General features: G+C 62.2%; 51 protein-coding genes and 4 pseudogenes (2 of these 55 running past the window's edge). 17 read left to right on the forward strand and 38 right to left on the reverse strand.

All coding sequences use genetic code 11. The annotated features are described in order from the left end of the window. The 4 genes from AB4Y34_RS24275 to AB4Y34_RS24290 all read right to left on the reverse strand — a co-directional run. On the reverse strand, positions 1-976 hold the 5' portion of the coding sequence (locus tag AB4Y34_RS24275) for an LLM class flavin-dependent oxidoreductase (protein ID WP_368717447.1). 380 nt of this gene lie to the left of the window's left edge; only the first 976 of its 1,356 coding nucleotides appear in the window; it begins with the start codon at positions 974-976; its stop codon lies off the left edge, out of view. Between the two features lie 42 nt (positions 977-1,018). Continuing rightward, positions 1,019-2,368, reverse strand: a complete 1,350-nt coding sequence (locus tag AB4Y34_RS24280) for an LLM class flavin-dependent oxidoreductase (RefSeq protein WP_368717448.1) — start codon at positions 2,366-2,368, stop codon at positions 1,019-1,021. A gap of 21 nt (positions 2,369-2,389) precedes the next feature. Continuing rightward, on the reverse strand, positions 2,390-2,734 hold the full coding sequence (locus AB4Y34_RS24285; protein WP_018436380.1) for a DUF3088 domain-containing protein: 345 nt from the start codon (positions 2,732-2,734) through the stop codon (positions 2,390-2,392). 104 nt (positions 2,735-2,838) lie between these two features. Continuing rightward, positions 2,839-4,062, reverse strand: coding sequence for an acyl-CoA dehydrogenase family protein (locus AB4Y34_RS24290; protein ID WP_368717449.1), 1,224 nt, complete (start codon positions 4,060-4,062; stop codon positions 2,839-2,841). Between the two features lie 360 nt (positions 4,063-4,422). On the opposite strand from AB4Y34_RS24290, the gene AB4Y34_RS24295 reads away from it, so the two are divergent. The 3 genes and pseudogenes from AB4Y34_RS24295 to AB4Y34_RS24305 all read left to right on the forward strand — a co-directional run bounded on the left by AB4Y34_RS24295 (position 4,423) and on the right by AB4Y34_RS24305 (position 8,130). Continuing rightward, entirely contained in the window at positions 4,423-4,653 is a 231-nt protein-coding gene (locus tag AB4Y34_RS24295) for a phosphotransferase (RefSeq protein ID WP_368717493.1), read from the forward strand. Positions 4,654-4,938: 285 nt separating this feature from the next. Continuing rightward, positions 4,939-5,898, forward strand: a pseudogene (locus AB4Y34_RS24300) (aldehyde dehydrogenase family protein); the annotation flags it as partial. 264 nt (positions 5,899-6,162) lie between these two features. After that, on the forward strand, positions 6,163-8,130 hold the full coding sequence (locus tag AB4Y34_RS24305; protein ID WP_368717450.1) for an alpha-amylase family glycosyl hydrolase: 1,968 nt from the start codon (positions 6,163-6,165) through the stop codon (positions 8,128-8,130). Between the two features lie 216 nt (positions 8,131-8,346). Here AB4Y34_RS24305 and AB4Y34_RS24310 read toward each other — a convergent pair. Next, positions 8,347-8,587 (reverse strand): annotated as a pseudogene (locus tag AB4Y34_RS24310) (sterol desaturase family protein); the annotation flags it as partial. A gap of 461 nt (positions 8,588-9,048) precedes the next feature. On the opposite strand from AB4Y34_RS24310, the gene AB4Y34_RS24315 reads away from it, so the two are divergent. Then, positions 9,049-10,197 (forward strand): prolyl oligopeptidase family serine peptidase, encoded by a 1,149-nt coding sequence (locus AB4Y34_RS24315; RefSeq protein WP_368717451.1) that lies wholly within the window; start codon positions 9,049-9,051, stop codon positions 10,195-10,197. Between the two features lie 830 nt (positions 10,198-11,027). On the opposite strand, the gene AB4Y34_RS24320 is transcribed toward AB4Y34_RS24315, so the two are convergent. Next, on the reverse strand, positions 11,028-11,603 hold the full coding sequence (locus AB4Y34_RS24320; RefSeq protein WP_368717452.1) for a VOC family protein: 576 nt from the start codon (positions 11,601-11,603) through the stop codon (positions 11,028-11,030). 308 nt (positions 11,604-11,911) lie between these two features. Between AB4Y34_RS24320 and AB4Y34_RS24325 the strand changes: the two genes are divergently transcribed. Further along, positions 11,912-14,074: an ATP-binding protein gene (locus AB4Y34_RS24325; RefSeq protein WP_368717453.1), complete on the forward strand. Its 2,163-nt coding sequence runs from the start codon at positions 11,912-11,914 to the stop codon at positions 14,072-14,074. Positions 14,075-14,895: 821 nt separating this feature from the next. Here the strand turns inward: AB4Y34_RS24325 and AB4Y34_RS24330 are convergent. Beyond that, positions 14,896-15,279 carry a nuclear transport factor 2 family protein gene (locus tag AB4Y34_RS24330; RefSeq protein WP_368717454.1) on the reverse strand — a complete coding sequence of 128 codons (384 nt, stop codon included), beginning with the start codon at positions 15,277-15,279 and terminating at the stop codon, positions 14,896-14,898. A gap of 405 nt (positions 15,280-15,684) precedes the next feature. Then, a pseudogene (locus AB4Y34_RS24335) lies at positions 15,685-16,107 on the reverse strand (IS3 family transposase); the annotation flags it as partial. 461 nt (positions 16,108-16,568) lie between these two features. Here AB4Y34_RS24335 and AB4Y34_RS24340 point away from each other — a divergent pair. The 6 genes from AB4Y34_RS24340 to AB4Y34_RS24365 are packed head-to-tail and all read left to right on the forward strand — an operon-like array spanning position 16,569 to position 21,485. Continuing rightward, positions 16,569-16,880 carry a DUF2282 domain-containing protein gene (locus tag AB4Y34_RS24340; protein ID WP_176377740.1) on the forward strand — a complete coding sequence of 104 codons (312 nt, stop codon included), beginning with the start codon at positions 16,569-16,571 and terminating at the stop codon, positions 16,878-16,880. Positions 16,881-16,910: 30 nt separating this feature from the next. Further along, complete coding sequence (locus AB4Y34_RS24345) at positions 16,911-17,852, forward strand: DUF692 domain-containing protein (RefSeq protein ID WP_368717455.1); 942 nt, start codon at positions 16,911-16,913, stop codon at positions 17,850-17,852. Beyond that, positions 17,842-18,621: a DUF2063 domain-containing protein gene (locus AB4Y34_RS24350; RefSeq protein ID WP_368717456.1), complete on the forward strand. Its 780-nt coding sequence runs from the start codon at positions 17,842-17,844 to the stop codon at positions 18,619-18,621. Before AB4Y34_RS24345 ends, AB4Y34_RS24350 begins: the two co-directional genes overlap by 11 nt. Positions 18,622-18,626: 5 nt before the next feature. Continuing rightward, on the forward strand, positions 18,627-19,130 hold the full coding sequence (locus AB4Y34_RS24355) for a DoxX family protein (RefSeq protein WP_254344143.1): 504 nt from the start codon (positions 18,627-18,629) through the stop codon (positions 19,128-19,130). Then, entirely contained in the window at positions 19,127-19,354 is a 228-nt protein-coding gene (locus tag AB4Y34_RS24360; RefSeq protein WP_368717457.1) for an NrsF family protein, read from the forward strand. The genes AB4Y34_RS24355 and AB4Y34_RS24360 overlap by 4 nt, the downstream gene beginning before the upstream one ends. Before the next feature lie 52 nt (positions 19,355-19,406). Next, positions 19,407-21,485: an NAD(P)/FAD-dependent oxidoreductase gene (locus AB4Y34_RS24365; protein ID WP_368717458.1), complete on the forward strand. Its 2,079-nt coding sequence runs from the start codon at positions 19,407-19,409 to the stop codon at positions 21,483-21,485. 93 nt (positions 21,486-21,578) lie between these two features. Here the strand turns inward: AB4Y34_RS24365 and AB4Y34_RS24370 are convergent. After that, a pseudogene (locus AB4Y34_RS24370) lies at positions 21,579-22,058 on the reverse strand (cupin domain-containing protein); the annotation flags it as partial. A gap of 94 nt (positions 22,059-22,152) precedes the next feature. Here AB4Y34_RS24370 and AB4Y34_RS24375 point away from each other — a divergent pair. Together AB4Y34_RS24375 and AB4Y34_RS24380 are read left to right on the forward strand one after the other, a co-directional pair. Beyond that, positions 22,153-22,725: a sigma-70 family RNA polymerase sigma factor gene (locus AB4Y34_RS24375; protein WP_176377735.1), complete on the forward strand. Its 573-nt coding sequence runs from the start codon at positions 22,153-22,155 to the stop codon at positions 22,723-22,725. Further along, positions 22,722-23,363, forward strand: a complete 642-nt coding sequence (locus AB4Y34_RS24380) for a DUF1109 domain-containing protein (RefSeq protein WP_176377734.1) — start codon at positions 22,722-22,724, stop codon at positions 23,361-23,363. The genes AB4Y34_RS24375 and AB4Y34_RS24380 overlap by 4 nt, the downstream gene beginning before the upstream one ends. Positions 23,364-23,375: 12 nt before the next feature. Here the strand turns inward: AB4Y34_RS24380 and AB4Y34_RS24385 are convergent, their stop codons facing one another. From AB4Y34_RS24385 to msuE, 8 genes are all read right to left on the reverse strand, one after another. Then, positions 23,376-23,696: an LLM class flavin-dependent oxidoreductase gene (locus AB4Y34_RS24385; RefSeq protein ID WP_368367152.1), complete on the reverse strand. Its 321-nt coding sequence runs from the start codon at positions 23,694-23,696 to the stop codon at positions 23,376-23,378. Between the two features lie 137 nt (positions 23,697-23,833). Continuing rightward, positions 23,834-24,622, reverse strand: a complete 789-nt coding sequence (locus AB4Y34_RS24390) for an ABC transporter ATP-binding protein (protein ID WP_176377733.1) — start codon at positions 24,620-24,622, stop codon at positions 23,834-23,836. Between the two features lie 3 nt (positions 24,623-24,625). Next, entirely contained in the window at positions 24,626-25,990 is a 1,365-nt protein-coding gene (locus tag AB4Y34_RS24395) for an ABC transporter substrate-binding protein (protein ID WP_368717459.1), read from the reverse strand. 59 nt (positions 25,991-26,049) lie between these two features. Next, complete coding sequence (locus tag AB4Y34_RS24400; protein ID WP_368717460.1) at positions 26,050-27,093, reverse strand: branched-chain amino acid ABC transporter permease; 1,044 nt, start codon at positions 27,091-27,093, stop codon at positions 26,050-26,052. Positions 27,094-27,103: 10 nt separating this feature from the next. Then, the gene (locus tag AB4Y34_RS24405; protein ID WP_176108511.1) at positions 27,104-27,985 is read right to left on the reverse strand and encodes a branched-chain amino acid ABC transporter permease; all 882 of its coding nucleotides are present in this window, start codon (positions 27,983-27,985) and stop codon (positions 27,104-27,106) included. A gap of 11 nt (positions 27,986-27,996) precedes the next feature. After that, positions 27,997-28,809 (reverse strand): ABC transporter ATP-binding protein, encoded by an 813-nt coding sequence (locus AB4Y34_RS24410; RefSeq protein ID WP_368717461.1) that lies wholly within the window; start codon positions 28,807-28,809, stop codon positions 27,997-27,999. Then, the gene (gene sfnG / locus AB4Y34_RS24415) at positions 28,806-29,912 is read right to left on the reverse strand and encodes a dimethylsulfone monooxygenase SfnG (RefSeq protein WP_368717462.1); all 1,107 of its coding nucleotides are present in this window, start codon (positions 29,910-29,912) and stop codon (positions 28,806-28,808) included. The genes AB4Y34_RS24410 and sfnG overlap by 4 nt, the downstream gene beginning before the upstream one ends. Positions 29,913-29,957: 45 nt before the next feature. Beyond that, positions 29,958-30,542, reverse strand: coding sequence for an FMN reductase (gene msuE / locus AB4Y34_RS24420; protein WP_368717494.1), 585 nt, complete (start codon positions 30,540-30,542; stop codon positions 29,958-29,960). Positions 30,543-31,173: 631 nt separating this feature from the next. On the opposite strand from msuE, the gene AB4Y34_RS24425 reads away from it, so the two are divergent. Continuing rightward, positions 31,174-32,415: an acyl-CoA dehydrogenase family protein gene (locus AB4Y34_RS24425; protein WP_176377728.1), complete on the forward strand. Its 1,242-nt coding sequence runs from the start codon at positions 31,174-31,176 to the stop codon at positions 32,413-32,415. Further along, complete coding sequence (locus AB4Y34_RS24430; protein WP_368717463.1) at positions 32,412-33,539, forward strand: sigma-54 interaction domain-containing protein; 1,128 nt, start codon at positions 32,412-32,414, stop codon at positions 33,537-33,539. Before AB4Y34_RS24425 ends, AB4Y34_RS24430 begins: the two co-directional genes overlap by 4 nt. A 64-nt stretch (positions 33,540-33,603) precedes the next feature. On the opposite strand, the gene AB4Y34_RS24435 is transcribed toward AB4Y34_RS24430, so the two are convergent. The 15 genes from AB4Y34_RS24435 to AB4Y34_RS24505 form a co-directional block, all read right to left on the reverse strand. Then, positions 33,604-34,896, reverse strand: a complete 1,293-nt coding sequence (locus AB4Y34_RS24435) for an acyl-CoA dehydrogenase family protein (RefSeq protein ID WP_368717464.1) — start codon at positions 34,894-34,896, stop codon at positions 33,604-33,606. A 299-nt stretch (positions 34,897-35,195) separates the two neighbouring features. Next, complete coding sequence (locus AB4Y34_RS24440; protein ID WP_176377726.1) at positions 35,196-37,073, reverse strand: sulfatase-like hydrolase/transferase; 1,878 nt, start codon at positions 37,071-37,073, stop codon at positions 35,196-35,198. Between the two features lie 371 nt (positions 37,074-37,444). Further along, positions 37,445-37,981, reverse strand: a complete 537-nt coding sequence (locus AB4Y34_RS24445; RefSeq protein WP_255215096.1) for a type II secretion system protein — start codon at positions 37,979-37,981, stop codon at positions 37,445-37,447. A 53-nt stretch (positions 37,982-38,034) separates the two neighbouring features. Beyond that, positions 38,035-38,424 carry a type IV pilin protein gene (locus tag AB4Y34_RS24450; RefSeq protein ID WP_176119772.1) on the reverse strand — a complete coding sequence of 130 codons (390 nt, stop codon included), beginning with the start codon at positions 38,422-38,424 and terminating at the stop codon, positions 38,035-38,037. An 8-nt stretch (positions 38,425-38,432) separates the two neighbouring features. Then, positions 38,433-38,990, reverse strand: a complete 558-nt coding sequence (locus AB4Y34_RS24455) for a type II secretion system protein (protein WP_368717465.1) — start codon at positions 38,988-38,990, stop codon at positions 38,433-38,435. Positions 38,991-38,993: 3 nt separating this feature from the next. After that, positions 38,994-41,282 carry a secretin N-terminal domain-containing protein gene (locus AB4Y34_RS24460; protein WP_368717466.1) on the reverse strand — a complete coding sequence of 763 codons (2,289 nt, stop codon included), beginning with the start codon at positions 41,280-41,282 and terminating at the stop codon, positions 38,994-38,996. Continuing rightward, on the reverse strand, positions 41,279-42,013 hold the full coding sequence (locus AB4Y34_RS24465) for a hypothetical protein (protein ID WP_368717467.1): 735 nt from the start codon (positions 42,011-42,013) through the stop codon (positions 41,279-41,281). Before AB4Y34_RS24465 ends, AB4Y34_RS24460 begins: the two co-directional genes overlap by 4 nt. Then, the gene (locus AB4Y34_RS24470; protein ID WP_368717468.1) at positions 42,010-42,582 is read right to left on the reverse strand and encodes a hypothetical protein; all 573 of its coding nucleotides are present in this window, start codon (positions 42,580-42,582) and stop codon (positions 42,010-42,012) included. Before AB4Y34_RS24470 ends, AB4Y34_RS24465 begins: the two co-directional genes overlap by 4 nt. Next, positions 42,579-43,109 (reverse strand): PilN domain-containing protein, encoded by a 531-nt coding sequence (locus tag AB4Y34_RS24475; RefSeq protein ID WP_368717469.1) that lies wholly within the window; start codon positions 43,107-43,109, stop codon positions 42,579-42,581. The genes AB4Y34_RS24470 and AB4Y34_RS24475 overlap by 4 nt, the downstream gene beginning before the upstream one ends. After that, positions 43,106-43,978, reverse strand: a complete 873-nt coding sequence (locus tag AB4Y34_RS24480; protein WP_368717470.1) for a hypothetical protein — start codon at positions 43,976-43,978, stop codon at positions 43,106-43,108. Before AB4Y34_RS24480 ends, AB4Y34_RS24475 begins: the two co-directional genes overlap by 4 nt. After that, on the reverse strand, positions 43,959-45,671 hold the full coding sequence (locus AB4Y34_RS24485) for a GspE/PulE family protein (RefSeq protein WP_368717471.1): 1,713 nt from the start codon (positions 45,669-45,671) through the stop codon (positions 43,959-43,961). The genes AB4Y34_RS24480 and AB4Y34_RS24485 overlap by 20 nt, the downstream gene beginning before the upstream one ends. A 20-nt stretch (positions 45,672-45,691) precedes the next feature. Then, a complete protein-coding gene (locus AB4Y34_RS24490) occupies positions 45,692-46,891 on the reverse strand; it encodes a type II secretion system F family protein (protein WP_368717472.1) in 1,200 nt (399 codons plus the stop codon). Between the two features lie 26 nt (positions 46,892-46,917). Beyond that, positions 46,918-47,367 carry a type II secretion system major pseudopilin GspG gene (gene gspG / locus AB4Y34_RS24495; RefSeq protein WP_176378121.1) on the reverse strand — a complete coding sequence of 150 codons (450 nt, stop codon included), beginning with the start codon at positions 47,365-47,367 and terminating at the stop codon, positions 46,918-46,920. A 169-nt stretch (positions 47,368-47,536) separates the two neighbouring features. Further along, positions 47,537-48,226, reverse strand: a complete 690-nt coding sequence (locus AB4Y34_RS24500; protein WP_368717473.1) for a response regulator — start codon at positions 48,224-48,226, stop codon at positions 47,537-47,539. Positions 48,227-48,253: 27 nt separating this feature from the next. Next, positions 48,254-48,964, reverse strand: a complete 711-nt coding sequence (locus AB4Y34_RS24505; protein WP_176377716.1) for an SCO family protein — start codon at positions 48,962-48,964, stop codon at positions 48,254-48,256. 285 nt (positions 48,965-49,249) lie between these two features. Here AB4Y34_RS24505 and AB4Y34_RS24510 point away from each other — a divergent pair, with 285 nt between their 5' ends. Beyond that, the gene (locus tag AB4Y34_RS24510; protein WP_368717474.1) at positions 49,250-50,401 is read left to right on the forward strand and encodes a histidine kinase; all 1,152 of its coding nucleotides are present in this window, start codon (positions 49,250-49,252) and stop codon (positions 50,399-50,401) included. A 33-nt stretch (positions 50,402-50,434) separates the two neighbouring features. Here the strand turns inward: AB4Y34_RS24510 and AB4Y34_RS24515 are convergent, their stop codons facing one another. Beyond that, complete coding sequence (locus AB4Y34_RS24515; RefSeq protein ID WP_176108491.1) at positions 50,435-51,223, reverse strand: response regulator transcription factor; 789 nt, start codon at positions 51,221-51,223, stop codon at positions 50,435-50,437. A gap of 641 nt (positions 51,224-51,864) precedes the next feature. Here AB4Y34_RS24515 and AB4Y34_RS24520 point away from each other — a divergent pair. Next, the gene (locus AB4Y34_RS24520; RefSeq protein WP_246392187.1) at positions 51,865-52,422 is read left to right on the forward strand and encodes a lytic transglycosylase domain-containing protein; all 558 of its coding nucleotides are present in this window, start codon (positions 51,865-51,867) and stop codon (positions 52,420-52,422) included. Between the two features lie 39 nt (positions 52,423-52,461). Here AB4Y34_RS24520 and AB4Y34_RS24525 read toward each other — a convergent pair whose 3' ends face one another. The 5 genes in view from AB4Y34_RS24525 to AB4Y34_RS24545 are tightly spaced (at most 38 nt apart) and all read right to left on the reverse strand, a layout consistent with a single transcriptional unit that may run on beyond the window. After that, positions 52,462-54,096, reverse strand: coding sequence for a cytochrome c (locus AB4Y34_RS24525; RefSeq protein WP_368717475.1), 1,635 nt, complete (start codon positions 54,094-54,096; stop codon positions 52,462-52,464). Positions 54,097-54,098: 2 nt separating this feature from the next. Continuing rightward, positions 54,099-54,941, reverse strand: coding sequence for a hypothetical protein (locus AB4Y34_RS24530; protein ID WP_368717476.1), 843 nt, complete (start codon positions 54,939-54,941; stop codon positions 54,099-54,101). 26 nt (positions 54,942-54,967) lie between these two features. Beyond that, positions 54,968-55,750, reverse strand: a complete 783-nt coding sequence (locus tag AB4Y34_RS24535; protein ID WP_176377711.1) for an outer membrane lipoprotein-sorting protein — start codon at positions 55,748-55,750, stop codon at positions 54,968-54,970. Between the two features lie 38 nt (positions 55,751-55,788). After that, a complete protein-coding gene (locus tag AB4Y34_RS24540; RefSeq protein ID WP_176377710.1) occupies positions 55,789-56,292 on the reverse strand; it encodes a hypothetical protein in 504 nt (167 codons plus the stop codon). Then, a protein-coding gene (locus tag AB4Y34_RS24545) for an Ig-like domain-containing protein (RefSeq protein WP_368717477.1) crosses the window boundary here: on the reverse strand, positions 56,289-56,781 show its end. 7,598 nt of this gene lie beyond the right edge of the window; the window shows 493 of its 8,091 coding nt (coding positions 7,599-8,091); its start codon lies beyond the right edge, outside the window — the gene reads right to left on this strand; it ends in the stop codon at positions 56,289-56,291. Before AB4Y34_RS24545 ends, AB4Y34_RS24540 begins: the two co-directional genes overlap by 4 nt.

Raw genomic sequence — 56,781 nt, forward strand, 5'->3', positions numbered from 1 at the left:
CGTCGAGCGGATAGCCCGACAGATCGAAGCCGCCGGTCAGCGTCGATACCAGCGAGAGACCGACCGCAGGGTCGATCAGTGCCTGCAGCGCATCGAACTTTTCGCGCGCCTCGCGCTCGGTCTCGCCGACGATTGGCATCACGCCCGGCATGATCTTCAGGTCGTCGGGCTCGCGACCGTATTGCGCGAGACGACCCTTCACGTCAGCGTAGAACGCGACCGCATCGTCGAGCGTCTGCTGCGCGGTAAAGATGACTTCCGCGGTGCGCGCCGCGAGCGCCTTGCCCGCTTCCGACGACCCGGCCTGCACGACGACGGGCCGCCCCTGCGGCGAGCGTTCGACGTTCAGCGGTCCGCGCACGTTGAAGAACTCGCCGCGATGATCGAGCACATGGCGTTTCGCGGGATCGAAGTAGCGTCCCGCTGCCTTGTCGCGCACGAACGCGTCGTCGTCCCAGCTGTCCCACAGTCCGTCCACCACTTCCGCGAATTCGACGGCGCGCTCGTAGCGCCGCGCATGCGCGAGATGTTGGTCGAAGCCGAAGTTCTTCGCCTCGTGCGCGCTCGACGACGTGACCAGATTCCATCCTGCGCGCCCCGCGCTGATGTGATCGAGCGACGCAAACTTGCGCGCGATGTGATACGGCTCGTTGAAGGTCGTCGAAGCGGTGCCGACGAGGCCGATACGTTCGGTCAACCCGGCCAGTGCCGAGAGCAGCGTGATCGGCTCGAACTGGGCCACATAGCTATGCGCGGTGCGACTCAGGAAATCGACATTGTCGCCGCGCGTGCCCGAGCCGTCGGCGAGAAAAATCAGATCGAACTTCGCGGCTTCCGCCGCCTGGGCAAGCTGCACGTAGTGGCGAAAGTCGCGGCCCGCATCCGCGCGTGCGTCAGGATGACGCCACGCGGCGATGTGATGTCCGGTCGGATAGAGAAACGCGCCGAGGCGTAGGTGTCCTTTGCGTTGGCTCATGATCTGTACGAGTCCTTGATCTGGCGGTAAGGCGGCGCAACCCTATGCGCTGTCGCGCCAGCGTTGCGGGTTCGGTGGACGGTCCAGTCCGAGATGCTCGCGCAGCGTCGTGCCCTCGTATTCGCTACGAAAGATGCCGCGCTGCTGCAGGATAGGCACGACGCCATCGACGAAATCTCGTAATCCGCCGGGCAGCGCATCGGGCATCAGGTTGAAGCCATCGGCCGCGCCGCCGTCGAACCAGCGCTCGATGTCGTCCGCGATCTGCTCTGGCGTGCCGACGATCACCCGGTGACCGGTGCCGCCCGCCAGCGCACGGATCAGGTCTCGTACGGTGTGACCATGACGGCGCGCCTCGGCGAGCGTCGCGTGAAAGAACGTGAGGTTTCCGTTGCCGCCGCCGGGCAGCGCGAGGTCGTCGGGCAACGGCGCGTCGAGCGTCAGACGCTCTACGTCGATGCCCAGCGTACCCGCGAGGCGGTTCAGGCTGTAGCGCCACGGAATCTGCTCGACGAGTTCATCGCGCCGGCGCAATGCTTCGCTGTGAGTCGCGCCGATGATCGTCGTCAGACCGGCGAGCACCTTGACGGGCGGGCGGCCATAGGCGGCTGCCCGCTCGTTCAGATCGCGCCGGTAAGCCGCCGATTCCTCGAATGATTGCGACGCGGAAAAGACCGCTTCCGCATGACGGGCTGCCAGCTCCCGGCCATCTGCCGACGCCCCCGCCTGCACCACCACAGGATGCCCTTGCGGGGAGCGCGGGAGGTTCAGCGGCCCTTGTACGTCGAAGTAGCGGCCGCGATGCGCGATCGCATGCACTTTTGCAACGTCGACGAAACGGCCGCGGGCTTTGTCGCCGACGAACGCGTCGTCCTCCCAGCTATCCCATAGCGCCTTGACCACTTCGGTGAATTCGGCGGCCCGCTCGTAGCGTTGCGCATGGTTCGGTACCGCGTCGCGGCCGAAATTGCGCGCCGATGGCAGGTCGGCGGTGGTCACGACGTTCCAGCCGGCGCGGCCGTTGCTGACGTGATCGAGCGTCGCAAAGCGCCGGGCGATGTTGTACGGCTCGTTGTAGCTGGTCGATGCGGTGCCGATCACTCCGATGTGCGTCGTCGCCGCCGCGATGCTGGCGAGCAGTACCGTCGGTTCAAGCGCGGTGATCGGGCGGAAGTCGATCTGGTCGACGATCGCTGCATTGTCGGCGAGGAATACCGCGTCGAGCTTGCCGGCCTCGGCGATCCGCGCGACGCGAACGTAGTGATCCACATCGACGAACGCGCGTGGCTCGGCCTCGTCAAGCCGCCATGCCGAGGGCACGAAACCTGAGTGCAGAATGTTGACGTTTAGATGCAGGCGGCGCCGCGCGGCGCGTGCCGGAAGACGACTCATCAGCGATGTCCTCGCGTTGGATCAGTGGACTTTCGGAAAACCGTGCCGCTCGGCGAGCAGGTCGAGAATGCGGCGCGGATCGGTGACGAAGCGTCGCTCCCCGAGCGAATCCGCATCGGCGGGCGCGGGCTGTTCGTCGCCGAACACGAGCGCGGGCAGCCCCTGATGCGCTTCATCGAGCGCTTCGATCACGGCCTTGCGAGGCCGCTCGAACGGCACGCGCAGCACGTCGAGCCGTCCGACGCGCGCGGGGTCGCTCGCAAGCAGCCCTTCGATCGGCGCGCCATGCGGACAGATAAAGCGTTCGCCGGGATGATGCGGGTCGGTGAATCCTGGTTCCAGCAGGATCAGAAGGTCTCGGCTCATTGCGCAGGTTTCCTCAAAAATGTGCTACCGGACTGGTTGGCAGGCTGGCGGCGCTGTCTCGCCGCCAGGAGAATCGCGGATTGATATGCCCCACTCGGCGTTGGTTAGAACACGCGTCCTTCCGTCAGATGCGTCGTCACGCCGTTCAGTTCGTAATCGCCGATCACGCGAGCCTTATGCAACAGCGGGTTGTGGTTGAAGATCGTGCGCAGATTGCGCCAGTGCCGGTCGTAGTTGTGCGCGCGCGACGTCGCCGACGCACCGCCCGCCTCAAACATGCGCTCCGCCGCGTAAAGCGCGAGCTTGCTGACGACCAGCTGAGTGCGTGCAGTCGCGAGCGCGCCATCCAGCACCAGCGCCGGCGCATCGGCGGTGCCCTCGCGGATCGCCCGCGCCGAGCGGTCGAGCACGCGTGCGTTATCACGAACTAGCGCATCGATCGTATGGCTATGCGCACCCAGATCGCCGATCACCTGCTGGATGAAGGCATCCTCGCGCGCGGAAGGCGCGGGGCTGTGCAACGCGGGACGGCCATGCCGCAACACATAGTGCTTCGCATCGGCGACGACGTTGCGCACGATGCCTGCCGCCACCGCCACCAGATGCAGTTGCCGCAGCGCGCCGCCGTGACGCCCAACGAGCGTCGTCTGCACGCGCGGCGTCACTTCGTCGTCGCGAACCAGCAGGTTGTCGAATTCGAGGCTGCCGCTTGCCGTCATGCGTTGCCCCATGCCGTCCCAATCGTCGAGGACGCGCAAGCCTTCGCGCTTCACCGGCACGATCGCGAGCACCGGGTCGCCGTTCTCGTCTTGCAGGTTCAGGCGCGCGAAGTCGGAGAACGCCGTGCCGGTCGCGTAGTACTTGCGGCCGCTTAGGCGGTAGTGCACACCGTCGGGGCGCAGCTGGGTCGTGATTTCGCCGGGGCGCGCGGTGCCCAGTTCAGTGGAGGCGCCGCCGAAAATCGCGCCATCGGCGATGCGCTGAATCTGGATCTCGTTGAACGGCGTGCGTGGCGACAACAGCAACGCTTCGACCTGATCGAAGTGGATGCGCAGTGCGTGCGCGAGATTGCTGTCCGCGGCCGCAAGCGTCGCGATAACTTCGAACTCGTCCTCGAGCGAACCGCCGAGTCCGCCCCATTCGAGCGGCAGGCGCAGGCGTGTGAGCCCGGAGCGGCGGAACAATGCGAAACCGTCGAACGGCAATTCGCGGCGCGCCTCCCGTGACGCGGCGTCTTGCGCAAGGGCGTGCGCGAGCGCGGGTAGCGACGCGAGCGCGGTTTTTAGGCGCTCCTGCGCAGCGGTGTTATGTTGATCGGATTCAGCCATTCGTCGTTCCTCGTACTGGACAGGCAGACCGGCATACTTGCGCCGGGCGTCGGACTTCATCGACAGGACAGCGTGCCAGTATAGGGACGCGTATCGGTGCGGATAACAACCGATTTGCGCTTACGTTATTCGCCTGCCTGCAATGACAATGCGACGACCTCCATGCGCGGCGCAAAAGCCGTCACGCCCGCTTGTCGCATCGCGGACGGCTGCCAAAGAGATGTCACCCGAGCGTCGACGGTGACGTGAGGATGAAGGTCCGCTTTACGGCTGAATATACAGATCGGCGAAGCTGCCGCGAATCCCCTCACCCGTCGGCGCATAGTCCTTCACATTCTTCGCAACGATCATGATGCTGGGATTCGCGCCGAACTCGATCGATGGGATGTCCTTCTTGACGAACTCAGGTTCCAGCAGGCACTCGCCAGTGATCGCTTGTACCGGGCACTGCCCCGAGGCCCGGTACATGGCGACCTGTCTCGCGATAACGTCTTGTTCGCCTCTGCGGCCGGCTCGGACAACCGAACCGGCGTGGAAAAGCTGTCGGGCTTTTTCGATTTTTACTTCGCGGGAACCGATGTATTCATATGACTGGTGCATCGATCGCCAGTCCGGAGCACTGCTGCCCGCCATGGCCACTGCCTTCGTCGAAGCTTATGAGCGCGCTCGCCCGTTCAGCTCGCTGGAGCGACGCTACTTGCCCGCAGTGCTCAGAGCGGCGGCTTTGAGGTTTTGGCTATCGCGCCTGGAGGATTTTCACTTCCCCCGCGAATCGGCATTGCTCCATGCACATGACCCGGATCACTTCTTTCGCGTGCTGTGCCGTCACCGGTGCTCATCACTTTCCTCATCCCAGGACGCAAACACGTTGACATGATGAAAAAGGCTTATCAATTGCGCGATCTGATTCGAGCCGACAATTTCATCAATGGCGAGTGGGTTCCCGCCGCAAGCGGCAAGCGCTTTGCCGTGACCGATCCGGCAACGGGCGAAATCATCACTGAAGTCGCGGACAGCGGCCCTGCCGATGCGCAAGCCGCCACCGATGCGGCCGCGCGCGCCTTCCCCGCCTGGCGGGATACCTTGCCGAAGGAGCGCGCCGCCGTCCTGCATCGCTGGCATGCACTGATCGTTGAACACGCGGATACGCTCGGGCATCTCATCTCGCTTGAACAGGGGAAGCCATTTTTGGAAGGGCGTGGCGAGGTCATGTACGGTGCGTCATACGTCGCATGGTTCGCCAATGAAGCAACACGAATCTACGGCGATATGATTCCGCAGCAGCAGCAGCAGCGCGGCAAGCGCATGAGCGCGGTGAAGGAACCGGTAGGGATCGTCGCGGCAATTACGCCGTGGAATTTTCCGCTCGCGATGATCGCGCGCAAGATCGCCCCGGCGCTCGCGGCAGGCTGCACGGTTGTCGGCAAGCCGGCTGAGGACACGCCGTTCACCGCGTTCGCGCTGGTCCTCCTCGCACACGAAGCAGGCGTTCCCGCAGGCGTGCTCAATCTCATCAGTACGTCGCGAGACAACGCGTTTGAGTCCGTCAAAGACTGATTGGACGACGGACACGTGCGCAAGATCACTTTCACCGGTTCAACGCCGGTAGGCAAGTATCTGGCGCGCGAGTCGGCGGGGACGCTGAAAAAGCTTTCGCTCGAACTAGGCGGCAATGCGCCTTTCATCGTGTTCGACGACGCGGATCTCGAGGCCGCCGTCGCGGGGCTCATGGCATCGAAGTTTCGCAACGGCGGGCAGACGTGCGTCTCCCCGAATCGCGTGTACGTGCAAGCGCCGGTATACGATAGGTTCGCCGATCTGCTCACCAAGCGCGTCGCCTTCCCTTGCATGGAAGCCGTGGCTGTCAGCGTAGTCGATGCACCGCATCGCACACGACAACTTGTGCAAACGGTGGCGAGAAACGATGCGTTCGCCAAGTGCAAAGCAATGGACCGCGCACACTGAAGGGGCATGCGGATGACGAACGGCAATTTAGCCGACGGGCGGCCCCAGTTTCATCGATCAGGATGCTGACAAATCTGCGCGGACGCCAGCCGATTTCCTATACTGCATCGACTGGCCCCCTACCCTGGAGTGAACATGAGCGTGATGAAAGGTCGTGTCGGGCGCACGAGTCCGATGGGCGCATCGCTTACGACGGATGGCACCGGCTTTCGCACATGGGCGCCCAACGCAACGGCCGTGTTCGTCGTGGCGGGTGCGGCGCTCGAACCGACGCTCGCGCAAGCAGGCTGGCAGCCCGCGTCGGATGACGCAATGGAGCCGCTCGGCGATGGAACGTGGGGCGGCTTGCTGCTGTCGATCAAGGAAGGTGATCCTTACCTGTTCTACGTCGAAGGTGTGGGCGGCAGCGGATGGAAACGCGATCCCTTCGCGCGCGAACTCAGCTTTGCTCCAGCCTATCCGGCTTCCTGGTGCCTCGTGCGCGAGCCGGCGACTTATCCGTGGCATGACAGCGCGTGGCAACCTCCCGCCTTGCGCGAGTTGATCGTCTACCAGTTGCATGTCGGCACATGGTGGGCGGAAGACGAGCGAGGCAATGACGCGCGCGCCGTACGCAGCGGTACGTTCCTCGATGTTGTGGCGAACCTCGACTACCTGCTCGCCCTCGGCATCAACGCCATCCAGCTACTACCGATCCAGGAGTTCGAAACGGGTTATAGCTTGGGGTACAACGGCACGGATCCGTATTCCCCCGAAATTCCCTATTGCGTTTCACCCGACGACCTGCGCTGGCGGCTTGCCGAAATCAACGCGATGCTCGCCGGTAAAGGTCAGCCGGCGCTGACGCAAACGGACCTGACACCGGGAATCAACCAGCTCAAATGCCTCATCGATCTGTGCCATTTGAAGGGCATCGCTGTGATTCTCGATCAGGTGTATAACCACGCGTTCGGCCACGATAGCCGGGGCATGTTCGACCCCAGAAGTATCTGGTTCTACGACTGCCAGCAAGGTCCTGATCCCAATCGAAGTCTCTACTTTACTGACCAGACATGGATAGGACCGATCTTCGCCTATTGGCAAGACGGGGTCTGTCAGTTCCTGATCGACAATGCGCGGTTCTATCTGACCGAGTATCACGTCGACGGCCTTCGTTATGACGAAGTCAGTGCCATTGTGAATCACGGCGGTGAAACGTTCGCGCAACACCTGAGCGAAACCGTGCGCGCGACGCGACGCTCGGTGGTGCAGATTGCGGAGTACTGGAACGGCGATCGGCCACGCGCGGTCGAGCCGCCTCCTGGCGGCTTGGGCTTCGACGCCGAACTCGCGGACGGCATGCGAGACAGTGTGCGTGCACTGCTCAAACAGAGCAGTTACGGTTTGTCGGCGAGCCTCGACCTGTCCGCAGTCGCAGACGCTTTGATGGCGACACCCGTCGAGGCATGGAAGCTCAACACGTGCCTCGAAAATCACGATCTGACCTACGCGGGCCATGTCGGCGCAGCGCGGCTGCCGTTTCTCGCGGATTCGAGCGACCGTCGCTCGTGGTATGCACGCAGCCGCGTACGCGCGGCCACGACGCTACTGCTTTGCGCGCCGGGCATTCCACTGTTGTTCATGGGCCAGGAGTGCCTGGAAGACAAGAACTGGAGCGACGACCGCAGCACTAACGGACTTATCTACTGGGCGGGGCTGACGGCGGCGGACCCGTCGATGCGCGATTTTCTGCGTTGCTCGACGGATCTCGTACACTTGCGGCTCGCGTTGCCGGCACTATCCTCCACAAGCGTGCGCGTATCCCGCGCGAACGATTTCGACCGCGTGCTGGTCATGCATCGCTGGATCGAAGGTGTCGGCAGCGACGTGATCGTCGTGGTGAGCTTCGACGAACTCCCCAAGCATGCATATCAGATCGGACTGCCGACGGCAGGGACGTGGCGCGAAGTGTTCAATAGCGACGTCTACGACGGCTATCCGAATCCCTCACCGGTTGGCAATGGTGGCAGTGTCGACGCATCTGGGCCGCCATTGGATGGTTTTGTGGTGTCCGCATGGCTCGAGGTGCCCGCGACCGGCTCACTCGTTTTCGCGAGGGGCTGATCCCGACCGTCGACTGCCTGACAGCTTGGGTTAGCGTGGTTTGCAGGGAATTGGTCAAGCCAAGAGCTCAAAAACGGAAACGACATCTTCGATTGCTTGAGACCATGTCGCAGCTCAGTTTCCGAACGCGTTCCCCGCGGCAAAGCTGTTTTCAACACGCGTAAGGGTCCTGCGTCCGCTGAACTGAAGTGCCCTCGATTTGCGCCTGGCGATGCCCTACCCCGGAAGGGCCCCCGTCGTACCGGGTTGTTTGCTTTTGCGGCGCAGTTCTTCGGTCGTTTCGCCTCCGCCGTCCGGCAGCCAGCCCCGGCGGCTGAATCACGTGATTGATCGCGATCCACGGGCTCTTCGCGTTGAACATATCGCGAACCAGCGTGGCCCAGTGCTCGAACTCGACGACGAGCGGGTTGCGCGACGTGATCGGCGTCACGAGACCGTAGTGACACGGTTCGTCAGCGCTTCTTCCACGTGGGATGGCGGCCGCCGCCGTGACCGCGCACGCGGCAAGAGTCGTGTAATCGTTAATGGCGCGTCTCGCGCCGACTGAAGGGTCCGGCGGAAAATAGGGGCACCCCCACGCCGACGCTCCCTTCTACGTAATGTGAACCGGTCAGGGAACCCTCCGCCCGGAGCACAGAATTGGACGGGCATGGGACCGCGTAGCAGCTTCAATCCCACCTCGATAAATGGAAACCGCTTTCGTTAATGGAGCGTGCGGTTAGAAAAGACGTTCGAGGATTGCCGTGCTGCGGGACCGATTTTTGCTGCGCCGGATATCGCCGGGCACATCGTACGCGGCAAACATGCGCGCTTTGTCGATCACTAGTGTTAGCGAGCTTTTGGCGGAAGGCGAAACCGCGCCCAGTTCGACAGTCGGAGTGATGCACTTGGGTAAGTTGCCCCGCCGAGGAGACGACAATGACAACGAAGGCTTTGGGCCGGCGGTTCGTGCCGGCGTTTGTACTAGCGATCGGCCTTGCCGGGTGTGGCGGTAGTGGCGATCCGGCCGGAACATCGGCACAGGAGAAGGCGGTAGCCGGCTCCGCGGGTCTAACCTCGGACAGTGCGTCGGCCCCTTCCGCAATCGTCAAGCTACAGCGCTACAACATTGATCCGGCGAAAGTCTTCGTCGCGGGTATCTCCTCTGGCGGTTTCGCGGCAGTGCAGATGCACGTTGCTCACTCGTCTACCTTCAAAGGAGCCGCCGTGTACGCTGGCGGGGTGTATTGGTGTGCAGGCGCCGGAGGAGCCGCTACGGCTTTGGCGAACTGTGGCGGCGAGACGCTTCCGACCAATCAGGCGTCGTATAACAGCACGCTGGTGCCATCCGAGGCGTACCTTGACGCGCAATCGTCCCTCGGGACCATCGACCCGGCGACGAATCTGCGTGGACAGCCGGTCTATCTGTGGTCCGGCACGCTGGACGAGGTCGTCAATCCACGTGAGATGGCCGACCTCGACTCGGAGTACGCACATTACGGAGCGAACGTCCATTTTGACAATATGTTTCCCGCCGAGCACGGCTGGGAATCGCCTGACGGCGAACTTGCGTGCGGCACTCTCGGGAGTCCCTACATGGTGCGCTGTTCGGCCAATGGCGAAGTCTACGATTCAGTCAAAACGTGGTTGACGATGTTCCTCGGCCCATTGAAACCGCGCGAAAACGGAGCGCTGAAGGGTACGCTGTCTTCATTCGATCAAACGGAGTTCGGGGCGTCCGAAAACGTTTCGATGAGTTCCACAGGCAGCGTTTTTGTTCCCCAAGCCTGCGCGAAGGGCGAAACGTGTGGATTCGTGCTCGCTCTGCACGGCTGTCTGCAGGAGGCATCACTGATCGGCAACCGCTGGGTCACCGAGGCCGGCATCAACGAATGGGCCGACACGAACAAGCTTGTGGTCGTGTATCCCGACACGTTCGCGTCGTCTGCGCCGGGGCCGACCAACCCGAACGCATGCTTCGACTGGTGGGGCTACTCCAATCAATACGACCCGAACTACGCGCTCAAGAGCGGCTTGCAGATGTCCGTGCTCTACGGGATGGTGCAACGCGTGACTGGCCGACCGTAGGGTCGTCCTGGTACGGTTCGACCCGGGCGCCGATGGCCGCCGACAACACTATCAACGGAGCGGATTTCGGTTTATTTCAGTCCACCGTCCCCCTCCTCTGCCTCCTCCGCCCCCGTTCCAGGATTATGAGCGGCGGCTAACTATGTGGGCCACAAGTTGAACGGTTACTTCGGTGCAAACTGTGATGGCCTCGTTGCGGCTGAGAAGATTGATCAAGAATTCGCAGTTGGCGAATTCAAGCATTCCGATGGCAAGCGCGCCAGCGGCGGGACAACCAATCTTCCCGCTTACGGGATCTGACCTGTGGCGTCTGACAGCAAGAGGTCCACTTACCGAAACCCATGAGTATCCCGGCACGAACTCTCCCATTGGGTGCGGTGAAAATTCTTTGTATTACTTCACATTTACGATCTCACGTGCGCGTCCATAACTTATAGCGCCCGTGATATCTTTGTGCTCCTCTGGAGTGGCGCATGCATGTGTTCAAAGTGCTACGCGGACGACGTCTCACGGTCTTCACATGCTCGGGTGACCTTTTCGCCCGCCTGCGTTCGAACTGACCGTGGCGGTAATTGCAGATTGTCACTTAGAGCCAACAGTGAACATTGTGGCTGGCGGACTTGCCGGCAGGCGCAGGTCTATGGTCGACCGTTCATCCCCAAGAGGTGACCTTCGCCCAATAGGGGATCCGCCGGCCGAACTGGGTCGACTTGCCGCGATCATCCGTTGCGGGCCGGCAAAAGATTCTCAATTCAGCTACCGGACCGGTTTGGCCAACTGGGGGCAGAAGACGAGACGCCCAAATCGCTCCGTGCTCCACAAATATCGGCCTATCTGTCGTTGGCCAACCTTAAACGGATCTCGGCAGCAGAAAGGTCGCGCTGATGTGTGGCAATCTGCCATCTGTTTCCCCACGGATCTCTTACCATCGCTCGCCTGTCGCCGTATGGCATGTCGGTCGGAACTTCGAGTGAGATCGCATTCGCCGCAATCGCCCGCTCGTAGGTCGAATCGGCGTCCTCGACGTAGACATACAGAAACGCCGGCATCGGATCGCGAAGGCCGTCTCCGCCGCTAACCATCACCACAGAATCGCCGATCATGATTTCGGCAGGCCGCCCGTGATGGAATTCGCCCTCTGCCTGAAACACCATCTTGATGAATGTGATCAGGTTTTCCGGATCGCTTACGACGATTCGGGGCGTGACGGTATGCCATCCATCGGGCCGAAATTTAGACATGTTGGGTATGCTCGGAAGAGATTCGCAAGGGCATTGTCCTCCGAGCGCCGGATGTCCGCAAAGGGTGGTCGGGCTCAGCCGACCAAGTCGGACAGCACTCGGCCAGCTGCAACCTTTCGCCGCCGATAGCAGTCTGCCACTCGCGTGACCGTCATGCTTCGTCATCGGTCAGACGGCCGTGGAGACCCCAATGTACTCACTCGGGGCTTCTACCGGGCTGTGTCAGCCTTATCGGCGCTCCGGTCCCTGCACCTTCAGGTTGTAAGTGAAGTCCGTGTCGTCCCGCTTCCCACCGCAACGCGTTCGCCCGCCTCAGTGTTTGCAAATGCGGCGCAGGGTATGGTTCTTGCGCACTCGTAGCGATACCCGCGAATTTTCTCCCAATGTTCGACCGCGAGTCTCGCGGCTCGCGGCGGAAGCTTTGATACGGTTCAACTATGACGATCAGCACAAGCCCCGCTGCGGCTCGGCACATGGAGCACGATGCCAGCCATTTCGTCCAGTTCTACGAGTCCGACCTCGAATTGATCGAAGACGTCGGTGCGTTTTTGCAACGCGCGCTGAACGCGGGCGGGGTTGCAATCGCGATCGCCACCGCCGATCACATTGCCTCGATGGCATTACGGCTCGACGCGGCCGACGCTGCCAGGCGTTGTAAGGACGATGCCATTTTCGTCGACGCGCACACGGCGCTCGACGGCTTCATGGTCGACGGGTGGCCAGACGAAGCGCGCTTCATGTCGACGGTCGGGGCGCTCGTCGCGCGGACCGTGCGACGGGGGCAGCCGGTGCACGCGTTCGGTGAGATGGTCGCGATCCTGTACGCGCAGGGCCTCGGTGAAGCAGCGCTGCATCTGGAACACCTGTGGAACGGACTCGCCCGCGAGCACCGGTTCTCGCTCTTCTGCGCGTATCCGGGCCGGGAGTTCATCGGCGCCGAGCATACGCTGCTATTTCGTCACATTTGCGACGCACACCAGCACGTATTCCTTACCCGTACGTTGCGCGACGCGAGCGCTCACGACCTGCACCTGAGGCTCGCGCTCGCGCAGCAGCGGGCGACGTCGCTCGAAGACGAGATGCGCCGCCGAAAGAGCGCCGAGCTTCAGCGGGATGCCATGCTGATGAATTCGCCGATCGCGTCGGCCCTGCTGCTCGGCAACCGGCATACGTTCCAGTTGACGAATCCCCGCTATCTCGCGATGGTCGGCCGCGCGGACCTGATCGGCCTCCCTTATCTCGACGCATTTCCGGAGGAGGCGGGCGGCGCGACTGTCGCCGCGCTGCAGCGCGTATTCGCCGATGGGGTGCCGATCGTCCATGAAGAGTATCGGACAAACAGGCCCGGCGACACGGACGAGCGCGTCTATACGCTTCATTTCGAACCGTTGCGCGCGTCTTCCGGAAACGTCGACGGCGTGATCCTCAGTGCGGTCGAAGTGACCGGCTATGTACGCGCACGTGAGGACGTCGAGAAGTCGCGCACCGAGCGCGAAGCACTGCTCGCGGATCTGCGCAACGCGAACGGTGCAAAAGATCGATTTCTCGCGATGCTCGGCCATGAGCTTCGCAATCCGCTCGCGCCGATCTCGACGGCGCTCGCGCTCGTGCGCAAGCAGAACGGCGGCAAGACCGACAAACAACACGAGATCATCGAGCGTCAAGTGGCGCATCTATCGAGGCTCGTGGAGGACCTGCTGGACGTGAGTCGCATAACCCGCGGCCCTATCGAACTGGCGCGCGAGCCCGTGCCGATCGCGACGGTGCTCGCGCGCGCGGTCGAGGCAGCGAACCCCGTGCTCGAACAGCGCTCGCAGACCTTGTCGCTGGACCTCGCAGACGATGGCGGCATCGTTTGCGGTGACGCATTCCGTCTCACTCAGGTGTTCGGTAACCTGCTGAACAACGCGGCAAAGTTTACGCAGACGGGTGGGCGCATTCATGTGAAAGCCGTGACGAGCGCCACCGAAATCGTCGTGTCGGTGGCGGATAACGGCGTCGGAATCAGCCGGGATTTGATGCCGCGCATGTTTTCGTTTTTCGAGCAGGGAGAGACGACGATCGACCGCTCGAACGGCGGGCTCGGGGTTGGTCTGGCGCTGGTGAAGAACTTTGTCGAGTTGCACGGTGGCACGGTCGTCGCAAGCAGCGACGGACCGGGTAGGGGCGCGACGTTCACCGTCACTCTCCCGCTCGCACCGGCGCCCACGACCGACTGCGTGGAGCAGCCGGCCATGCCGCATCCGGTCGGCAACGGAGCGCGTGTGCTGCTGGTCGACGACAACAAGGACGGCCTCATGGCGATGGAAGCTTATCTCGTCGAGATGGGCTTCCACGTAGCGACGGCGACCGATCCGGCGACCGCGCTCGAGGCGGCGGCGGCATTCTCGCCGGCGTTCGCGATACTCGACATTGGTTTGCCCGGAATGGACGGTTATCAGCTCGCCCGCGCGCTGCGCGCACAGCACACGGTAGCGCCTGTGAGGATGTTCGCGCTGACCGGCTACGGACTGACCGACGACCGCAGGCGTTCGAACGAAGCAGGATTCGAGCGGCATTTCGTCAAGCCGGTTGCGCTTGCGGAACTAGTCGAAGCGCTAACCGGAGCATCCCGCGCGGAGCGGGCTTCGGTGTAATGGATCTCTTCAAATCAGTTCGCTATTTTAATGTTTATACAAAAGGCAGCGTTATCTGAATAGAAGGCACTTGTTGACAACGGTTGGATCAGGGGACATCCGCTCACGCAAGTGAAGAGGATCCAGTTGCGGGGAATATGGCTACTTTCCAGACTCACCGACAGATGCTGCCCTACCCCTCGTGCGCGTGGTATCCATTCCAACATGATTGCCGCAATAGGGCGGGTTATGGCGACATTCCGCACGCCCATGTCCGGACAGCCAGATCCCGTCGCTGCCCGATGTGACGTGTCCCGCTACCCTTGTTCGTTATGACGTCGCTTCAATGGCGGCTTCCGAGGTATGACGGCCGTCGATGTCGACATCGGGATCGGCAGCAGTTCGGCCAATGCCGACGTTGAACGAACGCCGCTCACGCGGCTGGTCAACGACTCGGACCGGTCATTCGTCAGAAGCCCGAATCGAACGGCGGCGACTATTCTGACGAATGGGTGAAATCGACCCGGAGGCGACACTCACAATCCCCCACAGCGGCCATTCAGATTGGCGACAAAGTACGCCCAGTGCGGTTTGAGCAGAGCCCGATTGGCCCCCACTCGTTGCGCGCGATGGCCAATACTGTCGTGGTGCACTCGCGGCCCTTGAAGCGTCGATCATTCACGCGTTCTGATTCAACACGCTTTCCAACCGTTTTGCAGAGCCTTATCGCCGCCGTGTTCTCCGACGTCTCCGCAAGGATTCGCTGAACTGCGAATCCGAGGAAGCCAAATTCCAGCGAGGCGACCATTAAGTGATTGTGCTTATATCGCCCCAATGCATTGTCATGCGATCTGCTGAACCCATTGACTCCGCCAATGCGGCGCTTCAAAGGGATCTGAAAAGTACTGGGTCTCGTGAATGACCTTCCCGTTGCGGAACTCCATAATGCTTACCGTGTAAGCCGGCCGCCCGTTATAGGTGATGGAGTATTCCGTGATCCATAGATTACCTTCTCCTTGAATTCGCCTGACATCGAAACCTGCTGGCTTGCCTGGATGATGACTCCGCAGTGCCTGCAAATTCATTCGCCCCAGGATTCGTTCACCCGACTGGGGATAGTCACAGATGGCATCGTCAACGTAAATATCGTGTTCTGCGTCGAGATCGCCGGCCGCCGACGCTTGCCAGTGCGCATTCAGGGCTTCACGTATTTTCTCTTCCTGCATGGAGTGCCTCCGGCTACCGTTTACGTTCACCTATTGCGTGCGTCGGGGAATAAACCCGGGCGCCCGTCCTGACGACATCGAGACTCCACGAAGCATGTGCTCAATCGGGGTCTCAACTTCATAGTGATGGGCAGTTGCTAGCAAGGGGACGACTTCACGAATTGTGTACGATCTTCGAGTCGGTGTCGAACGACCGTTTCTGGCCGGTTGTACGCATTCAGCTCCCGTCATTTGAAAGCCGCCGTTCCCTACGGCAGCGGCAGCTTTGTGACGCCGTATCTGAATGGGTACAACCGGCCATCTTCGGCCAATCGCCCGCATCGCGAACAAGGTGGGAAGGGATTACGGGGCAGAACGGCTGCGGCGATGTTCGAACGCATACGCCGGCCTCGCGCCGGTCACCGAAGGCGTTCTGGCACGGCCACGGCGCGTCATCTGCCCATGCTCGCGCAGCACGCGGGCGAAGGTCGATTCGCTGCCGATGTACACGCCTTCGTCAGCCAGCATCGGCACGATGCGCGCCGGCGGCATGTCGGCAAAGCGCGACCCATTGGCAACGCGCAGCACGTTTGCCCGCTCCTCCGGACTCAAGGCGTGCGCGGGCAGCGGGCGGGTCGCGCCGGGCCGGGCGTCGCCCTTGACGAGCCCCTCACAGGCCTTCCAGCGCTGCAGGGTACGAACATCAATTCCGGCGCACTCGCACGCCAGACGCAGGCGTGCGCCAGCCACATTTGCCGATTCGATTTCCCGGGCCAGTCGTTGGCGATCCTCGAGGCCGATCATTCGTCCTCGCCCTTGTCTGTGTTGAAGATCGCCCCGAGTTTTTTGAATGTCTTTCCGTAACGCGCCAACTCGTTCTCTCTTTATCGCCCCCAGATCCAAGTTTATCCAGGCGACAACCATTCTGACGCGGGGGAAGATGATCGGTCTCCTAGGGCGACGAACCGCCACCTGACATGTCGCAGCGCGCTCAGTGGGTGCGCCGTGGCGGGCGGAACCGCATATCCACTCAACGCAGCCAGAATGCAGGGCCGCCATCGAGCCGCACTCAGATACGGATGTTCGTTGCCCCAGTCCGTCAGTTCGTTCGGTTGCGCATCCCGGTTACAGCTGGCTGGAATTATTTTTTCGCGAGAAAGCACTTGCTGCAGTTCTTACGAGCGTCCTGCGCCGTCCCCCTCAAAGCTTCACGCAAAAGATTCGATTGGTGTAACCGGCGTTCAGAATCAGGCGAATTAGCTGGTGTATCCACGACGGATACCACTCAACTCAATCACTGGAGAACGTCCATGTCCGCAAAAACCACTGTTAGTTCGGCCCTGCTCGCAGGTGCCATTGCAAGCCTCCTCGCTTCGGTCGCTCATGCCGCGCCGCTCACGAAGGAAGAAGTGAGCGCCGCCATGGCCGCACACAAGGAAAAGTGTTTCGGCGTCGCGCTAAAGGGGCAAAACGACTGCGCCGCCGGTCCAGGCACAACCTGCCAGGGAACGTCGACGGTCGACTTCCAGGGCAACTCGTGGAAATTCGTCCAGGGCGGCACCTGCGCGAGCATCGTCGTGCCGGGCGGTGGCCACGGTTCGCTCACGGCGATCAAGTCCTGATCTCGACTTCGACGAAAGGGGGGGACGGTCATGAGCACCTCCACGCAATCAGCGGCGAGTTCCGGCCGTCCCCTTCGCGCAGCGCCGGGGGCGGCCGGACTTGCGGGCACCAGCTTCAAGCACGAACATTTCGCGGCGATTCTCGAACACGGGCTGCAGGACGGCTTCTTCGAAGTACACGCAGAGAACTATATGGGCGCTGGCGGGTTTCCGCACCACGCGTTGAGCGCAATCCGCGAGCGCTATCCGGTCTCGCTGCACGGTGTATGCATGTCGATCGGCGGACCGGATGGGCTCGACGCCGGCCACCTCGCGCGCTTTGGAGAACTGGTCGCGCGCTACGAACCAGCGCTCGTTTCCGAACATCTCGCGTGGTCCTCGCACGGTGGTACGTTCTTCAGCGATCTGCTGCCACTGCCTTACACGAGGGCGACGCTCGACCAGGTCTGCGAGCACATCGATCAAGTGCAGGAAGCCATTGGACGTCCGATGCTGCTCGAGAATCCATCGACGTACGTGGCGTTCGCCTCGTCGACGATGACCGAAACTGAGTTCATCCGTGCTCTCGCACAGCGCACTGGCTGCGGGCTGCTGCTCGACGTCAACAACGTTTTCGTCTCGGCGACCAATCACGGTTATCAAGCACGCGCTTATCTCGCGGATTTTCCTCTCGAATATGTCGGCGAGATTCACCTGGCCGGCCACAGCGAGCAACACGACGACGAACACGCGCCGTTGCTCATCGACAGCCACGACCGCGCCGTAGCCGATCAGGTATGGGCGCTCTACCGCGATGTGATCGCGCGCACCGGACCGATGCCCACGCTGATCGAATGGGACAGCCAGTTGCCTGCATGGTCCGAACTGCGCGCACAAGCACTGGCGGCCCGGAGAATTGTTTGTGAATTTGCCGGCAAGGATGCAACAGAGTCCGATATATATCACCTGGAGCGCGTCGGCCATGAAGCCTGAGCAATCCACGATCGACTACGCGACGGCCTTCGCGCCGGGACTGACGAACCCCGAACTCGCCACGCCGACAGGCATCGTGGCTGGGCACGGCAAGGGCATCGTCCGGCGCTACAACGTCTATCGCAACAACGTCACGGTCAGCCTCATCGATGCGCTGGCCGCGATCTATCCGGCCGTGCAGCGCATCACGGGCGTCGAGTTCTTCCGCGCGATGGCCCGCTTTCACGTGCGAGCAACGCCACCGGCTTCACCGCTGTTGTTCGAGTACGGACGCGATTTTCCGTCGTTCATCGAAACCTACGAATACGCACGTCACATGCCCTGGCTTGCGGATACAGCACGCATCGAGCGCGCGTGGCTAGACGCGTATCACGCCGCGGATGCCGTACCGCTCACGGCCGAGGCATTCGCGAGCATCGATCCGGGTTCGCTCGCGCAGGTGCGCTTCGTCCCGCATCCGGCCGCGCGCATCGTGCGCTCGCGCTACCCGGCCGTCGCGATCTTCGCAATGAACCGGGCGCCCGGCCCCGTCACCGCGCTGCATTCGAGCGACGCAGAAGACGCGCTCGTCACGCGGCCCGAATACGACGTGACTGTCCGGCGCCTGCCCGCGGGCCGCGCGGCGTTTCTCGTAGCACTCCTCGAGGGCATCCCGCTCGGCGCCGCCGCGCAGGCCGCCTTCGATGAGAGCGACACCTTCGATCTGGCGGCCAGCCTGGCCTCGATGATTTCGGCCGGCGTGTTCGCCGCCGTTCAACTGGGAGCGTAATCACCATGCAAACTCGACAAGACTCCAGACCGTCCTTTGCGGGCAACGTCGCGCACGCGATCGGATGCGCCCGGCGCTTCATCGAACGGCTCGCACAACCATCGTTCGTGCAACTCGTGCTGCGCCTCGCGCTGGCAGTGCCCTTCTGGAAATCGGGCATCCTCAAGTGGCACGGTTTCCTGCAGCTCAACGACACGGCCATCGATCTTTTCACCGACGAATTCAAGCTCCATCTTCCCGGCGGCCCGTATCCGTTCCCGGCGCCCGCCCTTTTCGCGTTCCTCTCCGCGTGCGGCGAGGTCGGGTTTCCGGTGCTGCTCGTGCTCGGATTCGGAACGCGCTTCGCGGCCGCCGGATTACTTCTGATGACGTGCATCATCGAACTGACAGTGCCGGACGGCTGGCCGATCCACATCACGTGGGCTGCCATGGCGCTCGGCATCGCCGCGTGGGGTCCCGGCGTGATATCGATCGATTATCTGCTCGGTGACCGCGCGTACCGCTCATGAAAACGCGAGAACCGGTCGCCCAGCGCGCGTGCGACGTGTCGCCCGTCGAGTGCAACGCCGCCGGCCCGAGTGCGGGCCTGCTGGCCGGTGCGCAGGGATCGCTCGTCCGTTCGCTCCGTTGCCCGGAGATGGTGGTCCTGTCCTGGGGTGTTTGGTACGTGCTCGCGATCGTCATCACGACCGCAGTCGGCCCGGCCGTCGCGCCGCATTGTCTGCGCTGGTGAGCCTTGCGCCGACGCCCTGTTTGCCGTGATGGTTCGCTCGAAATGGTGCCGTATGCTCCGAAATGCCTTCAAATACCTGCTCCGCTTCGCTCCCAAGGTACGCGCGCTTTGCATGCCGTGGCTTCTTCTTGCCACTCGCGTCTGGTTCGGACAGGTCGTGCTCGTGCATCAGATCATGGCCATGGCGGAAAGCCATCAAGGCGGTGTAACCGGCGCCGGATTGCATGCTCCGTCCAGCGTTGAGACAGCGCTGCACGGGATCGTGCCGCTCCTGCTCACCGCTGGCCTCCTCACCCGGCCCATAGCGCTGGTGTTGCTCGTTGGTGGATACGGATCGATCGCCCTCGGTCCGGGCGGCGCAACGCTTGTCCTGCTCGCGTGGCTGGTCGTGCTGGGTCCAGGCACGTTTTCCCTCGACGCGATGCTGGGGCGGGGCCTCGCGTGGGTTCCCCTTGGGCCGGTCCGGCAGATCAGGAAATTCTATGAGCTGATCGAACGATATGTGTCACCTGCGCTGCTGCTCGTTTCGCGCGCGGGCATCGCGGCATCGCTCTGTCTAGCTTGCGCATCGACGCCTTCCCTGTTCGAGCCGGCCGTTCATCACAGTCTGGCAACACTGTTTGTCTATCCCTCATGGATCGCCGCGATGCTCGCATTCTGCATCGCTTTCGGCTGCATGACGCGACCGGCGATGTTCATCTATGCCGCCATGGTTCCACTCGCTGGCATAGCGATGTCCATGGACGACCGGCTCGCAATTCTTCTCGTGCTACTTACGTTTGTAGCCACGGGGCCCGGCGTCATTTCGGTGGATCAGTTATTTGCTCACTGGGTGCTCAACAGCCCGGGCAGCGCAGAAGGCGGGTTGGATCGGCATCCACATGTCGTGGTGGTAGGCGGTGGCTTTGGTGGGATCGAGGCAGTTCGCGGTCTGCGCAATTCGCAGTGCCGGATCACCCTCATCGACCAGCGGAATCATCATCTATTTCAGCCACTGCTGTACCAGATCGCGACTGCAGCGTTGTCGCCCGGGGAAATCGCAACGCCGATCCGAAGCCTCTTTCGCGGACAGCGAAACGTACTGGTACGTCTGGGAAGAGTCACGGGCATCGACACCGCCGCCCGCGAAGTGCTAGTCGGCGCAACCCGCCTGGAATTCGACTATCTCGTACTGGCGACCGGCGCACGTCACAGTTACTTCGGCAACGATCATTGGGCGCCGTACGCGCCCGGGCTAAAGAGCATAGAGGACGCAACGTCAATCAGGAGCCGTCTGCTACGGGCATTTGAAGAGGCGGAAACTGCTGCCGACGAAGCAGCCCGTGCCGCGTGGCTAACGTTCATCGTCGTTGGCGGAGGACCAACGGGTATCGAGCTGGCCGGCGCCATCGCGGAACTGGCGCACCATGGGATGGACCAGGAATATCGCACCTTCGATCCGTCGAAATCGCGTGTCATTCTGGTTCATGCAGGGCCCCGCGTTCTGCCGACTTTCCCGCCCTCCCTGTCTGCAGCCGCGGAACGCTCCCTTCGAAAGCTGGGTGTCACGGTCCACCTCGATACCAGGGTGCTGGGCGTGGATGAGGATGGCGCCGATCTCGGTAAAGATCGAATTGCATCCCGCACCATCCTGTGGGCTGCCGGGGTGGCCGCGTCTCCGGTTGCCAAGTGGCTAAACCAGCCTGAGGACGCGTCCGGACGAATCAAGGTGAACGACGACCTCTCTGTTCCGGCAGTAGAAGGCGTCTATGCAATTGGCGATGCCGCTTCGAGTCTGGGCTGGAATGGAGCATCGGTACCGGGGTTGGCGCCTGCCGCCAAACAGCAGGGAAAATATGCCGCGCGGGTGATCGACGCGCAGCTTGCGGGTCGCCCTCGTCCACCTCCGTTTCGATACAGACATTTCGGAAGCCTCGCGACGATCGGGCGTCAGGCCGCAGTGGCGGAAATCGGCCCCATCCGCATGTGGGGTGCGCCAGCGTGGTGGTTCTGGGGCGCCGCACATATCGCGTTCCTCACCGGTGGCCCAAACAGGTTGAAGGTCATTCTGGATTGGCTCTGGGCCTATGTCACCTACCGACGCAGCACCAGACTCATTACCGATCCGGCTTCCGACAGGCGCTCGGATTGATATTCGCAGTGCGCACACCGGCGCTTACTGCGCTCTGAGCATCGCCTGCTGAAGCTCGCGCTTCATGCCTGCCGGCGACCAGTTTGCGCCTGCTTACCCGCCATCCCGGATCGTCTGCGCCTCACGCGTATACCGCATAGGTGGCCGGCCGACGTGAGCCACGTGAAGGCAACGCTGAAGGTGATGGTAGAGCTGTAGCCGCCACGTTGCGCAATCTCGGCGATGCGGCCGTGAATGCGGCGCAGCAGATTCTTCGCGAGCGCAGCAACCGTCCACGGCTTCGTCGGGTGCTCGTGCATTTCCCGGATCGCACCCGCGAGGCGGCTGTCGGACAGTCCCGCGCACGAGGCCCGGTGGCGCATATTTTCCCGCCGTGGATCGCAGTGCATCGATGAGCAGCACCTCCGGAAGGCAAGAGAGGACGCCTTCGCGCGCGGGCCGCTGCCCGCTTGATTCTTCGTGCACAAGTTGCATGAGTGTGGTCAGCCGCTGCTGGCCACGGACGTGCCCGCGTTGCGGTAGCAGCGAAACCAGCAGGGCTGAACCCTGCAATCCGAAGTTGCAGTGGCCCGCTCATATGCATCAACGAGGCAAGTGCGAACCGGCCGGGGCCGCCGATGCACGCGGCCATGGAATAAACTCCTGTTTCCTGTAACCGGCACCCTCGATGAAGCGAACTATGGATATCTCCGCGGCGCAGGCGAAGGAGTCGCATCTGCGCGCCCTGTTCCTGCGCGGCCTGGACGGCAATGGTGCCGCATACCGGCAATTTCTCGTGGAACTGGGCGCGCACTTGCGTGGCTTTCTGCGGCGGCGGCTTGACGATCGCGCGGCCGATGTCGAGGATCTCGTGCAGGAAATATTGCTGGCAGTTCACAACGCAAGGGACACCTACCGCGCCGAGGAGCCGCTGACCGCATGGATCCACGCAATCGCACGCTACAAGCTGGCAGATTACTTTCGGGCACGCTCCCGCCACGACGCGCTGAACGATCCGCTCGACGACGCGTTCGAATTGCTCGCCGCACCTGATCTCGAGCCGGCGCAAGCAAAACGTGACGTAGTAAAGCTGCTGGAGCAGTTGCCTGATCGCCAGCGTCTGCCGATCATGCATGTCAAACTCGAAGGACTATCCGTGACGGAGACCGCGAAGTTGACCGGCTTGTCGGAGTCGGCGGTCAAGATCGGTGTGCATCGTGGGCTCAAGGCGTTGGCTGCAAAGATTCGAGGAACGCGATGAAAACGGATGAATTCATTTCCCTGCTGGCGACCGGCGTCACGCCGGTGGACCACCACGTGCTCGCGAAGCGCTTTTGCGTCGCAGTACTGGTCGGTGCGGCGGGTGCGACACTGATCACGGCGACGCTGCTCGGCATCCGGCGTGACCTCGCCGAAGTCGCACTCAAGCCGATCTTCTGGGCCAAGACCGCGCTGCCCTTATGTCTGATGATCGGCTCGCTGTGGATGTCGACCCGGCTCTCGCGGCCAGGCGTGCGCGCGGGTGGCAGCCGCTGGCTGATTGCTGCGCCGGTCGCGGCAGTGTGGCTTGCGGCAGCGTATGTATTGATGGCTGCGCCGAAAGACGCTCGGCTTGCGATCGTGCTCGGCGAAACATGGCGCGTCTGTCCGGTCCTTATTGCGATTTTGTCGGTTCCCGGCTTTGTTGCCGTGTTTTGGGCGCTCAAAGGACTGGCGCCGACGCGGCTCGCTGTCTCGGGTGCGGCAGGCGGCTTGCTGGCCGGTGCCACTGCGGCGCTCGCGTATTGCCTGCATTGTCCGGAAATGGGCATCCCGTTCTGGGGTGTCTGGTATTTGCTAGGGATGCTGGTACCGACGGTAATCGGTGCTCTGCTCGGCCCGCGTCTTTTGCGCTGGTAAGCACCTACCCGGTTATAACGGCCTTCGAAATTCCACCGCTTCGTCCGGCAGCAAGCGGCGCCATATCGTCAGATATTCGCTCGCCGCTTCGTAGCTCTCATCGTGCGACATGAACACGCCGTCGGCGGCGGGTTCCTCCGCGTCGCCGCCCGGCATCACGTTGAGCAGCAGGCGTCCGCCGGTCGCCGCATCGAGCGTCGCCGCCGCGCGCGCGGCAACGCTCGGCCCGCCGAGCGAAGTCCGTAACGCGACCGGAACAAACGTCGCGTCAGCGGCGCGCCGCTCGCCGCGACCACAAGGGTCGAGGCGGCCGCTGCCCGTGGGAATCGGCACACCGTCTTAGCCACGCAGGGCGGCAGCGACACCGATTTCGCCGAGGTAGGCCATGGTCGGGGCTCGTCCGCTCGACGACACGCCGAGATAGCGCGTGTCGCCCGATGTCGGCAAAAATCAGACGATGTCGGGATTCATCAAAGTGTCAATGCGGAAGTGGAAGAGCACTGCTCGGGGCGCCGCCCGGACCGGCCCAGGTAAGCATCGCGCAACGTATCCAGGTCCAGCAGTTGCGCGGCGCTGCCCTGCGCGACCACTGCGCCGTTCTCAAGCACGTAACCGCGGTGGGCATAGCGCAGCGCCACCGTTGCGTTCTGTTCGGCAAGCAGGAAGCTGACGCCGTCGCGATTGAGCGAGGCCACGATCTCGAAGATCTCCTCGACGATCTGCGGAGCCAGACCCATCGACGGTTCATCAAGCAGAACCAGCGTCGGTCTGGCCATCAGCGCGCGCCCGATCGCGAGCATCTGCTGCTCGCCGCCCGACGCGTAGCCGGCCGGCAGCCTTCGGCGCAGCTTCAGCCGCGGGAAGGTCGCATAGATCCGTTCGAGATCCGCTTCGAGCTCCGCGCGCCGGCCACGCCGCACGAATCCGCCAAGACGCAGATTTTCCTCGACGCTGAGATGGCCGAAGCAGCGGCGCCCTTCGAGGACCTGTACAAGGCCGCGCTCGACGAGTCGCCACGGCTCATCGCGGGCGATGTCGACGCCATTGAACGCAATGCGCCCCGACGTCATCTCGCCGCGTTCGGCATGCAGCAGGCGCGAAATTGCTTTCAGCGTGGTCGTCTTGCCGGCACCGTTGCCGCCGAGCAGCGCGACGATCTCGCCGGCGTCGACGTGCAGCGATACGTCATGCAAAGCCACAATGATCTGCTGCCATGACACGGCGAGTGAGGTCGCTTCGAGCAATCGGGCAGCGGCCATCGCTTAGAGCTCCTTCTGGCAGTCGCGAGGCGTGATGCCTTTTTCCTTCGCGTAGGCATTCGCCGATTTCTCGATGATCGGCCGCAACAGCGCGCGATCCGCCTGGACCCAGTCGCTGATGACCTTCCAGTGTTGTCCGTCCCATTGCTGGAAGCGCACCGCCCCGCCGCCTTCGTGGTCCTCGCAGGTCAGCTTCAAAGGCTGGACCAGGCCAAGCGCGCCCAGCTGTTTGAGTCGTGCGTCGTCGAGGTTCAGATGTTCGAAGCCCCAGCGGACCTGCTCGCCGCTCAACGGTTTGTTGCCGAACTTCTTCTGCGCGGTGCGCAGCGCTTCGACATTCAGGATCCCGTTCACGACGCCAAGGTTGTAATAGACCGTGCCGAAGCGTGCCGGATCCTTCAGATCACCGTTGCCGGCCTTGATGACGTACTGGTCGATCGCCTGAAGCACCGGATATTCTGTTCCGGACGGGTGTGTCGTGATCGAGATGAAGCCCTTGGCCGCTTCACCCGCGGGTCGAACGTCTTCTTCCGAATTGCTCCAGATATTGCCGATGATGTGATCGGTCGGATAACCGACCTTCTGGGCGCCTTTCAGCGCCACGGGATTCATCACACCCCAACCCCGCAAGATCACCCAGTCCGGTGCGATCTGGCGGATCTTCAGCCACTGCGAGCCTTGCTCGTTGCCCGGATGCGGTACCTCGATCTGCGTGACCTCGAAACCATACTTCTTCGCGAGCAGTTCGACCACCGGAATCGTTTCACGTCCATAAGGCGAGCCGTGGTAAAGCACGACGATCTTCCTGCCTTTGAGGTGCTCCAGGCCGCCAGAGCGTTGTCCGATGTAGTTCACGATCGCCGACACTTCGCTGTACGGATTGAGCTGCAGCGGGAACACATATGGGAAGACCGCGCCGTCGGTCGAATCGGTCCGGCCGTGATTGATCGTAATCAGCGGCAGCTTGTCTGCGCTCGAGCGATCGAGTGTTGCGTAGGCAATGCCGACAGACAACGGATTGGTTGCCGCGGTCGGTGCGCCGTCCGGACCGCTGTTCTTCAGACGTTCGTAGCACTCGACGCCCTTCTCGACCACGTACTCCGTTTCGCACTCTTTCCAGACCAGCTTGACGCCGTTGACCCCGCCGTCGCGAGCATTGATCAACTTCATGTAGTCGATAAAGCCGCCGAAGAATCCCGTGCCGCCGGCTGCATACGGTCCAACCCGATAGCTTTGCAGCGGAAAATATTCGGTTCCGCCGGCATGCGCCTGCGATATCGCCACACCGGCTAGTGCGACGCTCGCCGCGAACAGGCGCAGAAGTTTGCCAGGTCCACCGGCGTTGAGTCGAGTAATGTAATTAGCCATGCTGATGTTTTCCGTCTGATTGATGAATCGAAAGCTGGGAAGATTCAGGAAGGACTGTGTTAGCGCCCTTCCTGCCGTCTCGTTCGGCTGCGGCGCGCAACCTGAACCAGCCGGGCGAGACCATCGGGTTCCTTGATGAGAAACACAATGATCAAGGTGCCAAAGATGATCTTTTGCAGGTTCTGCAACTGGTCGGCCCCAATGCCGATCTGTGCGAGCGCGGTCGCGGCATTCGACAGCAGGATTGGCAGCAAAACGATGAATGCGGCGCCGTAGAGGTTGCCGCTGATACTGCCCATGCCGCCGATAATGATGATGAAAAGAACCTGAAACGACAGATTCAGACTGAAGCCGTCCGGCTCGACCGTACCGAGGTAGGCGAATGCCCAAAGCGCTCCCGCTATGCCGAGCACGAAGGAACTGAGCGCGAACGCAAGCAGCTTGCTCTGTCCGACCGGAATGCCGATCACGCGTGCGGCGATATCCATGTCGCGCACCGCCATCCAGCGGCGGCCGAGATCGCTGCGCACGACGCTCGCGCCGAGCAGGAACAGCACCACCACGACGCCGAGCACGAACAGATAGCGTGCGGCCGGTGTATCGATTTGCCAGTGGCCGATTGCAAGGCGCGGCGCGCTAAGCACGCCCGACGTATCGTTATTGGAGAACCAGCTGACGCGAGTAAAGATCCAGACCACGAAGAACTGCGCGGCCAGGGTCGAAACAATCAGATAGAAGCCGCGGATGCGCAGGCTCGGCAAACCGAACAGCACCCCTACTGCCGCGCTGATGCAGCCACCGAGCAGCAGTGCAACAGGCAGCGGCAGCGCGGGTAGCCGGACCAACAGGTTATAAGCCGCGTACGCTCCCACCGACATAAAGGCGGCCGAACCGAGCGACAACTGCCCGGCATAGCCCGTCAGGAAGTTCAACCCCAACCCTGCCAGTGAAAGAATCAGGAATGGGACGAGGATCGCGTTGAGCCAATAATCGTTGGAGACCAACGGCACGGCCACGAACGCTACCAGTACGAGCGAGAACGGCGTCAGCCAGCGCTTGAGATCCGCGCGTCGCGCGTCGAAGGTTGTGCGGGTCAGTTCCATCTTGTCTCCATCAAACGCGTTCCACCGCCGGTTCGCCGAACAGCCCAGCCGGGCGAGCCAGCAGGAATAGCATCGCGATGACATAGGGGAACCAGTTCTCGATGCCATCGCCAATGACTGCGCCGAGATAAACCTCAGCGAGCTTTTCGCTAGCGCCCACCAGCAGTCCGCCGACGATCGCGCCAGTGATCGACGAAAATCCGCCGATGATCAATACCGGCAGCGCTTTCAGGACCACCAGCGACAGCGAGAACTGCACGCCCAGACGCGCGCCCCACAGTAGTCCCGCGACGAGGCTCACGAAGCCGGCCAGTGCCCAGACGATTGCCCAGACCTGTGGAAGCCGCACCCCGACCGCGAGCGCGGCCAGCGGATCGTCGGCGACCGCGCGCAGCTTCAGGCCGAGACGCGAATAGCGGGTCAACGCGCTTAGCCCGATCACCAGTGCGCCGGCGACAGCCGCCGCGAAGAGGTCGAACTTACTGATCATGACGCCGCCCAGGCGCAACGGTTTGTCATCGATACCCAGCTCGAGCCCGTGCACCTGTGCTCCCCATAACAGTTGCGCGGCCCCTTCCAGGATCAGACTCAGGCCGAGCGTCGCCATGAACAGCGTGATCGGTGGTCGATTGACGAGCGGCCGCAGCACCAGCCGTCCGGTGAGCACCGCAATGACGACCAGCGCCGCCAGCGTGATCAGGATCGCGAGCCACGGGGCGATCCCGCGTTCGACCATGCACACATAGGTCAGCGCGCCAAACAGCACCAGCGCTCCCTGAGCGAAATTAAAGATCCCGGATGCCTTGTAGATCAGCACGAAGCCGATCGCAACGACCGAATACATCGCACCGGCAAGCAGGCCGCCCACCAATACTTCGACAAAGAATTCCATCGACTGGTCCCTCAGGCGTGGACTGACGTGCTCGCGTCGTGACGCGTACCCAGGTAGGCCGCTAGCACGCCATCATTCGTGCGGACCTGGTCGGGCGTGCCGTCCGCGATCTTTTTCCCGTAGTCGAGCACCACGACATGATCGGACAGTCCCATCACGACGCCGATGTCGTGCTCGATCAGTACCACCGTGACACCGAACTGCGAGTTCACATCGCGTATCGTGCGAGCCATCTCCTGTTTCTCGGCCGCATTCATGCCCGCCATTGGCTCGTCGAGCAGCAGAAGGCGCGGCTTGGCGGCGACTGCACGCGCCAGTTCGACGCGTTTTTGCAGCCCGTAAGGCAGCGTGCCCACGGCGGCGTCGCGGTAGCGCTCCAGCTTCAGTGCATCTATCACCTCACTCGCATACCTGCGTTGCTCTGCGTCGTCCCGGCGCGCGCGCCCGACGCGCAAAACCTGCTCGATCCAGCTGCTGCGCCGATGCAAACTGCGGCCCGTCAGCACGTTGTCGAGCACGCTCATGCGGCGGAACAGCGCGAGATTCTGGAACGTTCGCGCGATACCGAGGTGAGCGGCACGGTAGGGATCGATGCGTCGATACGCGAGGCCGTCGAAGCGAACGACTCCCTGTTGTGCCCGATACACGCCATTGATCACGTTGAGAAGCGAACTCTTGCCTGCGCCATTCGGACCGATGAGCGCGCAGATTTCTCCGCGCGCCACCGAGAAGCCTATGTCGGTTATCGCCTTGACGCCCTTGAACGATAGCGAGATGTGTTCAAGGGCGAGCAACGGCGCTGCCGAGGTAGTCGCCTGCGTCATGCCAGGGCCGGCTGACGACGGCTCTCCAGTTCGCGAACCAGCGGAAGCACTTTGGCGCCGAAGTATTCGACTTCTTCGATGAAATGCAAGAAGCCGGTCAGTACCAGATCGACGCCGATCGCCTTAAGTTCGACGATGCGCTCGGCGATCTGCTGCGGCGTACCGATCAGATCGGTGCGGAAGCCGTCGTTGTACTGGACCAGATCTTCAAATGTGGATTTCGCCCAGTTGCCCTCGCCTTCAGGCGATGCGCTACCGGCCTGCTTGACCGCGTCGCCGAACGCATGGACCGCTTCCACATGTGCGTTGGCAATGATGTCGTCGAGCACGGCACGCGCTTCGGCTTCCGTGTCACGGGCGATCACGAACGCGTTCACGCCAATGCGCACCTGATGGCCGTTCGCTGCGGCCTTGGCGCGAATATCATCGATCTGCGCTTTGAGGTTTTCGGGCGTATTGCCGTTCGTGAAATACCAGTCGGACACACTCGCTGCGTTGTCGCGGGCAGCGCGCGAGCTGCCACCCTGAAAGATTTCGGGGTGCGGCTTTTGCACCGGCTTCGGACTCAGCGTGTAATCGTTGAAGCGGTAGAAGTCGCCCTTGAACGTGAAGTTGTCCTGCGTCCAGATCCCTTTGAGCGCCTGAATGAATTCCCTGGAACGGCGATACCGTTCATCGTGCTCGAGCCAGGGTTCGCCGATCGCGGTGAATTCGCCCTTAAACCAGCCGCTAACGACGTTGATCGCGATCCGGCCATTCGAGATGTGATCGATCGTCGCGAGCTGCTTGGCGACCACCGCGGGATGCCACGGTCCGGGCAAAATCGCTGCAAGTACCTTGAGACGGGTCGTGGCGTGCAGCAACGCCTGGCTGAACGAGACCGACTCGTGCTGATGCTCGGCGCCATAGCCGGCCGTAAAGCGGATCTGGCTCAGCGCGTACTCGAAGCCTGCCCGTTCGGCGGCCTGGGCGAGACGCTGGTTGTATTCAAGGCTCCAGTCGGTGCGTTGTTCGATCGTACTGACTACCAGGCCGCCGCTTACATTCGGTACCCAGTAAGCAAATTTGACGGCGTCTTGCGAGGTGGACAGGTTATGTGTCATGGAAGCAGATCTCGTCGAAATAGGAATGGTGTTACAGGGCAGATGTCATGCTGCGATCTGGACGTCGGCACGGCGCGGCCGTTGCGCGATGAGTGGCGCGGCACGCTCGATCGCGAGCGCGATGCGCGCGCTCAGCAGCGGACTGCTGACGCGGTGGTCATTGAAATCCGCCTCGGATCCATACACGCCGACAGGAAGCGTATGGGCCTGGAAAAAGCTCAGCAGTGGTCGCAACTGGTGGTCGATCACCAGCGCATGCCGCTCGCTGCCGCCGGTGGCAGCAAGCAGTACTGGCACGTCGAACAAGGTTTCGTGATGAACCAGATCGAAAAGATGCTTGAAGAGGCCCGTATAGGATGCGCGGTACACCGGGCTTGCAACGATCAGCGCGTCGGCTGTCTCGATCGCGCGCAAATGGGCTTCCAGGTCGCGGGTGGCACTCACGCGCGAAAACGTACGCGCTAGCGGTTCGGAGATTTCACCGAGATCCACGAGGTGAGAATGCACGTCGTGCTTATCGGCTACGAGCGCACGCTCGAGCCCCGCGAGCAAACTAACGGTAAGCGCACGCGTTCTCGAAGGTTGTTGCAAGCTTCCCGAAACCGCGACGATACGTAATGGTGTGGTCATAACAATTCCTCTCATCCTCGAAACGCACCGTACTCTCGGGAATTCGATCCGGCGACGGTGTGGGTTGATATAACGCAAGCAATATGCCAATTGCGATGTGTTTCTCGACTACCGCTGCAAACCCCGGCGCTCAGGCTTGGACGGCCTTTGTAAATTCAATACGACAGGTCATTCGCTTAGTAACGCAAAGCATATTCATCGAGCGTATGAACGCTGTGGAGCAATCTGCTTTCGGTGTGCTGCCAGGCGAACAGCAGCAATTCAGATATGAATAGAAAAACGGTTTGAGAATGCTTTCGTTGAGCGCCCAATTGCCCAAGTCCCGGACCTTGTAGTCAATCGGATCATGCAAGGTGTGCATGGAGTCGGGGTTCTCCCACCGTCAACTGCTGGACCAGCAGAATGTGAGCGAACTGCTCCTGGGTCAGCAACGCCGTGACGGATATGGGAGCTCTTTAACACCGCGCCGCTGCGCAAGCAGCATTTGGACTTTGAATATGAGAAATCAATGTTTCCAGCGCCGCAGCGGAGGTGGAACACTTGCTGCTCGATCAGCAATCTGGACCAGCGTCGTTGCACGATCGGGCCTCGAACGGGCTCTGTCGTAAAGCGGGTGGTCCAGTCCATACAGATGGCCCAGCTCGTCTCCAGTCCAGCAAACCACGAAGAGCCGCACCCATCGGTGCAGCACCTGCATGAGAACGCTCGATCGCGCTCGACGCCACAGCAGATCGCCGCGGATCTCGCCGCCCGCTTTTCGTTGACCGCGGTCGAACGGGATCAGCGCGGCGGGACGCCAAAACCGGAGCGCGACGCGCTGCGCGCCAGTGGCCTGCTGGCTCTCAGCATTCCATCTGAATATGGCGGACAAGGCGCTACCTGGCAGACGACCCTTGACGTTGTCCGCATCATTGCTGCGGCCGACGGCTCGCTCGCGCACGTATTCGCGTTTCATCATCTGATGCTCGCGACGGTACGGCTGTTCGGAACCGAGCAGCAGTGGGGATCATGGTTCGAAAAAACGGCCCGCCACGACTGGTTCTGGGGCAATGCACTCAATCCGCTCGACGACCGGACAATCAGCCGGAGCCGCGAGGACTGGCTCGAATTCTCCGGCCAGAAGAGTTTCTGTTCGGGGGCGCTCGACTCGGAAATGCTGATCGCGTCCGCGCGCGACGCGCTGACGAACGCGTTTCTGGTAGCCGCCGTGCCAACGCAACGCAGCGGCATCGCGGTCGCGGACGACTGGGACAACATCGGGCAGCGTCAGACTGACAGCGGAACCGTGACCTTCGAAAGAGTCCGGGTCGATCATCATGAAGTGCTCATCGAACCCGGCCCGCTGTCAACGCCGTTCGCATGTTTGCGGCCGCTTATCGCGCAGTTGAGCCTTGCGCACGTTTATCTCGGCATTAGCGAAGCCGCCTTCGAAGACGCTCGTCATTACACGTTGAATGAAGCGCGTCCGTGGCCGGCGTCGAAGCTCGCAAGCGTCGGCGACGATCCCTACATACTCGGCCAGTACGGCGAGTTCTGGGTCGGACTCGAAGCCGTGCGGACGCTGGCTGCACGGGCCGCTGTCCGGCTCGACAGCGCATGGGCCCGGGGCAGCGCGCTGAGCGAGGCTGAACGCGGCGAAGTCGCGCTGGCAATAGCGACCGCGAAAGTCGCTGCCGCGCAGACAGGACTCGTCATCTGTACCCGGATGTTCGATGTCGCCGGCGCACGAGCGACGCACGGCTCGCTTAGGCTAGACCGCTACTGGCGCAATCTGCGCACTCATACGCTGCATGATCCTCTTGCCTACAAGATGCGGGAAATTGGCGAGTGGGCCCTCAAACGAACCTATCCGACGCCGAGCTTCTACTCATGAACGCCTCTCTTACCGACGTATGGGACAACGGCCTCGTTGAGCCGGTCTCTCCCGCTGGCGCACTGCCCCATGTGTACAGCCTGCCGAATGCGCGCGGGCTGAGCAAGTCGATTCGGGGGCGCGCACAAGTGTTTGTCGATCCGCGCTCGCTGGCTCTGCTTGAACGGGTGCAAAGGGTCGCGCCGAGTGACGCAAACATTCTGATCTCCGGCGAAACGGGTACCGGCAAGGAACTGATTGCCCGTCACGTGCATGGTCTCAGTCAACGTAAGGACAAGCCGTTTGTCGCCGTCAATTGCGGCGCGTTCTCCGAGACGCTGGTCGAGAGCGAGCTGTTCGGGCACGAGAAAGGCGCATTCACCGGAGCGTTCAGCGCGAAGCCAGGCTGGTTTGAAGCAGCGAATGGCGGCACGCTGTTTCTGGACGAGATCGGCGACCTGCCGCTGTCGATGCAGGTCAAACTGTTGCGCGTCCTGCAGGAGCGGGAGGTCGTGCGGCTTGGCTCGAGACAGAGCCTGCCAATCGACGTGCGCGTGGTGGCGGCGACCAACGTCCATCTGCCGCAGGCGATGGCCGCCGGCCATTTTCGGGGCGACCTTTACTATCGGCTTAACGTCGTCCAGCTGGACGTCCCGAAGCTCTGTGAGCGACCCGGCGATATCCTGCCGCTGGCGCGCTATTTCATCGACGATTACCGCGGTCGTCTCGGTTACGGGCCGCGCGAGATCGCGCCACAAGCGGAGCGCAGACTGCTAGCGCATCGCTGGCCCGGCAATATCCGGGAACTGGAAAACGTCATTCATCACGCACTGCTGGTGGGCCGCCACGATACTTTGCAGGAAAGCGACGTACAGCTTGCTGCGTGCGCCCCACCCGCAATCGATCGCCTGCCACGTCCTGACGCACTGACGCAGGACGCACAACAGGCCCTCGAATCCGCTTTGCGAGACCTTCTCGAGACCGAACGCGAAAATCTGTTCGAAGACATCGAGAATACCGTCATCAGGGTTGCATATGAGTACAGCCACCGCAACCAGATTCAGGCTGCAAGGCTGCTGGGGATCAGTCGCAACGTGCTGCGAGCAAGGTTGATCCGGGCGAAGGAGATTGCCGCGCTCAAATAACGGGCAGCCTGCATAGCCGCGCATCGCGCGGCTTGCTTCCCCCTCGCGTTTCTCGCGGCCTTCGCTAGGCAACTGACTCGTTCGCGGCTGATTCCGTTGTAGTCGGCCCCGCCCCGATCTGCCATACATAGGGTGGCTCCGTGCGGTTGATTTCCCAATCACCGATGATCCTCGCTTTGTAGATTAGCGGGTTGTGCGATGCCGCGGTTCGGGCATTACGCCAGTGGCGATCGAGACGGCGGGCCTCGCTGGTGCCCGATGCGCTGAGCGCGTTGAACAGATCGGTCGTAGCTTTGAGAATCAGCTCACTGACAACGACTTGTGCGCGCGCGGAGTCGATTTCCGCTGCGATGTTGGCTTCGTGCTCAGCCTCCGCATTCCCGCCGAAACGTGCTTCGTAGGCCCTCTGAGCCGCCTCCGCCGCCTGAACGGTAGCCGCCTCGGCCGCGAAAACGCGCGCGCCTATCTCGCCGACGACCTGCTGCACCTGTGCATCGCGGGCGACCGACGGCGCGTTGCCGTGACTGAAAATGCGGCGGCGTGAGCGGACCTCGTGCGAGACGTCACGCAGCGCGGCTCGGCCCACACCGGTCAGCACCGCCAGCAGCACGAGCTGATAGAAGGCAGTCTGATACTTGAAGCGGGTGGAGAAATCAATGATGTTCTCCGCCTCGACGAGTGCCGAGTCGAAACGGGTGGTGCCGCTGCCTGTCGAGCGCTGACCAAAGCCATCCCAATCGTCGCTGCGAGTGACACCGGGCTGGTCGGTGCGGACCGCCGCGATGACGTTGCGCCCATCGTCGTCGAGCTGAGCGAATACGTCGATCCAATCCGCGAAAATGGTCCCTGTGGAGTAATACTTCTCTCCAGTGACGAGCCAGCGCTCGCCGTCGCGTTTGACGCGGGTTTGCACCTCGCCGATCGAGACATTCCCGACTTCGGTCCAGGCGTTACCGATGATCTCCCCCGCTACGAAACGAGCAAACCAGCGCTCGCGGTTTGCGTCAGCTGGAGCATTCAGCCGATCCTCCACGAACGCGAAATGCCCGCGAAGCGCCTGTGGCAGGTTCGAATCCGCCTCGCCCAGTTCGACCAGCAAACGGATCAGGTCGGGCAAAGATGCGCCTGCGCCACCGTGTTCGACCGGTATGCGAACGGCGCCGAAGCCTGCCTCCTTGAGCCACCTGATTGGGTCATAAGGCAAAGCGCGTCGTTGCTCGCGATCGAGCGTGCCATCCGCGATCTTCTGAAAGATCGGCCGGAAACGCGCGGATAGTTGCTCGTAGTCCGCACCGCGGGACAAGGAAGCGAAGGCGAGGACGGGTTCGGTTATATCAGATCGATGCAAAGTAGCCATGTGTTCTCCGGAGTGAAGGCGCGCCTCCATGAAGCCTCGCCATGCCATAAACACCTGCACATTGCGTACCAGTTCGCCCGACCCAAGCACGTCGGCGACGGCCCAGTTTTTCCCGCAAGCACCGTGCTGCTCAGACAGCAAAGTGCTGCGTGTAAGCTGATAGAGCCGCAGTCAACAAATTGGATGCTACTGTACGGCCTTTGTCGCGCGTGCGTCTGCTCAAAGGATCTTGGAATTCGTCAGCACGCCCCCTTTTCACAAATAGCCGCCGATCCTCCGGCGCAAGCCTCGCCCCGACGTCAGATATCGCCGATCGACAGTGGCAATTGCGGTTCGCTCACGCCCCCGGAATTGATCAGCCTGACGTAGCTCACATATCTCGCCTCGGCGAGCGTCTGGGCAGCCACCAAACTCCCGGGCAGCGGCGCCCTCAACTCGTTAGGCAAAACATCCGTCAGCAGCTGTTGATAGAGCACTCGGGCCGCTGGATCGCGGTAACGGTTGTCGAGTTCCAGTTGTCCTGCCGTCGTCGCATAGTCGTAGTACTCGAGTTGGCTTCGGCCCGAGATGGTCGTCGACTCCGGTGCCCAGAACGAATAGGTGCCAAGCTTGTTCGCCTGAGTGCGTAGACCAATGATATGCGTCGGCGTACTCGACGCGTTTGGTATGTACGACTCAGGCAGTGTTTCGTCGGTCGTGAAGGTGACATAGGGCCGGCCGGCTGCCGAATCGCTTTTCAGCATCGGAAGAAGATCATGCCTGCCGCCGTACAACTGCGCGTAGTCGCCCGTTAGCCAATTGCGGTTACCGCCGTTGCCTATCGTCACCAGCATCGGAAGAATGTCGACTGAAGAAGTCAGGCCGTCGCGGATCTTGTCGACGTCGCCCGCATACTGTCCCGTAGGATCAACTACGATCAACGGGATGTTGTACGCCTCTTCGTAGCACGTCGAGGTCTTGCCGGACACCATACCGTGCGCGCCAGCGTATTCGCCGTGGTCGGACGTCAGGATAATGATCGTGTTGCGCGCGACATCGTGAGGCAGCGAGTGGACGATCTCGCCAATCCGTTCGTCGACGTCTGTCAGTATCTGCGTGTACGACTCGAGGCTACGCTTCCAGTAACTGAATGGCGATTTGCCGATCCCTTTCGTCACCCCCTGGATCGGCACAGGATATTCAGTGATGACGAAGTCAGCGCTATCCGGATCATCCTGAACACCACCCCATATAGCCTCCTGGATCATTCTGTTGAACGCCTGTGCTGCCGGCTTGGTGCGCTGGATGCGATCCGCCGACTCCCAGTTCGGCGGGACCGCCGCGTACGCCAGCGTCGGTGGATTCTTGAGTGGATTGGTATTCCAATCGTAGTTCGGCGGCCCTACCGTGTAGTCCCGCCATTGCTGATAACCGTTGGGGTTGTAGTTCGAGTTCGCGAAATAATCATGGTAAGTCTGGAATTCCGTTCCCGCCGGGAAGAACTCTTTGTCGTGAGGGTTCACGAGGCCTACGGTCAAACACCAGGGGGCTTCGTTCGGCTTACGCTGGCCGAGCCACGCTACCGCCTGATTGGCGATGTACTCGTCGCTGTAGTACAGGTTGGGAATATCGCCGACGGTGCCCTGCAGGTTGCTGCCAGTTGGATCAGGGAAAGTCATCGCCTGAAATCCGTACTCCTGAAGCTCGCGCTGCCCCTGGACGGTGACCGACAGATGCCATTTCCCGATGTAGGGCGTCGAATAACCGAGGTTGCGCAGCAGCTTGCCATAGGTCGGAAACACCCGGCTGAGCGTTGGTTGAAGCGAACCTTTACTTGACGGGTTATCGAAGATAGTCGTCAGTACCCAGGTTTGCTGCGAGTAAAGACCAGTCACCAAAGTGCCACGTGCTGGTGTACATGCGGAGGCGGCCGTGTAGTGTCCGGAGAACTTAACGCCCCTTCTCCACAGGGAATGCGTTTGGGGCATGAAATGCCTGAGGAAGTCGCCCGGACTGTTGATTCCCGCCGGGAACACACGCGGGTAGCGCATCTCGTCGAGCAGAATGAACAGAATGTTGGGGGTTCCCTTGTGCGCGGCGTCGCCCGTGGCCGACCCGGATGCGCCAAGCGCGAGCTTTGGCGTAGTCAGTGCAGCGCCAATCGCCGATGTCTTCTTGATAAATTCGCGACGGTCCATAATCGTTTCTCCATGTTAGATAGAACGACGAAGGCATCTGCCCTGTCGCGTTGCAGCGCAGTGGAGGCGATTCAATCAGCGTTGATTTATATGAAGAGACCTCTGTTCGGTCTCCTCTGAATTGTCCGGCTAAAGAGACGCGCGGTCCGCTTTTCTGAATTGATGTTTTCAGACCTGAGCCGGCAAAGGGAGGATGCGGGGAAGGCTGTGCGTTTGATGCTAGTTTCTTCTGCAGGCGACGGAAGAGGAAACGTCGAGATATGTGCGGTAGCGCACATTGTTCTGTTGCCGTCCCTGCACCGCCAGTGATGATCGCTTCGCCGGCGTAAGCAATGGATTCGGCCATAAGCTCCAACCGGACGGCTGTCCGCTCAGCGCAAGCCGCCCACGCTGCGCCCGTTGAAAGTGGGCAACGAGCCGTTCAGCGGATCGAAGGAGGTCGGCGGTTTCGGCGGCGCGCTCAGCGTGTTCGTGTAGTTGCGCACGACCGGCGGCAAATAGAAAAACTGCCAGCCGCCATAGGTCTTCTGATTTTCGAAGTCCTGATAGAGAAGTGGAAAACCAGCGCGTTTGATCGGCAAGTCGGTGGAACTGCTATACACGCCGTATATACGCGCGCCCTGTTGCATAAAAACCCAATCGTTCTTACCCGTCACCGGATCCGGATAGGCGCGGCGCAAATGATGCAGCGGCGCCGGAAAACGCGAGTCGTCGAGCAGTTCGTCGATCGACGCCGGCAGCGCCCTTCCAGCGCGGTAGTAGCGAAGAATCGCGAGCCGGTACTGATTGCCTACGAACAGCAGTTGCCGCTCCCGTTCGCGCTGCCGCTCAAGCGACCACACGTCGAGCGCGCCCATCAATGCGATCGACATCAGCATCAGCGCAATCAGGAGCGCCAGCAGAACCATTCCATTTTCGCGAGCGACAGGGTGACGTCTGATTGCCCGCGGGCTCACATCGCTCATTGCGCCGCTCCGGCCCGATCTTTCGGCATCCCCTGCGGACTGCTCGCCGGCATGACGTCGTAGACACCCGTCTTGCTCTCGTCAGGCGATGCCACCGCCGCCCATTTATCGTCACCGTTGACGGGGTCGACCGGAATTGCGCGCAGATAGTGCCTTGTCACCAGATCGTCGAGCGTGTCCGGGTATTGGCCGTTGTCGCCATAGTATTTGTCGATGGCGTCACGCATCACCGCCAGGTTCTGTTGACGCACTTGCTCCTTGCCGCGCTCGATACTGTGCATGTAACGGGGCAATGCAACCGTCAGCAACAGACCGATGATCGCCATGACGACCACCAGTTCAATCAATGTGAAGCCTCTGGCTTTACGCGCGCGCACGGTTGTCATGATGCGGCTCACCACTGTTTGTATGGAATGCCGTTGATGCCGACCCGATCGGATTTCGATGTCACGTCGAACACGTCCTTACCGGCGCGCGAATTGCCGGCGGAACCGTTGTCCGCGTCACCGCCCTCACCTGGATCCGGTGCCTCGCCAAAGGCGCGCACGTTCCACGTGTCCTCGGCCGCAATATCCGCGTCGCCCGTAAAGAACGGATCGCGGGGCACGCGGCGAAGAAACATCAACAAGCCGCCTTTGGGATCTTTCGCATTCTTCACGCCCGTCACCATCACGGTCAGCGAGGGCGGATAGCCGGATGCATCCGCCTCCCGCTCGATCAGGCCGGTGTCGCTCGCTTCCTTGTAAGCGTCCAGTGCGGTGCGAATCTCACGCAGCGCCGCGCTCAGTTGCTGCTCCTTCTGACGCTGCACGATCAGTTCCGAGAACGGCATGATCGCGAGCGCCAGGATGCCGACGAGCGCCAGCGTAATCACCAGCTCGATCAGCGTGAAGCCGCGCTGGCGAGCGCCAGACCGGCGACGCGAAGCCAATGCGTCCGCCTGCGCTTTCATGGCTCAGTAACCACCGTTCTGAATCGGACGCAGCGGGTTGTCGCTCGGCATATCCCCTGGCGGCATCACGACGTTCCCCGGGGGAAACGCGGGCGGCGGAGCCGGCGCTTGAGCGGGTGCAGGAGCGGCCGCGGGGGCCTGAGCCTGAGCCTGAGCCTGAGTGCCTGCCTGTGCCGCATTCGCGTCTGGGGCCGCAGCGCTCTCAGCCCCGCTCTGCTCCGCTCCCGGAACCGCCACAGGGCCCGGCGGCGCCGCTGGCACGCTCGGCAGTGTCGAGAAACGGCCACCGTAGGGCGCGGGCGGAGGCGTGGTGCGCGGCGCCGGCGGCAGTTGGCCGAACGAACTGGTCGGCGGCACCGTGCCGGAACCCTGCGCAGCGGCTTGGGAATCGCGTGACGCCCCTGTCGTGCCGCCGCCGACACTGCCGGGCGCACGCACCGCGGGAACCGGCACCTGTTGAGCCGCCTCGGCCCCCACCGGATCGAGCCGCAACTGCTCCGCATGCACATTCACGTCGGTCCCCGACCACAGCTCTTGCGTATCGGCGTCGGCGGATTGCTGCGGACGCACGATATGCGGCGTAATCTGCAGCACGATTTCCGTCTTCAAGTGGTCGCCGTTGTGATTCGAGAACAGGCGCCCGAGCAAAGGCAACTGTCCAAGCCCCGGCACTTTGTCGGCGGTCACGCGGTCCTCATCCTGAATCAGGCCGCCGAGAATCTGGCTCTCGCCATCGCGCACCCGCAGACTCGTCGACGCACTGCGCGTGCCGATCTGATAGGCGAGCGAAGTGAGCCCCGTTGACGAGTTACTGCTGGAAATCGTCTTGGTGATGTTGCTGACTTCGAGGTTCAGCTTCATGCCCACGTCGCCGTCACGGTAGACCTGTGGCTCGACCTCGAGCTTGATGCCGACATCGAGGTACTGAATGGTCTGTGCGTAAGACGGCCCGCTCGTGCTCGGCGTGCTCGAACTCGAAATCACCGGTACCTTGTCGCCGATCAGAATCCGCGCCTTTTCCTTGTTGCGCGCGCGGATGCGCGGGCTCGCCAGCAGGTTGGCATCGACGTCGCTAAGCTTGAAGTTCGCTGTGGCCGACAGACCGCTGACGTTATATGCATTGAGCGGCAAATGACGCAACGCGCCCCACGTGTCCACGGTAGACGGCGTCGACATCGTAAATGTATTAGGCCACTCGATACCGAGGTCGGTCAGCCGGTCGTGGGACACCTCCAGAACCTTCACTTCCAGCATCACCTCGGGCTCCGGCAGATCCTGCGCCGCGATCATATCCTCGGCGACGCGAATCGTATCGGGCGTGCCCCGGATCGTGACGGTATTGGCGCGCTCGTCGACGACGACCTCCTTGATCTTCAACAGGCTTTTCAATAGCGACTGGACCTGCTTGGCTTCGACGTTCGACAACTGGAATGTGCGCACTTTCAGCTCCTGGTATTCGAGCTGCTTCGCAGCGGTAGCCGGGTAGATGAAAAGCGTGTTCGCGTTGAGCTGTTTCTTGTCGAGCTGGTTCTGCATCAGGATCATGTTGACCGTGTCCTGCAGCGACGCGTTGGTCACGAAGATCGTGGTCTTCAGATCGGCACGCACGTCCCGATCGAAGATCACGTTCAAGCCCGAGGTCCTCGACAACGCTTCAAACACCATCCGTACATTCGCGTCGCGGAACTGCAGCGTCACCGGTGTGCGCATGATCGACGAAGCGGCAATGTCCTCATCTTTCGCCGCACGTTGCTGCTGCCGTTTTTCGTCGATCTCCTGCGCCATCTGCTGCGCCATCGCATTGGTTGGGTTCTGGGCCAGCACGCGGTGAATGCGTTCGGAAGCCAACGTATATGAACCGCGCCGCATCATCCGGTCGGCCTCCTGCAGCGAGACCAGATCGCGGCGATCCCGATCGATCGCTGCGCCGATATTGCGCCCGCGTTCGCTGTTCGGATCGAGCTGGCTGGCCGCGTAGAGCTTCTGGATCGCGACATCGAATTGATAGCTCTGACGCAACTGGTCGGCTTCGTCGAGCAGCGCATTGACCTTATGATCGCGGTCGCGCAGATAGTTGAGCTGCAACTCGGCGTTGGTCGGATCGCTCTCACGGGTCGGCGCATGAATGCAGCCGCTGAAGGCAAGCATGGTTGCGATGCTCAGCAACGCGAGCCGCCCCGCGGCCCAATTGACCGTGGGACGCTGGTCGCCAGGCGATCTGGCAGCGGACAGATGTTTGCACGAGCCGCTGTCACCGTGGCGGCTCTCACCCCGGTTGCGTGCGGTTTTCATTTATTGTCCTTCGCTTGCGTGGTTAGTATCTGTCTCTCATTGAGAGGCAGATAAGTCAGCACGACGCCACTCTCCGAAATCGACTCGATGCGATACTGCTCGTCGATGACTTCACCCGGCGAAACGATCAGCAGGCGATCGCCGTTGCTGAGGAAAACCTGGGGTTTTGCCGCTTTGGCGTCGAGTTCGCCGAGGTAGGTAAACGGCACGGGCGGCGCGGTGGGCGGCGCAACGGGCTCCGGTGGCGCAGGGGCCACGACCACGGGCGGCGGTGGCGGCAGCCACGACGACGCGGCGAACGGATTGTTCGCCGATTCAAGCGAGAGTGGCGTACGGAGCGCGCGGAGTTTGTCGCGCGCTGTCGGTGCTGATTTCGCTGACCCGGTCGTTTTGACAGGAGTCGGCGAACTTGCTGCAATTGCCGAGCTCGCGGCGTTTGTCGCATTCGCCATGCTTGCCGGATGCGCTGCGTTCACTGTGCTCGCCACACTCGCGACATTCGGTGCACTTGCCACAGCCGGCGCAGCAGCCGGCACCGCACCAGCCGCACGCGCCGCCCCGTCGCGATGCAAGGCAACCATCCGCAGCGCAGCCCCGCTGCGAAGCGCGCCTGTCATCGCAGTCACGATCGTCGGCGTGCGCAGCACGGGTTTCAGCTCACGCAAAGCCATCCCTACCGCAGCGATCGCGCAGACCATCAGCAACATGCGGCCGACGAGATCGGGCTTCATGGCTGCGCTGCCCGATAGACGAGTTCGAAGCGCACCCGCGCATCCAGTACGTTGCCATCTACCGCGGGGCGCTCGACATGGATCTCGCGCAACGCCGCGTTCGGTACGTTATTGAGCACCGACGCCAGAAAACGCCGGATCGCACCATACTGATCCTTGACCGGCAGCAGCATCTGATAGCGCACAAAATGCGCGCTTGAATCGTTGGTCACGAGATACTCGGCCGAGCCGAGCGTCAGGTTGCTGTCGTGCGCCTGGGCGAGGATCGTCGCAATATCGTCGGCGCTCTGCGCGAAACCCGGGAACAGTTCGGGTAACGCATGAAGTGAAATCGCGTCGACAACCGCCGCACGCTCGGCGTCGGCATGACGCGCCTTGGCGGGGTGCGCAAGACGCTCGGAGTCGCGCAGCTCGTGCGAATCGACGTTTGCGTCGACTCGCATAGCCGCTACGGCGACCACCGCCGCCGCCCCCAGCAGCAATGCGCCGAGCAAGCCCGGCAGTCCGAGCGTGCGCCGCAGCTCGAAACGCCACGTGAGCAACCTGTCCTTCATCCGAGCGCCGTTCATGACTTTCTCCAGACGGCGGTGATCTGAAAGCGCACCGGCGTGCCAGGCACATTGGTTTCGATAACGTGATCGTTGAGCACGGCTTCGCGCAGCAGCACACTGTCCTGCAGATACCGGAGGTACGCGATCATCGCGTCGAAGTTCTTCGCTTCCGCCGTGATACGGATCTGGCTTTGCGCAGGACTCTGATCGATGCCTATCAGCGCGACGTCGTGGTCCGGATAGTCCTCGACGATCGACAGCAGGTCCTGCCACGGCACGGTCAGCTCGCGCAACACCGCGAGGCTCTGGTTCTCCGCGAGCCGCGTGGCCGGCGTCGGCGGCATCTTCGCGGAGTGCGATTCTGCAAACAGCCGGCGCCGCTGCGCGTCCTGTTGCGCTTGCACGCGGTCGCTTTCGTCGTAGGCGTGCCAGAGCCGTTCTCCACTCACCAGCAACAACAGGCTGGCGACACACAGCAGCACCATCCCCGCCGGAGCGCCTTCCAAGCGGCGGCGGCCAAAATCGATGTGAAGGCGGGGCATCATCGCGCGGCCTCCATCAAGCGATACGCGACCGGCTTGTCCATCGCCGGTTGCGCGACGCTCTGCGTCGCGCAAAAGCGCCCCTCGAATGGCGCAGGATCCAATTCGGCGCCGCACAGACATATTCTGCATTCCTCGCGTTTCCCGCTCGTTCGTCCGGCGAGACGCTCGAACGACTGTTCGGCGCGTGCGGCGATCCGCTCGGCGTCGCTGGCGTCGCCGGGAAAAATACGCTGCGAGTCATAGGCGACCCAACGGTTTTCCTCGAACAGCACAGCCTGCATCAGCGTGTCCGCGACGAACAACAGCAGCGCCGTGCCGGCACCGGCGGCGGCGTTCTGCACGCGATTGAGCAATTCTGGCAGGCATAGCTTGAGAGACCGGACGTCGACGCCCGCCGCCATCCCCGCATCGTGGATGCCGTCGTGCAGCGTGCAAGCGATGGCACTCGCGAAGACCGCATGGCCCCCGCGCTGCACCGAAAAGCGCACCTGCACGGACTCGGCCTCGATGCCATACAGATCAGAGAAGTGAGCGAGCACGATCTGGTTGGTTTCGCTTGCGCTCAGTGTGCGGAAGTCGCCTCGCAAGATGGCGTGGCTCGCCCAGAAATCGTCCAGCATGATGTGCGCCTGGCGTTTGACCAATACCGTGCGCGCCGTCTGCCCGGCGTTGGCGGCAAATGCAATGTTCAACGCGTCGAGCACGCCTCTTTCGGTGAAGCACTGCTCATCGGGAATGGCAACGCTCGTGGGTTCCGCAAGCGCTGCGGCCTGACGGCGCGCAACCCTCCAGCGCGGCGCCGTCGCCGCCATGACCAGTTCGCGTGTACCGACGCCGATGGCGAGCGGACTATTCAACCATGGTGACACGGTTGATCTCCTCGAGTGTGGTTTCGCCCTGCTTCACGAGCGAGAGCGCGGCCGTGCGCATGGTCTGCATTCCATAGCGCAGTGCGGCTGCCTTGATGTGCCCAAGTGGCGCGCGCTCCGATAACAATTGCCGCAACTCGTCGTTCATGCGCAGCGTTTCCGCGACCGCGCGCCGCCCGCGATAGCCGCTGCCACGGCAAGCCGCGCAGCCAGCGCCGTGGCGAAAGCGGTAGCTGCCCACGTTGTCCGGATCGATGCCGGAACGGGCCAATGTGTCTCGATCGACCGTGTCGTCCACCACGCAGTCGGCACAGCACTGACGCAACAGCCGCTGCGCAATCACGCCATTGAGGGCCGACACGAAGCTGTACGGATCGACGTCCATGTTCGTGAAGCGGCCTATCACGTCGAACACGTTGTTCGCGTGCACCGTCGTGAACACCTGGTGTCCGGTCAACGCAGCCTGCACGGCGATTTGCGCGGTTTCAGGATCGCGGATTTCACCGACCATGATCTTGTCCGGATCGTGCCGCAGGATCGATCTCAATCCGCGGGCGAACGTCAGTCCCTTCGCTTCATTCACCGGTATCTGCAGGATGTCCCCCAGTTGATATTCGACTGGATCCTCGATCGTGACGATCTTTTCCAGGCCGTCGTTGATCTCGGTGAGAATCGCGTACAACGTCGTCGTTTTGCCGCTGCCCGTCGGCCCCGTCACCAGCAGCATTCCGTAGGGCATGGACGCCACCGAGCGCATGAAGCGCGTATCGTCGCTACGAAATCCCAGTGTTTCGAGTGTCAATCCGCCCGGCGCCTGCGAAAGCTGATAACGGTCGAGAATGCGCAGGACCGCATCTTCGCCGAACTGGTTCGGCATGATCGACACGCGAAAGTCGATTTCGCGGCCCGCGTACACCGCCTTGAAGCGACCGTCCTGCGGCACGCGGCGCTCCGCGATGTCGAGTTCGGAGATGACCTTCACGCGCGACAGCACCTGGTCCGCGACATCGCGTCCCTCGGCACGGCCGACCACGGTCAGCACGCCATCCACCCGGCACTTGATCTTCAGCCCGTTTGCACGGCATTCGAGATGGATGTCGCTCGCCATCATCTTCAACGCGTCGTAGATGGTGGAGTTGAGCAGACGCACCACGGCGCTGTCGTCGCTGCTGATGCCCTGCAACGTCAGCGCGAGCGAAGCGGGATCGGCGGTGTGCTGCACCTCATCGTCGAGGGCGAGCGAATCCATCGCGCGCACGTCTTTTTCGCGCATGGCGAGCCACGCGGTGAGGTCACCAACGCTCGCCAGCGCCCAGCTATACCGCGAAGTGGGCCGCGCACGCATCCGGTGCTCCATCACGCCGCGCGTGCGAGCGTCGAGCGGATCGGCGATCACGAACAGCAGCGCGCCGTTCCGATCCGGCTCGCGAAAGCACACGCACAGCCGGGTGGTGGCTTCGACGAACGGCAGTACCTCGAAATCCGCTTCCAGCCGGTTCAATTCCTGCATGCCGATCGACTTCATGCGGAACTGCCCGGCGAGCCGAATCACCATTTCGTCGGCGCTTAGCGACGCCTGCACCATCAACTCTTCCAGTGCGCGAATGCCCGAGCCGTGCCTGTCGCTGAGCGCGCGCAGCGCGTCACGCAATTCAACGCCCTGAGATCGCGGTGCCTCGCTGATCGTATCCATGCGTTTCCCCTCGACACGGCCTACTGGATGCTCGACGCAATTTCAAAGATCGGCATGTACATCAACACGACAATCCCTCCGATCACCACGCCGATGAAAATCATCATCGCCGGCTCGATCAGTCGCGAAATCAGATCGATCGTGCGCGACACTTGCGCTTCCTGGAATGCGGCGATTCTGTCGAGAACAGGACCCAGGCCACCGGTCTTCTCAGCGACGGTCAGCAAGCGATAGGTAATCGCGTTGGCGAGACCCGCTTGCTGGAACGCGTCGGAGATCCTCGCGCCATTGCGTACCTGCTGCATGGCACTTTCCACGGCCGTCTGATCGGCCCGGCTCACCAGTCCACTGGCGAGTGTGAAGGCACGCGTGGCGGGAATGCCGCCTTCGACCAGCATCGCTGTAGTGCGAAAAAACTGCGACTGGCGAAACACGCGGAAGTGCAGACCAATACCCGGCAATGCGAGCAGGCGATCCGCGATCCAGTTGCGCGCCGCGACCCGGCGCAGCGCGACGCCGACCGTCACCGCCACCACGGCGAGGCCCACCGTGATGGCCATTCCGTGGGCATGCACCATGCCGCCCCAGGCCATCAGCAACTGTGAGAGCAGCGGCAGCTCGCGTCCGCTATGCTCGAGCAGGGTTGCAAAGCGCGGCACGACGAAACCCAGCAGAAACAGCACGACGGCCGCGCCTACGAGCAGTAGCACGGATGGATAGATCGCGGCCGATACCACGCGGCCGCGCAGTTCGTGAAGCAGCGCACTGTTGCGTGAATAGCGCGTCAGACTGTCGGCAAGACCGCCGGTCTGTTCACTCGCTTTCACGCACGCCACGAGGATAGGGGGAAACACGCGGCTTGCATGCTCGAGCGCCGCGGACAGCGAGTGCCCTTCTTCGAGCTGCCGCAGCAGATCGCCATAGACCTCCGCCGACGCCTCGCGGCGCTCATTGCCGCGTAGCGTGCGCAATGCGTCGATCACGCCGACGCCGGCATCGAGCAATGCCGCGAGTTCGCGCGCGAACAGGTCGACGTTGAATTTCGCGCCCGGCATCGCGCTCCAGCCAGACCGGCGCTGACCTCGCGCTTGCGCACGTACCGACACCACGCGCAATCCCCTTGCGCGCGCGAGCGCTATCGCGGCTGCGGACGAATCGCAGTCGACGCGAAGCGTCTGCACTGAACCGCTGGTATCGAAGCCGCGCAGCAGGTACTTCACGTCGATTCTCCTCGCTGAGAGCCCCACTACCAGGACGTGACGTTCGTGTTCTCACCGGTGCCGCCGACCTTGCCGTCCTTACCGAGCGAGTACAGGTCGTAGTCGCCATGCTCGCCGGGCGAGCGGTAATGGTAGGGGCGACCCCACGGATCCGGCGGCACCGCTTTCTGCAGATACGGGCCACTCCAGTTCGTTGCGTCCTGAGGTTTGGTCATCAGCGCCTGAAGGCCTTCTTCGGTCGTCGGATAGACGCCCATGTCGAGCCTGTATTGATCGAGCGCCTTGCTCAACGAGTCGATCTGGGCCCGCGCGATCTTGGTGTTCGACTTGCCAACCTGTTCGAAATAGCGCGGCGCGACCAGCCCCGCGAGCAAGCCGATGATGACCATGACCACGAGCAGTTCGAGCAGCGTGAAACCGCCGTTGCGCCGACGTGCATCGCCAATGCGTGGAGGGAGCGTCACGCTGCTGCGCATGGCGGCCCTGATCGGGATAGATTCGTTGCGCACGGTGCCCCCTTTCTGTCGACCCATCGGCCCGATAACACCAGAGCCGTTTTGCTCATTCTTGTTCAGGTGGACACCGGCAAGAAGTAGGGAGACCAGACCAAAGGGATGGGTAAAGACCCTCCAGTTCCCGCGTCCTTCACAGGAAGCGATCGAGCGCGCGTGCCGGTTTCGACAACGGCAGCACACCCATGTCGAGCGCGATCAGCACGAGGCCGGTGACGTTCGTCACGTCGAGCTTGCGCATCAGGCTCGCGCGGTGCTTTTCGATGGTCTTCGGGCTGAGTTGCAGATACTCGCCGACCTGCCGATTGGTGCAGCCTTCCGCGACAAGCCTCAGCACCGCGCGTTCGCGAGCGGTCAAGGTGCGCCATAGCTGCGCATGGCGCGAAACGCCTGGCAGCGGATCGCACGATACGCCGTTCCCGGCATGCTGTTCGAACGCGGGGTTGCGTTTGCCCTCCATCACGAGGCGCATTTCGCCGACGAGTTCTTCGAACGAGGCGTCCTTGATCACGTAGCCATCGGCGCCCGCCGCGAACGCCTCCTGCACGTGTTCGTCGCTGCTGTGGATCGTCAGCGCGATGATCCGCACCTGCGGCATCCGATACTTGATCACGGCAATGGCCTCGATGCCGCTCATGCCAGGCATCGAGAGATCCATCAGGATCAGATCGGGCCGGATGGCCCAGGCGAGACTGCACGCGTTGATACCGTCGGTCGCCTCGCCCGCGACGGTGTAGTCAGGCAGGGAGGACACCATCGTACGGAGACCGCCGCGCAGCAGATGCTGATCCTCGGCGATCAGTACGTGATAAGTCGTCGCCACTTTGCTCGCTCCTGGCGGCCCCCATGACTAGTTCGAGGCGACGACGTCGTGGTAAGCACTCAGCAGTTCGGCCGGCGTTGCGAGACCGTCCAGACGCAGCCACGGCTTGCCGGGTGCCGCGCGGAAAAAGACCACGGCGGTGTGATTCATCTTGTCGCCACGATAGACGTTGAACGCGCGTTGAGCCGCGATACTGGCCTCGACGGTGCCAGTGTAGTGCTGCCACTCGGGGCCGGCATCGAAGCGGGCGGCGTAGGCCTTCAGGCGGGCTGTCGTGTCCTCTTCGGGATCGATCGAGATCGACACGAGATGAACCTTGTCACGGTCGGCGCCGAGCCTCGCTTGCAATTCCTCGAAGGTTTGACTGACCATTGGGCATATCGTCGTGCAACTCGTGTAGATGAACGTCAGGATGACCGGACGGCCGTCGTTCAGCTCGTCGGGGAGCGAAACAGCTTTGCCGTCGTCGCGAACCAGCGTCACTGCGGGCAGTGTGTATTGCACACTCGAGCGCACCGTGCCCGTGGTCATGTCATGGTGGTGATGCATGTGCATCGCGGTGTCGTGGGCCATCTTCCCGGCAGGCGCCGGCTGCATGTCCGTCGCCTGATGATGTTGCACCTCGATCGCGGCGCCATCGGCGACGTCTTCGGCAGGCGCGGCCACGGCGCCGACGCCTGTCAGCCCTGCGCCGGTCAGCACCAGCGCGCCGATCATCCATGTGCGGTTCGTCTTCATCGGGGTCTCCTGAGACAATGGAATGGCAATGGCGCGATGCAAGAAGCACAGCGGCGCACCCGGCCGTTCAATTCAGTCTCATGAAATCGCCCGCGCACGTCATTGGATAAAGTCCCCCAAAGCGCGGTAGGGTACGTCTACCAGCGGTAACATCCACCCCGCATAAAGCGGAGTGTCCCCCGCGTGACGTGCGTAGTTGTCCTGTTGGCAGAGCGACGTGCGCGGACCTACAATTTCATAACCGATGCTTAAAGTTTCCTTAAGCAAACTCGCTGGGGAGATCCCATGCAGGCACCTCCGCCCGCTGCACGGCAACTGAGGTTGCGCGACCTTGTCGATGCGATGCGCAAGCTTGGGATTGCGGCGCGACTCGACGAAACGCGACTGGACAACGTCACTGACGCGCGCGGCGCCGCGCTTGCGATCTTGTCGGCGCATGGCGCGTTTCTGTCGGTGAACCGCAGCGCCGCAGCGTTGCTCGGATACGCGAACGGCGAACTCGTCGGCCGCTCGCTGCTGGACATAGCGCCCGAGGGCGAACGCGCATCGCTCGCCGCCCAGCTATCGGTCGATCCCGCTCACGACTTTGCTCCGATCACCACGATGCTGACCTTGCGCAATGGCCGTCCCACCTTGCTGTTACTGCACCGCCAAGCGATCGCGTCCGACGAGGCGCAGCAGAAACCGCCCGATGGGCAAGCCGCGCAACTGATGCTCTTCGAGGAACCCCTTGCAGCCGATGCCTCGCTGGCGCCTGGCGTCCATCTCCCCAAAGCGGCGGCCCGCGATCGGCTGAAGTATCTGATGATCGGTCAGCAACGCGAGCGTCAACGCCTCGCCGCCGAACTGCACGACGGTCTAGGCCAGGCGCTCACGCTGATCAAGCTGATGGTCGAGGACTCGCGCATGCGCCTGCGTCGCGGACAAGCCGAAGACGCCGCGCAAAAGCTCGACGCCACCGTCCTGCAAGTGCGCGAGGCGATCGGCGAGATGCGACAGATTTGCGGCGAACTTCGTCCGCTAGCACTCGACCGGCTGGGTCTCGCCGTCGCGTTGAACACGCTGTGCCGGCGCGTCGAGCGCAGTGCCGAAGGCCTGGCGGTGAACTTCCGCTGCGACGTCGACGACCGCGATGTGCCCGACTACCTGAAGGCGGACATTTTCCGCCTCGCTCAGGAGGCGCTCAATAACATCGTCAAGCATGCAGCGGCAACCGAGATCCGGCTCACCCTGCAACGGATCGACACCGGTCTGCTGCTCACCGTTCAGGACAACGGCACCGGCTACGATACGCGCCCCCTGTCACCTGAAGACATTGGTTCGATGGGCCTCGGCCTCGCCGGCATGCAACACCGTGTCGAATCGCAGGGTGGCTTTCTCTCGATCCACTCTTCCGACGCCATCGGCACACTCGTATCGGCGAGTTGGACGCTTTGACGGAAACCGCCGGCTCGCCCACGTGCGCTGCCCTCATCCGGCTGCTGGTCCACTGAGCCTCGACGCAGGCAGTTCCTCGACATCGCCGGGTGCCGCTGGCGGCTCCGGGTGCGCAACCGGCGGCTGGACTGGCTTGTCGGAATCGCGTTCCGCGCATTTGGTCGCGAGCGAAGTCAACAGCCCCATGCTGATCGCGACCAGCACGAGTTCCGTCAGATTCTCGATGGCGAGCTTGTGCATCACGCTCGCCCGATACTTCTCGATCGTCTTCGGGCTGAGGTTTAGATATTCTCCGACCTGCCGGTTGGTACGCCCTTCAGCAATCAGCTTCAGCACACTGCGCTCGCGCGCCGTGAGAATGTCCCACGCGTTCTTCGGCGCCACTGCTTCGCGGCCGGTAATGAAAGAATCGACCATGTAGCCGTACACATCGGCGCTCAGATGCTTTTTTCCCTGCATCACCGCGCGCATCGCAACAATCAGTTCGTCGAACGAAACATCTTTCAGCACATAACCGTCGACGCCCGCACGCAGCGCTTCACGCACGTACTCTTCGTTTTGATGCACGGTGAGCGCCAGGATACGCACGTGAGGCGAACGGCGCTTGATCGCCGCGCTCGCGTCGATGCCGTTCATGCCGCGCATCGACAGATCCATCAGGATCAGATCAGGATTGAGTGCCATGGCGAACTGGCAGGCTTGCTTGCCGTCCGTCGCCTCTCCGACAACAGGGAATTCGCCTTGTGCTGACAGCATCGAGCACAATCCTTTTCGCAGCAGATCATGATCCTCGCTGACCAGGACGCGATATTTGGTATTCACGATCCCCAACTCCTCGTTAGAGCATGGACGGTTGATTTATCAACCGTAAGCGCCTGTGGCAGGACGATTTTTCTTCTTTCAAATATTTCTTTCTGATTCCTTGGATATTTCTTTCCAAGAAATTAATATACCCTTACTTGGACTTGACACATTTTCTTGACCACGTCCTATTGGCTGTGCGGCCTTGCTGTGCAAGGTTCGCGCCATCTGGCTCAGGACCTTTTCCAGATTCGGGAAGCACCTCGGAACTTTAAGTTTGATTAACCAAGTTGGCGAAAAACGTTTCAAAACAGATACGTTGGACGGAAAAACTGATTTTGGTAAAAATAGGAATAAAGCGGGTCCTTCCTGGGTTTCGTGCATGGGAGGCAGTACAAACTCCGCCATCCGTCCCTATCGGAACTATTTTCCTTCCTTGAAGCGAATGACGAACAGTAGCCAAGCCTGACGGATCTCACGATTCGTTACAGACGTAACATTTCTGCAATTCAGAAAATATCCTACTCGACGCACCTCCAAAAGTAGGAGGGTGCCCCATTGCTCAGGTCCTTTTGCGCGACTCACAATGACGACGCGGAGGGATGTCGAACATGCGCAAGCGCTCTTCTTTGCTGTCGGCGAGTACGCTTCGGGCGGTCATGATGACCCTCGGCATGACATCAACTGGGCTCGCGCATGCGGACATCTTTGGCGCGGTCGACAGCCAAGGTGCGATCGTCCTGACCAATACACCGGGCACGGCGGGACTGCGCGTGATCGTCGCGGGAGACCCGCCGCCCGAGCGAAGTGCGAAACGTACAAACAGCACATTCAGCGCCGTGATCGAAGAAGCAAGCCGCACCTTTCGCGTGGCGCCCGAACTGCTGCGCGCGGTGATCGACGTCGAGTCGCGCTACAACCCGAATGCCGTATCGGACAAAGGTGCCCAAGGTCTCATGCAGTTGATGCCCGACACCGCGCGGCGCTTTTCGGGCGGCAACATGTTCAATCCGCGCGACAACGTGCTGGCAGGCGCGCGCTATCTACGCTTCCTGCTCGATCTCTTCCAGGACGACATGGAACTTGCGCTGGCCGCGTACAACGCGGGCGAGAACGCCGTGATTCGGGCCGGCTATCGCATCCCTTCGATCCCCGAGACGCGTCAGTATGTGCCGCGCGTGCTGGACCGCTACCGGCGTCTGCTGACGGTCAGCGGCTGATGCGCGCCGGCGGCGCTGTCATGCCGCCCTGCCCGGCTGCTATGGCACGATCCACGCGCTATCGGCAACGACACGCGTGTTTCCGGGTTGCGCAAAGCGAACGAGATAACCGCCCTTCGACGCAAAGCGCTGACCCGGCGCGAGCGTCAGGCGCGGATAGTAGCCCGTCAGGATCCGATGGTCGAGCATGTCATCGACGCGTTCTACCAGGTAGTCTCTGACGAACGCATCGACCATGTGACTGAGGGTCTCGGCGAGCAGCCCGCACGCGAGATAGGTGTCCGCCTGAACGCGCTCGTCGACGACCTGAATATGCCTGATCGCGAACCAGCCGAACGCGTAATCGACACGCACGCGTCGTCCCTCGGGCAGGTCGACCGGATAGGCGATACGCGCGGCGTCGCGCCAGCTTTGCGGCAAGGGTATGCGGTCCAGGCCACCCATCAGTCCCGACACAAAGACCTGAGTCGAAGCGGGCGGCTTGCCTGCGACCGCCGCGATATCAGGTGGCCGCAGCCACAGCACCAGCGCATCCGTTCCACGCGCACCGCGAAGCGCTTCGGCAACGCTATCGCCCGGCGCGAGCCTGTGGCTCGATACGCTCACGCCGTGGTCCTTCAGCGCGCTCGCGAGCGCAAGCGCCGCCGCCTCGCCGCTGTCGCTCGCGCGATACAGCTGGCGTACGGTCTTCACCATGCCAGCCGGTGAGCCGCTATTCGCGTCGAGAATACGCTTCGCGATCAGCCCGGCCTCGAGCAGAACGCCCTTCGAGAAATACATCGAGTAAAAGTCCTGGTCGGTCTCGACTGGCACGTCGACGTTGGGAAAGAGGCACGGCACCGCTTCCTGCTCGCAGAAGTCGTGAACGGGCGCCCAGTTCTTGCCGCCGATTCCCGACAACACCGCAAATACGGGTTGCTGCGTCAGATACGTTTTCAACTGCTCGTGCCAGGTCTCGGGTGGGCCGTGCAGTTCCCACACATGCAACTCCCAGCGTCGGTTGACCATGAACATCATCTTGCGCGAGGTGCGCAGCGGCGGCGTTGCGCCGAGCGGCGAAGCGTTCTTGTCGGCGAAATAGTGTTCCAGCACGTCGAGCATGCCGCGCCGTTTCACCGGATCCGCGTCCGGTGTGATGATCGTCGCGAAGTGCAGCACGGTATCCGTGACGCCCGGCGCCCTGCGCCGGTCGAGCCGCTTCAGATAGCCGATCAACGCCGCCATGTCCGCGTCGTTCAGCGCGAACTGCGGCATCAGATTGCTGAGTGGCTTGCCCTCGGAGTCGACGCCCTCGCGGATCGCACGGGCGATCGTCGCGTCCGTGTACGGCTCGCGATTGGCCCGCATGCCGTCGACGTAGGGTATCTCCAGTTCCTCGGGATTCTGAACCCGCGGGTGGAACAGATACTGCCCGCTGATCGGTGGAATGGTGCTGTTGCCTTCGCGCGCGCCGAGCCCGCTGCGCCGGTGGCAATTCATGCATGCGACGGCGGCGCCTTGCATGCGCACGCCGCCATCGTGGCTCGCTTGAACCGCTTCCCCGGACCCGGCAATGCCGCGCTGGTAGATCGACTCGCCGGCATCGATGGGAGGCGCGCCGCGCGCTTGTTGCACGCCGGCCAGCAGCAGCGCGGCAAGCGCGGCCGCTACCCCAAAGAATCCGGCGCGGCGCATGTCTAAGGAACCGGCCGGACCGGCGAGCCGCTCGCCGGCGAAGTATCGGCGCCGATCGCGACGGAAGCGTGCCGCCCCTGCCAAACAGGTTTGGCGAACGTCAATCTGTCGAGGGGCGGATTGAGCGTGACCTTGTCGATCACCAGCCGGTCTTTCCTATCCGTCCCGACCGGGCCGCTTTCGATGACGAACGGAATCCGCACGCCATCCACGTCCCCGAAGTCGCGATACATCACCTCGACGATCGCGGGCTGGCCCGAAGGACCGCGCGCCTCGCGGTCGGACTTCACATCGAGGAAATTCTGCGCGTCGACCCACACGTGGCGCGTCGCACCGGAGGGCAAGCGCAGCGACAGACGATAGGTATCGCGTCCTTCGACCTTGTCGGTGCCTTCGAGTGCGACGTCGATGCCCTTCGCGGCGTGATCGAGCAACGGGCCGTCGATGACCTGCGCGTCGCGCGCGAACTTCACTTCATCGCTCGTATAGGGGCGCACATCCGGACCGCCGCTTCCCGACGGGCGCACTTTCCAGCCTTCCTTGCCGTCGAATACGTGCACGATCGTCTGATTGGCCGCCGTGACCTCGAAGCGAGTAAGGTCGGGACGTTTCAACGTGAGCATGAACGGCAGATTCGACGCGGGCGCATTCGGACTGTCCACGTGCCCGACCCACTCCATCGACATGACCTTTCGCCAGGCATCCGCGCCGCCGCGAGCCTCGGCGTTCCTCGCGACGATTTCCTCCGTGCCAAGACTTTCGTCCGACCTCGCGGCCGGCATTTGCGCCAGCACGAGCGCGGCGGCGATCGCCACAAGCAACCACCACCAGGCAATCCGTTTCATGACCTTCTCCCGGTGTGCTGCCGTCGCTAGCGAGCCGGCACCTTGACCATGGCGAGTTGCGGCTTGGCGAACAGCGAATCGTCGGCGGCCTGATTCACCGTCACGTGCTGAATCGTCATCTGATGGGTCTGCTTCACGCCCGCGACTATTGTCTCGAGCGTATGCGGCACGACCAGGCCGTTTTCCGCGTGGTAATCGCGGAAGTAGACGGCGACGTTGTGCATGCGCCCGTCGAGCTTGCGCGGGTCGCCATCCATTTTCAGCTCGAGAAAGTTCGTCGCGTCGATCCACACATGACGCTCGGTGTGATCTTTCGTCGTCAGCAAGAGCCTGTAGGCGCGGTGGCCCTCCACGGTATCCATGCCCTGCACCGCGACCTGGCTGCCCTTGCTCGCGTAGTCGATCAGCGGGCCGTCGAGATCGGCGGTGTTCGCGGCCGATTTCGCCTCGGCAGACGTATAAGGCTCGGCGTCATTGCGTCCGAGGAAAGGCCGGACTTTCCAGCCTTGCGAACCGTCGTAGACCTGATACGCGGTCTGATTGTCGAAACGAAGTTCAAAGCGGCTCTTGTGCGGCCGCTTCATCGTCATCGTGAACGGCAGCTTGACTGGTTTGGTGCCGCCCACGTCGATCTGTCCTGTCATCGTTATCGTGTTGACGGCCTGCCACGCCTTCAGACCGCCGCGCGCAGCGACGTTGCGCTCCACGATCTGCGCCGCGCTCAGGTCGGCCGCCGACGCCGCGGCCGGCATCAGGGCCGCGGCCAGCAAGGCCGCCATCGGCACCGTCATCGAAAACAACCGCTTCATGGCTCACCCCTCCCTTTGTTCGCGGATCGCTGGCGCGATCATTCGACCACCAGTCCATCGATATGAAACGTGCCGATCAGCACGTTGACGCGATCGCCTGCCCTGATCAGGTTGCCTTTGTTGGAGAACACCACCCAGTATTGCTGGCCGACCTCCTGCGGACCGGTCTGCCGAAGCTGGCCGATCGTGTCCATCACCGGCACTTCGAGCAATGCATGACTTCTCTCGCCGTACAGATACGGCGTCGAGTTCTTGTCGCCGAGCAACTGCGCGACCGCCGGGTCGGTGACGCGATAGCTGAAGCGCAACAGATTGCCGGAGGCGGTGCGCCGCACGCTCAGGTTGTCGACGCCATGCATCATTTGATACAGCTGCTGCGCGTGCTGCGGCACTTTCACCGGCATATACGGCGACGCCTTTGGCGAAGTCGCGGCCGCCGCCGGGTTCTGCTGCGCCGCGGCTGCATCCAGCATGACCGCGGCCAGACAGACACCCGATAGAACCAACGCGGCTCGCCACGCCGGAGACGATGGGTGTTTCATGGCAAGAGTCCCCCGGGACCGAACGGCAGCAAGCTTCCTGTCACCAGCCCGGCGAGACCGGCATTATTACCATTGCTCGGCAACTCGACCGCGCCTATATCGACCTTCCCAGCCTGCGGGCGCGGTGTGCCGAAGAAGTCGTGGTTCGGCGCACCAACCGCCGTGGCTGCGTTGACGGCCGGCGAATTCGACTGGATCGCATAGTCGCCGAGCGGCACGCCGTAGCCGGCTCCCTTCGTAATCGTGGCGTTGGACAGCGACAGCGGCCCGTACGACATGTTGATCCAGTTGTTGCCTTCATCCGGCGTGGCCGACGGCAGCAGGCTGAAGAGCGGATTCGGCAGCACCGTGTCGGCAATCCCCGGAGGCACCGCGAAGCCGTTCCCGCCAGCTTCAGGCGGCACACGCGAGCCGTTGCAGTACTGGCTGACCACGTCCGGATTCGTGCCGATGTTGTTCGCGTGCGGGTAATCGGTGGCATCGGTCAGG

Origin of the sequence: Paraburkholderia sp. BR10954 (assembly GCF_040965775.1) — a bacterium.
In the GTDB taxonomy this organism is placed as follows: domain Bacteria; phylum Pseudomonadota; class Gammaproteobacteria; order Burkholderiales; family Burkholderiaceae; genus Paraburkholderia; species Paraburkholderia youngii.

What these genes read in the sequence shown, in the direction of transcription:
- AB4Y34_RS24280 (WP_368717448.1), bottom strand. Translation starts at nt 2,368, where the DNA reads ATGAGTCGTCTTCCGGCACGCGCCGCGCGGCGCCGCCTGCATCTAAAC.
- AB4Y34_RS24285 (WP_018436380.1), bottom strand. Translation starts at nt 2,734, where the DNA reads ATGAGCCGAGACCTTCTGATCCTGCTGGAACCAGGATTCACCGACCCG.
- AB4Y34_RS24290 (WP_368717449.1), bottom strand. Translation starts at nt 4,062, where the DNA reads ATGGCTGAATCCGATCAACATAACACCGCTGCGCAGGAGCGCCTAAAA.
- AB4Y34_RS24305 (WP_368717450.1), top strand. Translation starts at nt 6,163, where the DNA reads ATGAGCGTGATGAAAGGTCGTGTCGGGCGCACGAGTCCGATGGGCGCA.
- AB4Y34_RS24315 (WP_368717451.1), top strand. Translation starts at nt 9,049, where the DNA reads ATGACAACGAAGGCTTTGGGCCGGCGGTTCGTGCCGGCGTTTGTACTA.
- AB4Y34_RS24320 (WP_368717452.1), bottom strand. Translation starts at nt 11,603, where the DNA reads ATGACGAAGCATGACGGTCACGCGAGTGGCAGACTGCTATCGGCGGCG.
- AB4Y34_RS24325 (WP_368717453.1), top strand. Translation starts at nt 11,912, where the DNA reads ATGGAGCACGATGCCAGCCATTTCGTCCAGTTCTACGAGTCCGACCTC.
- AB4Y34_RS24330 (WP_368717454.1), bottom strand. Translation starts at nt 15,279, where the DNA reads ATGCAGGAAGAGAAAATACGTGAAGCCCTGAATGCGCACTGGCAAGCG.
- AB4Y34_RS24340 (WP_176377740.1), top strand. Translation starts at nt 16,569, where the DNA reads ATGTCCGCAAAAACCACTGTTAGTTCGGCCCTGCTCGCAGGTGCCATT.
- AB4Y34_RS24345 (WP_368717455.1), top strand. Translation starts at nt 16,911, where the DNA reads ATGAGCACCTCCACGCAATCAGCGGCGAGTTCCGGCCGTCCCCTTCGC.
- AB4Y34_RS24350 (WP_368717456.1), top strand. Translation starts at nt 17,842, where the DNA reads ATGAAGCCTGAGCAATCCACGATCGACTACGCGACGGCCTTCGCGCCG.
- AB4Y34_RS24355 (WP_254344143.1), top strand. Translation starts at nt 18,627, where the DNA reads ATGCAAACTCGACAAGACTCCAGACCGTCCTTTGCGGGCAACGTCGCG.
- AB4Y34_RS24360 (WP_368717457.1), top strand. Translation starts at nt 19,127, where the DNA reads ATGAAAACGCGAGAACCGGTCGCCCAGCGCGCGTGCGACGTGTCGCCC.
- AB4Y34_RS24365 (WP_368717458.1), top strand. Translation starts at nt 19,407, where the DNA reads ATGCTCCGAAATGCCTTCAAATACCTGCTCCGCTTCGCTCCCAAGGTA.
- AB4Y34_RS24375 (WP_176377735.1), top strand. Translation starts at nt 22,153, where the DNA reads ATGAAGCGAACTATGGATATCTCCGCGGCGCAGGCGAAGGAGTCGCAT.
- AB4Y34_RS24380 (WP_176377734.1), top strand. Translation starts at nt 22,722, where the DNA reads ATGAAAACGGATGAATTCATTTCCCTGCTGGCGACCGGCGTCACGCCG.
- AB4Y34_RS24390 (WP_176377733.1), bottom strand. Translation starts at nt 24,622, where the DNA reads ATGGCCGCTGCCCGATTGCTCGAAGCGACCTCACTCGCCGTGTCATGG.
- AB4Y34_RS24395 (WP_368717459.1), bottom strand. Translation starts at nt 25,990, where the DNA reads ATGGCTAATTACATTACTCGACTCAACGCCGGTGGACCTGGCAAACTT.
- AB4Y34_RS24400 (WP_368717460.1), bottom strand. Translation starts at nt 27,093, where the DNA reads ATGGAACTGACCCGCACAACCTTCGACGCGCGACGCGCGGATCTCAAG.
- AB4Y34_RS24405 (WP_176108511.1), bottom strand. Translation starts at nt 27,985, where the DNA reads ATGGAATTCTTTGTCGAAGTATTGGTGGGCGGCCTGCTTGCCGGTGCG.
- AB4Y34_RS24410 (WP_368717461.1), bottom strand. Translation starts at nt 28,809, where the DNA reads ATGACGCAGGCGACTACCTCGGCAGCGCCGTTGCTCGCCCTTGAACAC.
- sfnG (WP_368717462.1), bottom strand. Translation starts at nt 29,912, where the DNA reads ATGACACATAACCTGTCCACCTCGCAAGACGCCGTCAAATTTGCTTAC.
- msuE (WP_368717494.1), bottom strand. Translation starts at nt 30,542, where the DNA reads ATGACCACACCATTACGTATCGTCGCGGTTTCGGGAAGCTTGCAACAA.
- AB4Y34_RS24425 (WP_176377728.1), top strand. Translation starts at nt 31,174, where the DNA reads ATGGCCCAGCTCGTCTCCAGTCCAGCAAACCACGAAGAGCCGCACCCA.
- AB4Y34_RS24430 (WP_368717463.1), top strand. Translation starts at nt 32,412, where the DNA reads ATGAACGCCTCTCTTACCGACGTATGGGACAACGGCCTCGTTGAGCCG.
- AB4Y34_RS24435 (WP_368717464.1), bottom strand. Translation starts at nt 34,896, where the DNA reads ATGGCTACTTTGCATCGATCTGATATAACCGAACCCGTCCTCGCCTTC.
- AB4Y34_RS24440 (WP_176377726.1), bottom strand. Translation starts at nt 37,073, where the DNA reads ATGGACCGTCGCGAATTTATCAAGAAGACATCGGCGATTGGCGCTGCA.
- AB4Y34_RS24445 (WP_255215096.1), bottom strand. Translation starts at nt 37,981, where the DNA reads ATGGTTCTGCTGGCGCTCCTGATTGCGCTGATGCTGATGTCGATCGCA.
- AB4Y34_RS24450 (WP_176119772.1), bottom strand. Translation starts at nt 38,424, where the DNA reads ATGACAACCGTGCGCGCGCGTAAAGCCAGAGGCTTCACATTGATTGAA.
- AB4Y34_RS24455 (WP_368717465.1), bottom strand. Translation starts at nt 38,990, where the DNA reads ATGAAAGCGCAGGCGGACGCATTGGCTTCGCGTCGCCGGTCTGGCGCT.
- AB4Y34_RS24460 (WP_368717466.1), bottom strand. Translation starts at nt 41,282, where the DNA reads ATGAAAACCGCACGCAACCGGGGTGAGAGCCGCCACGGTGACAGCGGC.
- AB4Y34_RS24465 (WP_368717467.1), bottom strand. Translation starts at nt 42,013, where the DNA reads ATGAAGCCCGATCTCGTCGGCCGCATGTTGCTGATGGTCTGCGCGATC.
- AB4Y34_RS24470 (WP_368717468.1), bottom strand. Translation starts at nt 42,582, where the DNA reads ATGAACGGCGCTCGGATGAAGGACAGGTTGCTCACGTGGCGTTTCGAG.
- AB4Y34_RS24475 (WP_368717469.1), bottom strand. Translation starts at nt 43,109, where the DNA reads ATGATGCCCCGCCTTCACATCGATTTTGGCCGCCGCCGCTTGGAAGGC.
- AB4Y34_RS24485 (WP_368717471.1), bottom strand. Translation starts at nt 45,671, where the DNA reads ATGGATACGATCAGCGAGGCACCGCGATCTCAGGGCGTTGAATTGCGT.
- gspG (WP_176378121.1), bottom strand. Translation starts at nt 47,367, where the DNA reads ATGCGCAGCAGCGTGACGCTCCCTCCACGCATTGGCGATGCACGTCGG.
- AB4Y34_RS24505 (WP_176377716.1), bottom strand. Translation starts at nt 48,964, where the DNA reads ATGAAGACGAACCGCACATGGATGATCGGCGCGCTGGTGCTGACCGGC.
- AB4Y34_RS24510 (WP_368717474.1), top strand. Translation starts at nt 49,250, where the DNA reads ATGCAGGCACCTCCGCCCGCTGCACGGCAACTGAGGTTGCGCGACCTT.
- AB4Y34_RS24520 (WP_246392187.1), top strand. Translation starts at nt 51,865, where the DNA reads ATGACCCTCGGCATGACATCAACTGGGCTCGCGCATGCGGACATCTTT.
- AB4Y34_RS24525 (WP_368717475.1), bottom strand. Translation starts at nt 54,096, where the DNA reads ATGCGCCGCGCCGGATTCTTTGGGGTAGCGGCCGCGCTTGCCGCGCTG.
- AB4Y34_RS24530 (WP_368717476.1), bottom strand. Translation starts at nt 54,941, where the DNA reads ATGAAACGGATTGCCTGGTGGTGGTTGCTTGTGGCGATCGCCGCCGCG.
- AB4Y34_RS24535 (WP_176377711.1), bottom strand. Translation starts at nt 55,750, where the DNA reads ATGAAGCGGTTGTTTTCGATGACGGTGCCGATGGCGGCCTTGCTGGCC.
- AB4Y34_RS24540 (WP_176377710.1), bottom strand. Translation starts at nt 56,292, where the DNA reads ATGAAACACCCATCGTCTCCGGCGTGGCGAGCCGCGTTGGTTCTATCG.